Origin of the sequence: Nodularia spumigena CCY9414, from assembly GCF_000340565.2 — a bacterium.
GTDB lineage: Bacteria > Cyanobacteriota > Cyanobacteriia > Cyanobacteriales > Nostocaceae > Nodularia > Nodularia spumigena.
This window is the reverse complement of record NZ_CP007203.1, coordinates 2152909-2210579: the sequence shown is the minus strand read 5'-3', so window position 1 is coordinate 2210579 and position 57671 is coordinate 2152909. Positions and strand designations below refer to the sequence as shown.

At 41.7% G+C, this 57671-nt stretch carries 53 protein-coding genes; 36 read left to right on the top strand and 17 right to left on the bottom strand.

The features are described from left to right. Nucleotides 1-123: 123 nt before the first annotated feature. Nucleotides 124-390: a regulatory protein SipA gene (gene sipA, locus NSP_RS09825; protein ID WP_006197180.1), complete on the top strand. Its 267-nt coding sequence runs from the start codon at nt 124-126 to the stop codon at nt 388-390. Between the two features lie 32 nt (nt 391-422). Beyond that, entirely contained in the window at nt 423-980 is a 558-nt protein-coding gene (locus NSP_RS09820; protein ID WP_006197179.1) for a peroxiredoxin, read from the top strand. 1 nt (nt 981) lies between these two features. On the opposite strand, the gene hetF is transcribed toward NSP_RS09820, so the two are convergent. After that, on the bottom strand, nt 982-3519 hold the full coding sequence (gene hetF, locus NSP_RS09815) for a cell division protein HetF (protein ID WP_006197178.1): 2538 nt from the start codon (nt 3517-3519) through the stop codon (nt 982-984). A gap of 2469 nt (nt 3520-5988) precedes the next feature. On the opposite strand from hetF, the gene NSP_RS09810 reads away from it, so the two are divergent. Further along, the gene (locus NSP_RS09810) at nt 5989-6306 is read left to right on the top strand and encodes a hypothetical protein (protein WP_006197177.1); all 318 of its coding nucleotides are present in this window, start codon (nt 5989-5991) and stop codon (nt 6304-6306) included. A 2-nt stretch (nt 6307-6308) separates the two neighbouring features. Here NSP_RS09810 and NSP_RS26275 read toward each other — a convergent pair whose 3' ends face one another. Together NSP_RS26275 and NSP_RS09800 are read right to left on the bottom strand one after the other, a co-directional pair. Further along, nucleotides 6309-6533 (bottom strand): hypothetical protein, encoded by a 225-nt coding sequence (locus NSP_RS26275; RefSeq protein WP_173403276.1) that lies wholly within the window; start codon nt 6531-6533, stop codon nt 6309-6311. A gap of 215 nt (nt 6534-6748) precedes the next feature. Next, nucleotides 6749-8602, bottom strand: coding sequence for a S8 family peptidase (locus tag NSP_RS09800; RefSeq protein WP_006197175.1), 1854 nt, complete (start codon nt 8600-8602; stop codon nt 6749-6751). 109 nt (nt 8603-8711) lie between these two features. On the opposite strand from NSP_RS09800, the gene NSP_RS09795 reads away from it, so the two are divergent. From NSP_RS09795 to NSP_RS24040, 5 genes are all read left to right on the top strand, one after another. After that, nucleotides 8712-9143, top strand: a complete 432-nt coding sequence (locus NSP_RS09795; RefSeq protein ID WP_006197174.1) for a hypothetical protein — start codon at nt 8712-8714, stop codon at nt 9141-9143. A 55-nt stretch (nt 9144-9198) separates the two neighbouring features. Next, nucleotides 9199-10020, top strand: a complete 822-nt coding sequence (gene thiD, locus NSP_RS09790) for a bifunctional hydroxymethylpyrimidine kinase/phosphomethylpyrimidine kinase (protein WP_006197173.1) — start codon at nt 9199-9201, stop codon at nt 10018-10020. 136 nt (nt 10021-10156) lie between these two features. After that, nucleotides 10157-10759, top strand: coding sequence for a bZIP transcription factor (locus tag NSP_RS09785; RefSeq protein WP_006197172.1), 603 nt, complete (start codon nt 10157-10159; stop codon nt 10757-10759). Between the two features lie 368 nt (nt 10760-11127). Beyond that, entirely contained in the window at nt 11128-11466 is a 339-nt protein-coding gene (locus tag NSP_RS09780) for a P-II family nitrogen regulator (protein WP_006197171.1), read from the top strand. A 616-nt stretch (nt 11467-12082) separates the two neighbouring features. Then, the gene (locus tag NSP_RS24040; RefSeq protein WP_071839289.1) at nt 12083-12328 is read left to right on the top strand and encodes a hypothetical protein; all 246 of its coding nucleotides are present in this window, start codon (nt 12083-12085) and stop codon (nt 12326-12328) included. A 348-nt stretch (nt 12329-12676) separates the two neighbouring features. On the opposite strand, the gene NSP_RS09775 is transcribed toward NSP_RS24040, so the two are convergent. Further along, a complete protein-coding gene (locus NSP_RS09775; RefSeq protein ID WP_006197169.1) occupies nt 12677-12898 on the bottom strand; it encodes a DUF4327 family protein in 222 nt (73 codons plus the stop codon). A gap of 546 nt (nt 12899-13444) precedes the next feature. On the opposite strand from NSP_RS09775, the gene NSP_RS09770 reads away from it, so the two are divergent. The 12 genes from NSP_RS09770 (at nt 13445) to NSP_RS09715 (ending at nt 26914) form a co-directional block, all read left to right on the top strand. Continuing rightward, nucleotides 13445-14680 carry a cysteine desulfurase-like protein gene (locus tag NSP_RS09770; protein WP_006197168.1) on the top strand — a complete coding sequence of 412 codons (1236 nt, stop codon included), beginning with the start codon at nt 13445-13447 and terminating at the stop codon, nt 14678-14680. Nucleotides 14681-14880: 200 nt separating this feature from the next. Continuing rightward, on the top strand, nt 14881-15375 hold the full coding sequence (locus tag NSP_RS09765; RefSeq protein ID WP_006197167.1) for a hypothetical protein: 495 nt from the start codon (nt 14881-14883) through the stop codon (nt 15373-15375). Between the two features lie 472 nt (nt 15376-15847). Beyond that, nucleotides 15848-16465: a chemotaxis protein CheB gene (locus tag NSP_RS09760; protein ID WP_006197166.1), complete on the top strand. Its 618-nt coding sequence runs from the start codon at nt 15848-15850 to the stop codon at nt 16463-16465. A gap of 89 nt (nt 16466-16554) precedes the next feature. Further along, nucleotides 16555-18453: a CheR family methyltransferase gene (locus tag NSP_RS09755; RefSeq protein WP_017804022.1), complete on the top strand. Its 1899-nt coding sequence runs from the start codon at nt 16555-16557 to the stop codon at nt 18451-18453. Nucleotides 18454-18478: 25 nt separating this feature from the next. Next, nucleotides 18479-20575, top strand: a complete 2097-nt coding sequence (locus tag NSP_RS09750) for a PAS domain-containing hybrid sensor histidine kinase/response regulator (RefSeq protein ID WP_017804021.1) — start codon at nt 18479-18481, stop codon at nt 20573-20575. A 31-nt stretch (nt 20576-20606) separates the two neighbouring features. Beyond that, nucleotides 20607-21764 carry a DUF58 domain-containing protein gene (locus tag NSP_RS09745; RefSeq protein ID WP_006197248.1) on the top strand — a complete coding sequence of 386 codons (1158 nt, stop codon included), beginning with the start codon at nt 20607-20609 and terminating at the stop codon, nt 21762-21764. A 105-nt stretch (nt 21765-21869) separates the two neighbouring features. Then, nucleotides 21870-22235, top strand: coding sequence for a ferredoxin thioredoxin reductase catalytic beta subunit (locus tag NSP_RS09740; protein ID WP_006197247.1), 366 nt, complete (start codon nt 21870-21872; stop codon nt 22233-22235). Then, nucleotides 22232-22624 (top strand): DUF309 domain-containing protein, encoded by a 393-nt coding sequence (locus tag NSP_RS09735; protein ID WP_006197246.1) that lies wholly within the window; start codon nt 22232-22234, stop codon nt 22622-22624. The genes NSP_RS09740 and NSP_RS09735 overlap by 4 nt, the downstream gene beginning before the upstream one ends. A gap of 467 nt (nt 22625-23091) precedes the next feature. After that, complete coding sequence (locus NSP_RS09730; protein WP_042202434.1) at nt 23092-23550, top strand: LptA/OstA family protein; 459 nt, start codon at nt 23092-23094, stop codon at nt 23548-23550. A 27-nt stretch (nt 23551-23577) separates the two neighbouring features. Then, nucleotides 23578-24306 (top strand): LPS export ABC transporter ATP-binding protein, encoded by a 729-nt coding sequence (lptB, locus tag NSP_RS09725; RefSeq protein WP_006197244.1) that lies wholly within the window; start codon nt 23578-23580, stop codon nt 24304-24306. 265 nt (nt 24307-24571) lie between these two features. Continuing rightward, nucleotides 24572-25687, top strand: a complete 1116-nt coding sequence (locus tag NSP_RS09720) for an LptF/LptG family permease (RefSeq protein ID WP_006197243.1) — start codon at nt 24572-24574, stop codon at nt 25685-25687. A gap of 99 nt (nt 25688-25786) precedes the next feature. Then, nucleotides 25787-26914 (top strand): hypothetical protein, encoded by a 1128-nt coding sequence (locus NSP_RS09715; RefSeq protein ID WP_006197242.1) that lies wholly within the window; start codon nt 25787-25789, stop codon nt 26912-26914. 144 nt (nt 26915-27058) lie between these two features. Here NSP_RS09715 and NSP_RS09710 read toward each other — a convergent pair whose 3' ends face one another. Together NSP_RS09710 and NSP_RS25290 are read right to left on the bottom strand one after the other, a co-directional pair. Then, nucleotides 27059-28477: a carotenoid oxygenase family protein gene (locus NSP_RS09710; RefSeq protein ID WP_006197241.1), complete on the bottom strand. Its 1419-nt coding sequence runs from the start codon at nt 28475-28477 to the stop codon at nt 27059-27061. Nucleotides 28478-28501: 24 nt separating this feature from the next. Next, nucleotides 28502-28699 carry a hypothetical protein gene (locus NSP_RS25290; protein ID WP_144360518.1) on the bottom strand — a complete coding sequence of 66 codons (198 nt, stop codon included), beginning with the start codon at nt 28697-28699 and terminating at the stop codon, nt 28502-28504. A gap of 382 nt (nt 28700-29081) precedes the next feature. On the opposite strand from NSP_RS25290, the gene era reads away from it, so the two are divergent. After that, nucleotides 29082-30056, top strand: coding sequence for a GTPase Era (era, locus tag NSP_RS09705; protein ID WP_006197240.1), 975 nt, complete (start codon nt 29082-29084; stop codon nt 30054-30056). A gap of 161 nt (nt 30057-30217) precedes the next feature. Here era and NSP_RS09700 read toward each other — a convergent pair whose 3' ends face one another. From NSP_RS09700 to NSP_RS09675, 6 genes are all read right to left on the bottom strand, one after another. Then, complete coding sequence (locus NSP_RS09700) at nt 30218-31474, bottom strand: dihydroorotase (RefSeq protein ID WP_006197239.1); 1257 nt, start codon at nt 31472-31474, stop codon at nt 30218-30220. Nucleotides 31475-31588: 114 nt separating this feature from the next. Then, nucleotides 31589-32941: a histidine phosphatase family protein gene (locus tag NSP_RS09695; protein WP_006197238.1), complete on the bottom strand. Its 1353-nt coding sequence runs from the start codon at nt 32939-32941 to the stop codon at nt 31589-31591. Between the two features lie 827 nt (nt 32942-33768). Beyond that, complete coding sequence (locus NSP_RS09690; RefSeq protein ID WP_006197237.1) at nt 33769-34866, bottom strand: AI-2E family transporter; 1098 nt, start codon at nt 34864-34866, stop codon at nt 33769-33771. A 202-nt stretch (nt 34867-35068) separates the two neighbouring features. Beyond that, a complete protein-coding gene (locus NSP_RS09685; RefSeq protein ID WP_006197236.1) occupies nt 35069-36508 on the bottom strand; it encodes a bifunctional orotidine-5'-phosphate decarboxylase/orotate phosphoribosyltransferase in 1440 nt (479 codons plus the stop codon). A 239-nt stretch (nt 36509-36747) separates the two neighbouring features. Continuing rightward, the gene (locus NSP_RS09680) at nt 36748-37455 is read right to left on the bottom strand and encodes a molybdopterin-dependent oxidoreductase (protein WP_006197235.1); all 708 of its coding nucleotides are present in this window, start codon (nt 37453-37455) and stop codon (nt 36748-36750) included. 427 nt (nt 37456-37882) lie between these two features. Further along, nucleotides 37883-38482: a cytochrome b/b6 domain-containing protein gene (locus NSP_RS09675; RefSeq protein ID WP_006197234.1), complete on the bottom strand. Its 600-nt coding sequence runs from the start codon at nt 38480-38482 to the stop codon at nt 37883-37885. A 141-nt stretch (nt 38483-38623) separates the two neighbouring features. On the opposite strand from NSP_RS09675, the gene NSP_RS09670 reads away from it, so the two are divergent. Then, complete coding sequence (locus NSP_RS09670; RefSeq protein WP_006197233.1) at nt 38624-39178, top strand: TRAP transporter small permease subunit; 555 nt, start codon at nt 38624-38626, stop codon at nt 39176-39178. Then, complete coding sequence (locus NSP_RS09665; protein ID WP_006197232.1) at nt 39162-40499, top strand: TRAP transporter large permease; 1338 nt, start codon at nt 39162-39164, stop codon at nt 40497-40499. Before NSP_RS09670 ends, NSP_RS09665 begins: the two co-directional genes overlap by 17 nt. A gap of 128 nt (nt 40500-40627) precedes the next feature. On the opposite strand, the gene NSP_RS09660 is transcribed toward NSP_RS09665, so the two are convergent. The 4 genes from NSP_RS09660 to NSP_RS09645 all read right to left on the bottom strand — a co-directional run bounded on the left by NSP_RS09660 (nt 40628) and on the right by NSP_RS09645 (nt 44940). Then, nucleotides 40628-41728 (bottom strand): TRAP transporter substrate-binding protein, encoded by a 1101-nt coding sequence (locus tag NSP_RS09660; protein WP_006197231.1) that lies wholly within the window; start codon nt 41726-41728, stop codon nt 40628-40630. 190 nt (nt 41729-41918) lie between these two features. Then, the gene (locus NSP_RS09655) at nt 41919-42944 is read right to left on the bottom strand and encodes a glucokinase (protein WP_006197230.1); all 1026 of its coding nucleotides are present in this window, start codon (nt 42942-42944) and stop codon (nt 41919-41921) included. 66 nt (nt 42945-43010) lie between these two features. Beyond that, nucleotides 43011-43658 (bottom strand): histidine phosphatase family protein, encoded by a 648-nt coding sequence (locus NSP_RS09650; protein ID WP_006197229.1) that lies wholly within the window; start codon nt 43656-43658, stop codon nt 43011-43013. Between the two features lie 70 nt (nt 43659-43728). Further along, complete coding sequence (locus NSP_RS09645) at nt 43729-44940, bottom strand: FAD-dependent oxidoreductase (RefSeq protein WP_006197228.1); 1212 nt, start codon at nt 44938-44940, stop codon at nt 43729-43731. A 347-nt stretch (nt 44941-45287) separates the two neighbouring features. On the opposite strand from NSP_RS09645, the gene NSP_RS09640 reads away from it, so the two are divergent. The 11 genes from NSP_RS09640 (at nt 45288) to NSP_RS09590 (ending at nt 55806) form a co-directional block, all read left to right on the top strand. After that, nucleotides 45288-46037 (top strand): pentapeptide repeat-containing protein, encoded by a 750-nt coding sequence (locus NSP_RS09640; RefSeq protein ID WP_006197227.1) that lies wholly within the window; start codon nt 45288-45290, stop codon nt 46035-46037. A gap of 321 nt (nt 46038-46358) precedes the next feature. Continuing rightward, nucleotides 46359-47855, top strand: a complete 1497-nt coding sequence (locus tag NSP_RS09635; protein WP_006197226.1) for a pentapeptide repeat-containing protein — start codon at nt 46359-46361, stop codon at nt 47853-47855. 657 nt (nt 47856-48512) lie between these two features. Then, entirely contained in the window at nt 48513-50192 is a 1680-nt protein-coding gene (bicA, locus tag NSP_RS09630; protein ID WP_006197225.1) for a bicarbonate transporter BicA, read from the top strand. Between the two features lie 92 nt (nt 50193-50284). Next, entirely contained in the window at nt 50285-51673 is a 1389-nt protein-coding gene (locus NSP_RS09625; protein WP_006197224.1) for a cation:proton antiporter, read from the top strand. A 222-nt stretch (nt 51674-51895) separates the two neighbouring features. Further along, complete coding sequence (locus NSP_RS09620; protein WP_006197223.1) at nt 51896-52231, top strand: cation:proton antiporter subunit C; 336 nt, start codon at nt 51896-51898, stop codon at nt 52229-52231. Next, the gene (locus NSP_RS09615; protein WP_006197222.1) at nt 52228-53655 is read left to right on the top strand and encodes a cation:proton antiporter; all 1428 of its coding nucleotides are present in this window, start codon (nt 52228-52230) and stop codon (nt 53653-53655) included. The genes NSP_RS09620 and NSP_RS09615 overlap by 4 nt, the downstream gene beginning before the upstream one ends. Next, nucleotides 53652-54041: a Na+/H+ antiporter subunit E gene (locus NSP_RS09610; protein ID WP_006197221.1), complete on the top strand. Its 390-nt coding sequence runs from the start codon at nt 53652-53654 to the stop codon at nt 54039-54041. The genes NSP_RS09615 and NSP_RS09610 overlap by 4 nt, the downstream gene beginning before the upstream one ends. After that, complete coding sequence (locus tag NSP_RS09605) at nt 54038-54289, top strand: hypothetical protein (RefSeq protein ID WP_006197220.1); 252 nt, start codon at nt 54038-54040, stop codon at nt 54287-54289. Before NSP_RS09610 ends, NSP_RS09605 begins: the two co-directional genes overlap by 4 nt. Next, entirely contained in the window at nt 54286-54564 is a 279-nt protein-coding gene (locus NSP_RS09600) for a monovalent cation/H(+) antiporter subunit G (RefSeq protein WP_006197219.1), read from the top strand. The genes NSP_RS09605 and NSP_RS09600 overlap by 4 nt, the downstream gene beginning before the upstream one ends. After that, complete coding sequence (locus tag NSP_RS09595; protein ID WP_006197218.1) at nt 54557-55144, top strand: DUF4040 domain-containing protein; 588 nt, start codon at nt 54557-54559, stop codon at nt 55142-55144. Before NSP_RS09600 ends, NSP_RS09595 begins: the two co-directional genes overlap by 8 nt. Next, nucleotides 55144-55806: a Na(+)/H(+) antiporter subunit B gene (locus NSP_RS09590; RefSeq protein ID WP_006197217.1), complete on the top strand. Its 663-nt coding sequence runs from the start codon at nt 55144-55146 to the stop codon at nt 55804-55806. The genes NSP_RS09595 and NSP_RS09590 overlap by 1 nt, the downstream gene beginning before the upstream one ends. 232 nt (nt 55807-56038) lie before the next feature. Here the strand turns inward: NSP_RS09590 and NSP_RS09585 are convergent, their stop codons facing one another. Continuing rightward, nucleotides 56039-56254 (bottom strand): glycosyltransferase, encoded by a 216-nt coding sequence (locus NSP_RS09585; RefSeq protein WP_006197215.1) that lies wholly within the window; start codon nt 56252-56254, stop codon nt 56039-56041. Between the two features lie 269 nt (nt 56255-56523). On the opposite strand from NSP_RS09585, the gene NSP_RS26515 reads away from it, so the two are divergent. Next, a complete protein-coding gene (locus NSP_RS26515) occupies nt 56524-56958 on the top strand; it encodes a hypothetical protein (RefSeq protein WP_006197214.1) in 435 nt (144 codons plus the stop codon). A 15-nt stretch (nt 56959-56973) separates the two neighbouring features. Continuing rightward, nucleotides 56974-57666, top strand: a complete 693-nt coding sequence (locus NSP_RS26510; RefSeq protein ID WP_006197213.1) for a transposase — start codon at nt 56974-56976, stop codon at nt 57664-57666. Nucleotides 57667-57671: the final 5 nt, after the last annotated feature.

The window sequence follows — 57671 nt, the reverse complement described above, 5'->3', positions numbered from 1 at the left end:
TCAGGGGAAATCATGCCATCCCCTTTCCTATTTCCCACACACCCAATAAAAAATTAGCCCCACACCTAGTAAAAATTAGGAGTTATGAGTTATGAGTTAGTAAAACTCCTAAGTTAATCTAAAATGTCTCAAGAATTCGCCATTGGTAGTAAAGTCAGAGTGATCGCACTACCAACCTACGTCAAAACCGCAGATCCCATGCCCATGTTACGCCCCCCAGATGTAATTTCTATTGGGGAAGAGGGAACAGTCCTAGATCGTCGTCCTGGAGGATATTGGGGTATACACTTTGCGAAAGGCAAATTTCTCTTAGATAGCCAATATATTGAAAGCACAGATACACCACCTGAATCTAACTTGGAAGCAGAAGAAGGTAACGAACAAATGTAAACTTATGTAAAGTTGTCATTTTGGTTTGCACCATGATTTCTCGGCGCAATTTTTTAAATATATTACTTGTCAGCTGTTTTGCTGTCATCAGTTGGTTGCATTTTACCCCGGCTGCTGATGCTATGGGTGGTAAACTGCCGGCAATCAATCAGCCAGCACCAGAGTTTACTTTACCCACCAACACAGGTAAGGGCAAAATTTCCCTCTCTGACTGGCGGGGTAAGTGGGTAGTTCTCTATTTTTATCCCAAAGACTTTACCTCTGGTTGCACCATTGAAGCTCGTCGTTTTCAGCAAGACTTACCGAAATACATAGAAAAAAACGTTCAGATTATTGGTGTGAGTGCAGATGATATTGATTCCCACGCCGAATTTTGTGATTCAGAGGGGCTAAAATTTCCCCTATTAGCTGATACCACTGGGGAGGTGAGTAAAGCTTATGGTTCTTGGATCGGTGTTGTATCCATGCGCCATAGTTTTATCATTGATCCCGAAGGAATTTTGCGTGAAACTTTTGTGAAAGTCAACCCATCAGTCCACAGTACAGAAGTTTTGGCGCAACTAGAAAAATTGCAGTCCTCAGCTTCTTAGCTTAAATCTTCTCACCTTTTGCCTGAAGGAGCGATCGCCAATCTGCGATCGCCTTTTCCGACCACAACCAATTCTTACTCAATTCATTTATCTGAAAATTCACTGGCTGATTAGTAATCACCATTTGTCTCAACTTAATTGCTTCATTGAGATATTGTTTTTGTTTACTCGTCCCTGGTTGATTATATGCAGATTTATATAGCCCCAGAGCTAATCCAGCATAGGAAGTTAAAGCTTCCTCAGACAATTCCGTATTGATTGCTACTGGTTTAATAGAGGCAGTATTTTGCTGTTTGAGAGCTAAATCCAAAGCCTTAAACCAAGAGTTATTAGCTCGATTTAAATCATTTTCGGCATAGTAAGCAAATCCCAACGCATTATTATATAAAATCGATTCTGGCTGAGATTTTACAGCAATTTGCCAATAACGGCGGACATCATCAATGCTGTATTTTTTGTTTCCAGTCTGGACAAACTGCCATGCTAATCGCCCTTTAAAAAAGTTAACAGATGGATCATCAAGTTGGTTTTGTGGAATTAAATTCAGGGCGGCTGAAGCCGCCCTCAGCGCACCACGATTCAGCAATTCTTCTACCACTACCAGCCCTTCTTGCAAGTCGCCCTGGCTTAATTTTTCTGTAGCTTTAGCGGTAACAATTCCAGTATCAGCCTGTTTGATGTCGATTTCTGGCTGATTGGGGCGGATTTGAGACTCGGTAGGAATATCACCTATTTCCGGTACAAATAAGGCTTGTCGATTTTGCTTCCACCAACCCAAGCCAATCATGAACGCGAAACCTAGAGTCAGCGCCGCTAATGCACTTGCGCCCACAATACTGACAATAGGTCGCAGTTTATAACGGGTACGGGGTTTAGGAGTTGATGGGACTGGTGACGATGTTATCCTTAAACGGAGATTATTCTGCTCTTGTGTAGAATTTCCAGTAGCTTCAGTGACCTTTTCTGGTGGTTCTCCCCATAAGTCTACGTCCTGATCCAGGGAAGCATCATCTTCAACAGCCGAATATTCCTGAAATTGGTAATCTTTCATCGGTTGCACAACTCCCCGATTCAGATGCAATTGCTCATTTGCTGCTTTTTGGTGATCTAGCTGACGAAATAAATCGGAAACTAAAGCCGAATCTTCTGCATAGTGAGGGTCGTCATCATACTCAATTTCATCAACTAAATCGCCCCAAGTCTCCTCACCTAGCCAGTCTAGCCCTGAAGAATCATGACCTAAACCCGAAGGAATCATATCATCAATGGGTAAAACTATCTCAGTATCATTTGCCGTCGCAAAATACATAGCAGTGGGGTTTGTTCTCAAAGCCTGATTATGACTATACCCGTTGGGTGAGTTTGCACTTGAAGATATTTCTGGACATAGCCGACCGTCAAAATCTTGTTGAAGATATAGAGTGGGTAACGCCCAGTAACTCTGGTGAGAACCATAAGCAGAAATTAACCCCTGACGTACCCGACTGACACACAAATCCACAGGATATCCCTGGCTGAGGTTGCGGTAAAGCAATTGTGTCAACGTTAGGGCTACTTCATCGGGGATTCTTTCGGACATAGCCAAAACGCCTCTAATGCCCCGCCTTACTAGGCTTTCTGTCAAGTTACGTTCACCCGTCATATCCCCTACCAAATCGGATGTAGCTGTATATGCTCCCCAACAGGAATTAAACACAGCCATTTGAATATTATTGTTAACCAGCAAGCCTGCTAAATCATCACCACTCAGAGTTTCGCTTAAGCCAGTTCTTCTACTGACAAGATAAATTTGTCCACCGTTGGGCCCTAAGTTACTATGACCGGAGTAGTGTACAACTTGGTATCTTCCTTGTTCTAAAGCTTGGGTTAATTCTTCGCGCCCTGGTTGATCTAGCAGGGTTAGTTCAATATCGGGTAAATGATGGCCACTTTCGTCAGTTTGTGGTGTTTGACGGTGAAGTTCAGCTTGGAGGTTAATAGCTTCTTGTTTGAGTAAATCGAGGCGAACCTGATCAGGAGGGGAAGCTAGCACCATTAAGACTTTCACACCACCAGTTTGTGGTAGTGTTGGTCTGTTTCTGGATGGCAAACCAGATGCAGCCATCATTCCGGTTTGATAGCGAGAAAAAGCAATATAAGGGCCAGTCGCCAGGGGGCGATCGCCAGCGTGCATCACTTCCCAAGGCAGACGCGCTAACCTGATATCTTTTAGCCCCAAACGTAGCCGCAGTACTTGTTGATGGTTCTGGGCAATACCTTGGGCAGTAATCCAACTGTCTCTGAGAGTGCCTTGAAACAGTGCATTATAAAATTTCTGTCCCAATTCCACCAGATTTACAGAGTTTCTAGCCATAGCTTCTCCCTGTAACACCGATTTCAGTGGGTCATTCATTAAATGTGCCGCAGATGCCAACCACTCAGTTACAGGCCAGGTTACCAGTTCTTCTGCCAATGGCACCCCAGGCGCGACTTGTTCTGTCCGTACCAAGTAGTCATTCTGCCCTACTGGGGTTACGGAAATGTGAAATTCCTGGGTCACAACTTTTCCTGTTCGCCTCCTAAATCTAGTTTGAAACGCGAAAGTTTCAATTCGATTTTTCGCTCCGTCTGATACCTTAGATGCATCCTGCTACTGAATGTTTCTCAACTAAATTATTTTGCTCCCTTGGCTATAAGTTTATCCGGATTAGCTCCCACCTGCATAGAAAAATTTATTAGTAGATGCACCCTGATAACTAACTCCCCTGACTGGCTAACACCCGTTGGGGGATTTTTTTGTGCAATTCACAGTTTCTGACAGTTTCTGAAATTTTGTCCGGAGAATGGTAGATGTGCCAGGAAGATTAAATTGGTAGATGCACCCTGATAACTAACTCCCCTGACTGGCTAACACCCGTTGGGGGATTTTTTTGTGCAATTCACAGTTTCTGAAATTTTGTCCGGAGAATGGTAGATGTGCCAGGAAGATTAAATTGGTAGATGCACCCTGATAACTAACTCCCCTGACTGGCTAACACCCGTTGGGGGATTTTTTTGTGCAATTCACAGTTTCTGAAATTTTGTCCGGAGAATGGCAGATGTACCAGGAAGATTAAATTGGTAGATGCACCCTGATAACTAACTCCCCTGACTGGCTAACACCCGTTGGGGGATTTTTTTGTGCAATTCACAGTTTCTGAAATTTTGTCCGGAGAATGGTAGATGTGCCAGGAAGATTAAATTAGTAGATGCACCCTGATAACTAACTCCCCTGACTGGCTAACACCCGTTGGGGGATTTTTTTGTGCAATTCACAGTTTCTGAAATTTTGTCCGGAGAATGGTAGATGTGCCAGGAAGATTAAATTAGTAGATGCACCCTGATAACTAACTCCCCTGACTGGCTAACACCCGTTGGGGGATTTTTTTATGCAATTCACAGTTTCTGAAATTTTGTCCGGAGAATGGTAGATGTRCCAGGAAGATTAAATTAGTAGATGCACCCTGATAACTAACTCCCCTGACTGGCTAACACCCGTTGGGGGATTTTTTTATGCAATTCACAGTTTCTGAAATTTTGTCCGGAGAATGGTAGATGTGCCACGAAGATTAAATTAGTAGATGCACCCTGATAACTAACTCCCCTGACTGGCTAACACCCGTTGGGGGATTTTTTTATGCAATTTACACTATTGATGATGATAGGTTTCTCCGGAGAATGGTAGTTGCAGCGCGAAGATTAAATTGGTAGATGCAACCTGATAATTAATTCCCCTACCTGACTAACACTCATTGGGGAATTTTTTTCTTCTGTAAACAGCAACCATCATATCATTAATGATAATTTTGTCCAGAACAAACTTAACTGATGCTTGATAAATGCGTCCTGATAATTAACTCCCCTAGACTGCCACCAGTGAGGGATTTTTTTATGTTGGGTAGAACCAACATTCCCATTTGTGACAATTTTATCCGGAACATGGTATTTGATCCTAGAAAAGTTGATTGGTAGATACACACTGATAACTAACTCCCCTGGCTGGCTGCCACCACTAGGGGTTTTTTCTATTAAAACAGAATAATAACAAATCTTGGGAAAGATTTATCCGGAGGGCTGGACTCAACCTGAGAACATTTAATTAGTAGATGCACCCTGATAACTAACTCCCTTTGCCGGCAAAGATTCGATGGAGTTTTTTGAGAAAGTCTTCTGCCGATAGCCTTAGCTCATTTGTTGTTGCTTAGGCAAACATTATAACGCAAGATTATGAAAATGTTCTACTGTAGATAGTTTTTTATTCCTAATATTGTCAGAGTTTATTGACAAAACCTAGATTGCAACCATTTCTGAAAATCTGTACAAGACTACCAATAAATAAATAGAACTGGACAAATGGAAATCAAGAGCTTGAGAGCTTACCGTTTTTACAGTTTTACCTGATATTCGCAGTTAAAGACTGTTAAACAAGTAACAGAGGATTTAAGTTATTAGTTTTTTAATAATTGGTTTTTGCCAAGTGTTCCAAAGTTATCACACCAAGTAAGCTTTTGCATCCCTTACCTAGCAGACGTTGGTTTATCAAACTTTCTAGGTTACTTCACCCTAACACTATTAGCCTTGTAGCAAATCAGTATTGCATTTTTGCATTACTTATGAGATTTGCCTAATATATTGCCTAGATATTATGCAAAACTACATTTTGTAGATGTATTGATTGTAGTTTTATCTATCCTATCATAATTTTTAGTTAAATAGCTAGATTTTTGTTAGATAGCTTTGATCTTTTAAAAAGCCGGGGGATCATTTGCTCACAGGCTTTCCGGCGAATTTTCCCGCCCTAGAGCGCCGCTTTGATCACCCAATGCAATAAAAATTTACAGCCTTTGATTGATTATATAAATAATTGCGATCGCTTACCTACGGAGTATTTCCTCGGATGTTTGCTCAAAGCATTAATTTTTTCTAGAATTTTATTGTTGGTTTTTGACTGATGTGGTAGTCTCCCTAAAGCTTATATATACATAGCCTCATGAGTTTAGCTGTTATTAAATTTTCTTCAGAAGACTGCGGTATCTGCCACAAAATGTCTTTTTATGACAAAAAGGTGGCTGAAGAGTTGGGTTTGCAATTTATCGACGTGAAAATGCAAGATACGGCTAGTTACCGTAAATATCGCCAAGTTTTGTTATCTCAGTATCCAGATAAATCAGAAATGGGATGGCCTACTTACATTATCTGTGAATCTCCAGAGGGAGAATTTCAGATTAAGGGTGAAGTCAAAGGAGGTCATCCCAAAGGTGAGTTTAGAACTAGTCTACAAGAAGTCCTCAATTCGGCGGCTAGTTAAAGCTAAACTACTTCAAAAGATTTGACTTCCAGGACAGGGCCTATCATGGCAATAGTCATGACATCTTCACGTACTTGTCCTGTAACTTTTGCTGTTTGTCCGGCTTTAAGCAAGTTTTTGTCAGCACCTCTGAGGATTTCGTAAGTATTACCCTCATCTGTAACTAACGCCCAAACGCCAGTACCAATATTTCGGCGTTCAATTGTACCTGTAACTGTAATGCTCATATTTTCTAGGGAGTAGGGAGTTGGGAGTTGGGAGTTGGGAGTTGGGAGTTGGGAGTAGGGAGTTGGGAGTTGGGAGTTGGGAGTTGGGAGTTGGGAGTGGGGAGTGGTGAGTGGGGAATAGAGATTGAGAAGTTTCTTCCCCCCTGCCCCCTGCACCCTGCCCCCCTGCCTCTTCTCCCCTGCACCCTGCACCCTGCCCCCCTGCTTCTTTCCCCTTATGTTGTTTGAGTTTCGGTTTTTAATGCTAAACGGGCTAGTCCATAACAGAGTATGGCGTTGATGATGAGGAAACTCCGCGCTAGGTAGCTACTTCCTAAACCCCACACTGCTGGGTCGTAAATGGCACTAACTGTTAAAAATGCCGCGAAGCCCAGGGACGAACCAATGGCAAACCATTTCCAGCTAGGATGTCCTAAGAATAATGCTATTAAAACTACGGGAATTAACACGCTGGCAAATATGGGATTTAAGGCGTTAGTTCCTTGAAGGGTGTTTCCTAGTTCGGGAATGGAACTGCCTAAAACTCGGAATGGCCATTGGGGGAGGTCAAAGATATATAATCCCCGGAGGAAGAATAAACCAGAACTACCAGCTATTAAGCCACTGGATAAAGACCAACTCCAGGCGAAGGGGAAGTAAACCCGCAAAAACCAAGCTAGAAGATAGGAACCCAATACCATGAGTAGTTTAGGTACTAATGCTACTGCACCGCCATCAATCCAAAAACGAGGGTTGAGATAACCGTTATCTCTTAACCACCGGAAGAAGTCTTGGAAGCTGATTTGTCCTTGTGTGGCGAGTTTGACTGCGGCTTCGGCGTTAAGTTGTCCAGCGCCATAATAGTTAAAGCTATCATCTTGGATAATTCTTGCTGACTGCTTGAGGACTTTTAATATTTCGTCTGGTTCAGTGACTCCAGAAGCTTTAATTAATGCGGCTACACCTGCAACGTGGGGGGAAGCCATGCTTGTTCCCTGGAGTGCGAGAAATACTCCTTCGCCGTTGTTGTCGGGGTCGATGGTTTCTTGGAGAATTGCACCAGCGTCACTACCACCAGGTGCGGAAATATCTACGCCTGCGCCAAAGTTGGAATAAGCGGCTTTTTCTCCGTCTGGACCAAATGCAGAAACGCCAATTACGTGGGGGTAACGTGCGGGATAACTTGCGCCATTGGCATTTTCGTTGCCGGCTGCGGCTACAATGGTTACGCCTTTGTTGTGGGCGTAGTCGATGGCTTGTTTCATTAATTGGCTTTCACCACCGCCACCTAAGCTCATATTAATTACGTCTGCACCGTTGTCAGCAGCAAATTTAATTGCTTCGGCTATGTCGGCGACGGTTCCGCCACCGTAGGCGCTGAGAACTTTTAAGGGCATGAGACTGGCTTCGTAGGCAATGCCGGCTACACCATAAGTGTTATTGGTGGCTTGGGCTATGGTGCCGGCGACGTGAGTACCGTGTCCGTTATCGTCTGTGGCTTCTTCGCGATCGCTCACAAAATCATACCCTTTCACAAATTTCGTGTCTACCAAGTCACGGACGCGAGTTATGCCAGTGTCAATTACAGCTACTGTTACGCCACTGCCTTTGGTTTGAGTCCACGCGCCTTCCATGCCGATGTTGTGCAGGTTCCACTGTTTGCTGTAAAATTGGTCGTTAGGGCCAATTAATGTGGGATTTGCTTGATGATCTGGAGATGGTAAAATATCTTCAAACCAAGTTGCTGCGGCTGGTAGAGGAATCTTTCTATATATGTAATTTGGCTCGATTAATTGTGTAAATTGGGCGAATGGAGATTTTTTCAGTTTTTTCAGTCGCTGGCGATCGCCTTCAATAATATACACATGATCTGACGCTGAAAATTGATTGTCTAATCGGGGTGTGACGTTGTATTCTTGAGCGATCGCTTGTAAATTCTGCTCTATTACCTCTGCGGGAATATCTTGGCGAAAATCTAGCAAAATCGTCTCAAACTCGCCTTTAGCTGCTAAACCCTGAAAATTCAGGAAACCAAATACAGCAGCCCCCAGCCCGATGAGAAACAAGCACAATAATATAAGTTTTTTCATCTTAACTGATTACAGCTTTTTGCCAGTTTTCTCACTACCATAACTTATCTTCGTGCCTGATTGGTGTACTATTTACAATTTTTACTCAAGATTTAGGACTATATAAACAATGGAACGTGGTCTTTTATGGTTGCCTTTGCTAGTTGCATTTTTCTGGTTGGCTTGGCAAGGTTCAAGGGAGTACCAGAAGCTGGAAGCATATCGTCTTTGGGCGGAGCAATTTGATAAATCCAAATATGATATTTATGCTGTATTGGGTTTAAAAGATAACAATATAACTTGGGGTAAACCCACACCTAAAGGGCTGATTGAATTAGACACTTTTTCTCTGCTGGACGTTAAAGATATACGTCTTTTGGTAGATGATAAAATAGTAGAATTGGAAAATTATCCCCAAAAAGGTCGAGCTATTGAGTTAGAATTTCTCTTGTCTGAATCCCCATCTGTACGCATTCCATTCACAGAAGTTCCTTTAGCTGCAAAATGGGGTAAGTATTTGCAGGGAGTCTGGCAAGATTTAAATAAAGAACAAAATCAGTAGTGTAAAATTTCTCTTTTTTAACAGCCCAGCAACTACCATCTCAACTATAATTTCTATGAACGCTGAAATCACCTCTAGAGTACCTGTGGCTTTAACCATTGCTGGTTCAGATAGCGGTGGTGGTGCGGGTATTCAAGCTGATTTACGTACCTTTGCTTTTCACCGCGTCCACGGTACGAGCGCTATTACCTGCGTGACGGCACAAAATACTTTAGGTGTGGTGCGGGTTGATGCTATGTCTACGGAGGCGGTGATAGCCCAAATTCAAGCCGTGGTGGAAGATATTGGTGTGCAAGCTGCAAAAACTGGAATGTTGCTGAACCAGAAAATTATCTCTGCTGTCGCCCAGCAAGTGGAAGCATTACAAATTCATAATTTAGTTGTTGACCCGGTAATGGTATCACGCACAGGGGCGCAATTAATTGACGATGATGCAGTGAAAACTCTGCGTTATGTCTTATTACCTCAAGCGGCTATTGTGACACCAAATCGTTATGAGGCGCAGATTTTAAGCGGTTTAGCAATTAATACTTTAGATGAGATGCGGGCGGCGGCTCAAGTTATACACCGAAATCTCAAGGTAAAAGCCGTTTTAGTCAAAGGTGGCGGGATGCTGGGTAATTTGCGTGGTGTTGATATCTGGTTTGATGGGCAGAAACTGGAAACTTTAATTACACAGCGAGTGGAGACAAAAAATACCCACGGTACTGGTTGTACACTATCAGCTGCGATCGCTGCAAATTTGGCCATGGGTATGGACTTATGGCCTGCTGTACAACAGGCAAAGGAGTATGTAACTAATGCACTCACTTACGCCCTCGATATTGGCAAAGGACAAGGGCCTGTGGGACACTTTTTTTCCCTGTTACAAAATTAACTCATGTGTGTTGTGCTAGTGGTTAACTGTTAGGAAGAGAATTTGTCTAATATTCTGGGACTAGTTTCAGGGGGACTATACTTTGCTAATATCTCTGTACGAACTGATAAATTAAATTTTTGATACTAACTTATCTATGCAAACAACCCCCAATTCTGTTCCCCGCAATTCAGCCAAACCACCAAATTCTTCAACCCAGCCGACATCTGTACCATTGTATGTGTACCGGGAATTAGCCACAGAGCTACAGTCAACACAAGCAAAATTAGATACACTCACTCAACAAAATCACCAACTAGAGCAAGAAAATGAATTATTACGTCAAGAAATTAGCAAAGTTGTTCAGTCTTTGTTACATCTGCAAAAGTTTGTAAATTCTAGTCCTAAACCGAGTCATTCCCAAGCCACCCATGCTGCTGGTGAAGCGAAAAATCCAGCCACAGCAGCCCCTCCACCTCAGCAAGCTTCTCGTCAGAGTCCACCCGTAGTTAAAGAAAACAGGCATTACCCTGAATTCTCAGCACCTGTAGAAATAAATCACCCCATACCAGAGACATTTTTTATAGAAGAGCAAGAGGTTCACTATTATCACCCGACGAAAAGAAAAGTTAAAGAATTTAGTGGCTGGTGGTTAGCTGTTACGATCTTCTTAATCATGTTCACTGCTTTTGGGGCTGGGTATTTGATTGTGCGTCCCTTGTTTGAAAATCAAAATCGTTCGTTAACCTCACCTATGTGACTAGTACAGTACGGCGTAAATAGGACAACCATTTAAAATCAATCAAAAGCCTATAAAGTCAGACTTTTGACTTTTGACTTTTGACTTTTGACTTCCGCCTTGCGGTACTAGGGCGATAAATTAGCTTTTTCTGATCATTTATTTTTGAGTTACAAAAATTACATACAAAAACCTCACCAAAATCTCCGCACCAAGTCAGAATTATTTTGGTAGGGCGCATACAGTTTAAAAAAAGTGGCAATTCTTACATACTTGCTGATACTGATTAAAATCAGCGTTGGCGCGACATCTCCAATTGGAAAATATGGAGTTTTGCCCCTATCGGGTAAATTGATAAACGAAGCTATTAGTAGTTAAGGAGTCGAGACATGAAAAAAGTAGAAGCAATTATTCGCCCATTTAAGCTTGATGAAGTGAAAATTGCTTTAGTCAACGCTGGTATTGTCGGTATGACGGTTTCTGAAGTCCGGGGGTTTGGACGGCAGAAAGGACAAACAGAACGTTATCGCGGTTCTGAGTACACCGTTGAGTTTCTGCAAAAACTGAAAGTGGAAATCGTCATTGAGGACAGCCAGGTTGATATGGTGGTGGATAAAATTATTGCTGCTGCACGCACAGGCGAAATCGGCGATGGCAAAATTTTCATCTCGCCTGTAGAGCAAGTTGTGCGTATTCGTACTGGGGAGAAGAATACAGAAGCCGTTTGAGTATTGAATGCTGTTCAGTAGCTCAATTTTGGCGTTGCTGATTTCAAATATGAATTTGTCGTTGCTCCGCTCCGCTAGCACGCACTAGCCTAGCGTATGGCTAAGGCGTGTCTTAGGCTCTATCACGAAGTAAGTTAGGCGCATTCGTTGAAAACGTTCCCGTAGGGTAGAGACAAAGAAAAAAGGTAATGTTGGCATTTCATACTTTGATTCAGCAACGCCACAAATTTTTGTTTAAATCATTGGTGATTAGCGGGCTAGATGCCCGCTCCACAAGACATTATGGTATATTTTATTCATAAAAATTAGTAAATTGGTTTTGAAATTTTGTCATGTCCTCAGCGCCCTGTCCGTTGCTATAAAAGCGGGGCGAGTTTTTTTGGATGTGTCGGCAATTTAAATAATGTCAAGTGTTAGTAAATAAAATTGATTTTACTACACAATACTTCATGTATAAATATTACGAAAGCTTGCGGAATATCACGTTATTTGTCATCTCCTCATAATTTTTCATTAGACTTGAGATATAAATAGTTTTTTTAATGACGTTGGGCTGATTAATTAACAGCCCTGATTTTCTACAAACAGCTTTTTATTATCAGGATTATAGAATAATATGAATTACTGTCCTTGTTGTTCAGGATTACTTTTGCCACATATACGTGTTTCAGGCTTTGCTTGGTTTTGCCGTCATTGTTGGCAAGATATGCCAGTATTTTATCAGCAAAATCCTGTTTATCTGGAAAAAGCGTTTCCTGATAACTTAGCTGAAAAAGTTCAGCCTACAGAGAATAATATAATTTACCCTGGTAAAGGTCAAACTATCACTGGCTGGATTGGAGTACAAGATGTTCCAGCCTAATTGATATCGACTGAATTTACAGCAATTTTCAGGTAAAAAAAACCCTGTAGAGACGTTGCATACAACGTCTCTACACTGTGGTCTAATTAACCGAGAACTGCTGTATTAATGTGTGTACTTCATTTACTTACAAAGTCCTGTAAATTATTCTTATCAACCAAAATCCCGATATTGTCACATACCGGGATTTTAAAACTTTCAATTCTCTCGATTTAGATAGAGTAATATGGAATATTGTATCTAGTAAATTTACCAAAAAAAGCGAGTTACATTTAAAAAACCAATAATTAATTCGTGGTTTTTTACCAGAGTTTCTTATGTAAGTCGCTTCAAGTTATTTTTGCAGGATCAATCTTCCTCCCATGTTTCACTACTCAATAGGTCAATAATCCTATCTCTGAGCAAAAATTCATGCTTTTCTAATTCCGTTTCAAACAATATCCAGTCACGATTAGGAACGTATCTACATAAAGAGTAGATTGGCTGTTGACGGTGAAGAAGTCCTTTTTTGACCAGTTGACGAGCTTCTTCCCTAATCACCCCAATATCATATCTAACAGCAGTATCCATAGCTCATTATTTTGCTTTTGCTCAAGGAATTGATATGTAACACAATATTTTTTGGCTCTGTCTTTAAGTTATCAAAAAAAATAGGTGAGATTGTGAAGAATCAAAACATTTCAATTTTAAAAGAGCCATTTTTTCTTTAATACCAAGTTGCAGTTGCAGAGGCAATTTGCCTTTATGAGTCGAGTTTAGAGGAACTCTATCTATATGCACTTTGCCCAGAATCGCATATTTAAACATGAATTGGTATCAGTCTTTAGGTAGACCCCTGGAAAAGTATAAAGAAAAAAAGATTGGCGCGGTTCCTTACCAAAAAATATTATTACCATAAGAGGATGTAGATTGCCTAGTGGGTGAGATACCTGTTGGCTAAGTCAAGAATAAAGGATACATTTCAACCGTCATTCTGGGTTTGTGGTGTATAGCAACCGCCAAGGAGGTTAAGACATAAACGGATAATAAAACCGAGAAACAAAAAGGGTCTTAACCCAGTCCCCAGTCCCCAGTTATATCTTCGATTTAAAAAGCTAATTAGAGAATTATTAAAGTATGTTCCTGAATATTGACAAAGTTCGCCCATATTTTCCCGCACTGGCGGGAGATTGGACTTTTTTTGATAATGCTGGTGGGTCTCAAACTCTGAAAAAAGTAGTAGATAGAATTAGTGAATTTCTCTTGACTACTGATGTCCAATTGGGGGCTTCTTATGCGGTTTCTCAACTAGCTGGCGAAAGGGTGGCTTTGGCTAATGGGGGAATGGCGACTTTGATTAACGCCAAATCACCGCAGGAGGTTGTCATGGGTTCATCTACTACCATGATGTTGAAAATACTATCTCTGTGTTTGAGCCAAACTTTTACACCAGGCGATGAAGTGATTGTGACTAATTGCGACCATGAAGCTAATATTGGGGCTTGGGTAGCGTTGGAAAAGCAAGGAATTACAGTTAAAGTTTGGCAAGTTCGCCCAGATACTTTAGAACTGCATTTGGAGGATTTAGAACTATTAATGAGTGGGCGCACAAAATTAGTGGCTTTGACTCATGCTTCTAATATTTTGGGAACTATTAACCCGATTAAAGAAATTACTGCATTTGTCCATGAACGGGGGGCGATGGTTTGTGTGGATGGTGTAGCTTATGCGCCACATAGATTAATTGATGTTCAAGATTTAGATGTGGATTTTTATGTTCTGAGTTGTTATAAGGTTTATGGTTCTCACTGTGCTTTACTTTATGGGAAGAAAGAACATTTATTCAGAATTCCGGGCTTGAACCATTATTTTATTGAGCAGTCTGATATTCCTTATAAGTTTCAGTTAGGAAATCTTAATTTTGAATTGACTTATGGGATGTTGGGTTTATGTGATTATTTGAGTGAGTTGGCACAATTACACTATGGTGATGATACTGCACCTGACCTGAGAGGTCAAATGGCGCAGGTGTTTGATTTAATTAGTGTGCATGAAGAAAATTTGAGCGATCGCCTGCTAAAATACCTCAATAGTCGTCCGAAAATTCGCGTGATTGGTAAATCAACGGCGCATCGTGAATTGCGTGTTCCGACGATATCTTTTACTGTAGATGGTGTTCATAGCTCAACCATTCCCCCCAAGGTTGATTCTGCTTATATTGGGATTCGCTACGGAGATTTTTATGCTAAACGCCTGATTGAATATTTGGGATTAGCTACTCAAGGTGGAATCATCCGCGTGAGTATGGTACATTACAATACCCTTGCGGAAGTTGACCGTTTAATTGAGGCTTTGGAACGGGTTTTAATTTAACAGTTATCAGTTATCAGTTATCAGTTAAGAGAGATAATTGGGTTTCACAGTTTTCGGTTAATTAGATTACAGTGTAGAGACGTTGCATGCAAAGTCTCTACAGGCTTTAATTTACTGTTCACTGATTTAACTTTTGGCATTTGTCGAAAGGGTAACTGATTCGCTAGGCTATGAATATCCTATTTATTTTCTGGTGTGCTATGGATTTTGAAGGTAAAGCCACCGCCCCAATTTCTAGGAAAAATATCAAGTTAGAATTTGCTCAACTGAGTAAGACTTCTAAACCCCTGGAATTGCTGCGATATTCTGAGGCTGTGTTACGTCGCCCGACTGTGGCGGTACTGACTCCTATTTTACCGCCCAAGCTGAGTCAAAAGTTGCAGGTAGCTTCCACTGTGGCTGATGAATCTTTACAGGAACTAGCAGAAATTAATCTAGAGCAAATTAGCGATTTTGAATTACGCCCAGCACGAATTTATATTGGTTTAAGTTTTGTGGGTTTTGGGGCGTTGATGATACTGGTGTTGCTGCTTTATTTGAAGTCTTTGCATCCAGCACTCAATACCATTAACCAAATTCGCCAATGTTGGTACGAATATGTTTGGTTTGTTAGTTTGGGTATCACAGGAATGTTTATTCTGGGTAGAGAAGCGATGCGTCCTATTCCTAAGCTCAAAAAAATTAAAAAACGTTAAAAGTTTAGACATTCTTAACTGGAAGTATAACCCCACTTCTATCCCCTCCGGTGCAAGAAAGGAGGGGAATAAGAGGGTTTTGAAATTAAGTAAATAACTATAAAATAATCTATAAAGTTTTAATTCAACGAGTTATATTCAGGACTTACGCACAAGTTACGAAAGAATGAACCACGTTGGCGCTAGCCTCTCCCTTTGGGAGAAGGACACGTTGGCGCTAGCCTCTCCCCTTGGGAGAAGGACACGAAGGGAAGAGGATTTCAGAGAGTTTTTTCGTAAGTCCTAATATTAACAGGCAGTTTTGCAACCCAAATATTTACTACCTCTGGAAGATAAACTATTAATTTTAATAGTTCAATAGAAAAATACAGGCAGTGTTTAAATAATATACAATATATTTATTGGTGTAATCAATTAAATTAAACTGTAACTATCTACTAGAAGTCTGGCGATCGCAATCGGCCAATAAACTATGATCCAGAGGTTAGAAGATGCTCAGAATTATCCACCTCGCTTTGCTAATGCTAGCTTCGATATTGTAGCCATAGCATCTTCGGCTGGTGGGTTGACTGCTTTAACTAAATTACTATCAACATTACCAAAAGATTTTAGCGCGGCGATCGCTGTGGTGCAGCATCTGGCTCCCCAGTATCCTTCCGTAATGCCAGAAATTTTAGCACGGCACACTGCCCTAGAAGTCAAGCACGCAGAAGAGGGAGATTGTCTTACTCCAGGAACAGTGTATATTGCGCCACCTGATTATCATTTATTAGTCAACAGCAATGGCACTCTTTCTTTATCCCAGTCAAAACGAATACATTTTGTCCGTCCCTCGGCTGATGTATTATTTGCATCGGTTGCAGCTTGTTACAAAGACAGGGCGATCGCTATTGTATTGACTGGAATGGGTAGGGATGGGGCGACGGGAGTAGAGGCTATCCATAAAATGGGGGGTACTGTGATTTCCCAAGATACAAACAGCAGCGAATTTTCTGGGATGCCTAATGCCACAATAAATACTGGTGATGTAGATTTTATTTTACCTTTGGATGAGATATCCACAACCTTGGTAACTTTAGTTATGGGTTAAAAAATCATCATTAGCCATAAAAAAGGCAGGAGAATGGGGGACAACAGCTTACCCCTTATTCCTGTGTCCCTTATTACTCACTCCCATTTATGACTTCCGCAGAAACCAACCCTGAATTTGAAAAATTACTGACTTATCTCGGACAAAACCGGGGATTTGATTTCACAGGCTATAAGCGTTCAACTTTGATGCGTCGGGTACGCAAGCGGATACAATCTTTAAGTATTGAGAATTTTGAAGATTACTTAGACTACTTAGAAGTTTATCCAGACGAATTCCATCAACTTTTTAACACAATTTTAATCAACGTTACTGCCTTTTTTCGAGATTCATCAGCCTGGGAATACTTAGCAGAGCAAGTCTTACCCAAGATTGTGGCGAAAAAAAATCACTCTGACCAAATCCGCATTTGGAGTGCTGGTTGTGCATCTGGAGAGGAAGCTTACACTTTAGCTATGCTGATGGCGGAAATTTTGGGAGCAGAAGAATTTCGCCAACGGGTAAAAATTTATGCTACTGATGTAGATGAAGAAGCCCTAAATCAAGCCCGTCAAGCTGTCTATTCAGCTAAGGATGTCCAGTTAGTACCACCGGAACTGAAAGAGAAATATTTTGAGATTGCCGGAAATAACTATGTTTTTCGCCAAGATTTACGCCGTTCGGTGATTTTTGGTCGTCATAATTTGCTGCAAGATGCGCCAATTTCGCGTTTAGATTTGCTGGTATGTCGCAATACACTGATGTATTTTAATTCTGAGACTCAGGGGCGAATTATGGCTCGGTTCCATTTTGCTCTCAATGATCCAGGGTATCTTTTTTTGGGAAAAGCAGAAATGCTGTTAGTACATTCCAATTTATTCACCCCTGTAGACTTAAAAAATCGTATATTTAGCAAAGTATCAGTAGCGAATTTACGCGATCGCCTGCTAGTAATGGCAAATACAGTGGAGGACGAATCTAACCACCGATTATCTCGGTATATGCGCCTGCGAGAGATGGCTTTTGATTCCGCATCCATCGCCCAAATAGTAGTGGATATAAGTGGTACATTAGTGCTGACAAATGCTCAGGCTCGCGCTGTATTTGGTCTTTCACCCAAGGATTTAGCTCGTCCTTTTCAGGATTTAGAACTTTCCTACCGCCCACTAGAACTGCGATCGCTCATTGAACGGGCTTATGCGGAACGCCGTACTATCAGCTTGACAAATGTCGAACGTTATTTATCTAATGCAGAAATACAATATTTAGATGTGCGAATTATACCATTGGAAGATGTTGACAATTGCCTTTTAGGTGTAAGTATCGCTTTTCATGATGTAACTCGTTTTATTCAACTTCAAGAAGCGTTGCAAGGCTCCCGTCAAGATTTGGAAACTACTAATGAGGAACTGCAATCTACTAATGAAGAATTAGAGACTACTAATGAGGAACTTCAGTCTACTAATGAAGAATTAGAGACTACTAATGAGGAACTTCAGTCTACTAATGAAGAATTAGAGACAATGAACGAAGAACTGCAATCTACTAATGAAGAATTACAAACAATTAATAATGAACTGAGCGAACGCACCACAGAACTCAACCGCACGAATATTTTCCTTGTGTGCATTCTCAAAAGTCTGCAAACGGGAATACTGGTGATTGATAATAACTTTAATATCTTAGTTTGGAATTACATGGTAGAGGATTTGTGGGGATTAAGAACAGACGAAGTATTAGGAAAATCCTTATTTAGTTTAGATATTGGTTTACCCGTGGAGCAACTGCGATCGCCTATCCGGGAATCCTTATCTGGGAAACAGCAGTTCCAAGAAATGATTTTAGATGCTACCAATCGTCGGGGAAGACAAATAAAATGTTATCTGGCTATTACTCCTTTGTTTGGTTCAGTAATGGAAGGCGCAGTCTTGATGATGACAGATGTAGAGCAAGTTAAAAGTATGATTTCTACTAAAGAAATTGCCCAAAGGCGACAGCAACAGCAATAGGAGTAATCACAGGAGAAGAGGGAAAATGATCAGAGAAACTTTAGAACAAGCAATCACCAGGGCGCATCACAGATTGGAAAATTTATCTGTACGTGCTAGCCAAACAGGAGAAGAGGAGGTTTCTAGAGAACTTTTACAAGAAGCGATCGCCGAAATTTCAATTTCTTTAGAAGAACTCCATGTATTGTCTGAAGAGCTAACACAACAAAACCGGGAATTAGTCACTACTCGCCATCTTGTAGAAGCAGAACGCCAGTCTTACCAAGATTTATTCAATTTTGCCCCCGATGGATATTTAGTGACTGATATCACTGGGGTGATTCAAGAAGCTAACTTTGCTGCGGCTAAGTTAATAAATGTCCGCCAGTCTTACTTAATCGGTAAACCGCTTTCTGTATTCATACATCAAACAGAACTGCCAAAATTTCGTTCCTACATCGGGAAATTACAACAGCAGCAAGAGCAAAAAATTACAGCAGAGTTCCGGGTATTTCACAATGAGGGAAAAATAGATTTTCCGGCGGAAATGACAGTTGCTCTGACTGAAGGTAATCAGCAGAAAAAAGCGGGCTTGAGATGGCTATTTCGGGATATTAGCGATCGCCTCCAAGCACAGCAAAAAATCCGCGAACAGGCGGCGCTGCTAGACATTACCACAGATGCGATTCTCGTCAGAGATTTGCAAAACCAAATTTTATATTGGAACAAAGGCGCGGAAAAAATTTATGGCTGGCGCGCCGAGGAAGCTATAGGAAAGAATACCTGGGAACTTTTATCCCCAGAAGCTTCACCTCAACTCGCAGTGGCGCTGACAACTGTTTTAAAAAATGGTTCATGGTTTGGGGAATTACGAAAAGTTACCAGAAATGGTAAGCGAATCATCATTAACAGCCGTTGGACACTCATGTATGATACCGTAGGTGCGCCCCGATCAATCATGACTGTTGACACTGATATCACTGAGAAAAAACAGTTAGAAATCCAGCTTCAGCGCGCCCAGCAATTAGAAAGCCTTGGTACTCTCACGAGTGCGATCGCTCATGATCTCAAAAACATCCTTTCGCCGATCATGACAGTAGCTCAACTTTTGCCCCTCAAACATCCCCAGTTGAGTGAAAGTTCCCTACAAATGCTCAATTTATTGGAAACTAATACCAAAAAGGGGACTGATTTAGTCCAACAAATTCAGTCATTTACCCGCAATTTTCAAGGTAAAGGCTCAATAGTGTTAGTTGCCAATCTGAGCCAAGATATTGAGCAGACAATTAAACAGATATTGCCTAAATCTATCGAAAGTGAGATTAATATATCTTCAGAGATAGAATTTGTACGAGGAAATCAAGCCCAACTGCATGAAGTATTGATCAACTTATTAGTCAATGCTCGTGATGCTATGCCTGAAGGTGGTAAAGTTGAAATTTCTGGGCATAAAGTCTTAATCGATGCCAGCTTTACAAAAACCCACATTGGCGCAAAAGTTGGTGAGTATTTAGTCATTACAGTTAGTGATACTGGAATTGGCATGAGTCCAGAATTAATTGCTAAAATTCTTACACCCAATTTCACCACTCCAGAACAGGGTAAAGGTACTGGTTTGGGTTTAGCTATTGATATTATCAACAGCTACGGTGGGTTTTTAGAAGTATCGAGTCAAGTAGGAGTAGGTAGCCAATTTCAAGTTTACCTGCCCAGTAGTCATAGCACTCCCCCCATAGTAGATGAGGTCAAACTGCCCACAGGAAACGGGGAATTAATTTTAGTTGTAGATGACGAATCGGCAATTACGCAAATTACTAAAACCACATTAGAGATTCACAACTACAGAGTATTAATTGCCCAAAATGGAATTGAAGCTTTAACGCTTTATAGCCAATATCAGCAGGATATTAAATTGGTGTTGATAGATATGATGATGCCATCAATGGCTGGGGGAACTGCTATCCGCACCTTGCAAGTTATCAACCCAGAGGTGCAAATTATCGCCATGAGTGGATTGGCTTCGGCTGCGGCTTTAGCACGAGCGACGGTGACAGGGATTCACGGATTTTTAGCAAAACCCTTTACTGCGGATGAATTATTAAATTCCATACATGATGTCCTGGTGGGGAAGATGATTGCCTGAAATTTGGGTGATTTTGGGTTAAAAAAGAAACATGAACATCATCAAACCGATCACCAATTGGCTAGAAATCCGTGCTATCGCCCCTGCATATACAGGCTGGGTATTAGCAGGAGTTGCAATTTGTTTTTTTGGAGCAGCCGTTAATACTATGGCTGGCTGGCTGTATGCGATTAGTGGGATTAGTTTTGCCCTTTTGGGTATAGCGGCTTTTTTACCACCGCGATCGCTTGTGGGTTTAGTTGTCAAACGTCGCCCCATGCAACCTGTATCCGCAGGGGATGACTTGACTGTGGAATTAGAAATCTGCAATCCCACAAAGCAGCCTGTCAGCTTGTTGCAAGTGGAGGATATCTTACCATTTGTCTTAGGGACACCAGTTAAAACAGCCATTGAAACTATTAATCGCCAAGACAGTTACCGTTGGGTATATTATCAACCAACTCGGCAACGGGGGGTCTATCGCTGGCATACAGTGGAACTGGGTACTGGTGCGCCTTTGGGATTGTTTTGGTGTCGCCGTCAGCGTGAGTGTGCGGCTAGCGCCATTGTCTATCCCACTGTGTTACCTTTGACTACCTGCCCCCTAGTGGATGAAATCGGGCAAGAAGACAGCAAAAGAGGTGATCCCCGTAGTACACCTTTGCAGACAGCTACATCGGGTTTAGTGCGATCGCTGCGTCCATACCGCCTGGGCGATCCTACCCGTCTCATCCACTGGCGGACCAGCGCTCGTTACGGAGAATTACGGGTGCGGGAGTTAGAAATAGTTACAGGTGGACAAGACATAATTATTGCCCTAGACACTGCTGGGAATTGGGAATCCGAGCAGTTTGAACAAGCAGTAATTGCCGCAGCTTCCTTGTATTTTTATGCAGTCCGCCAGCAAATGCCAGTGCAATTATGGACAGCATCCACAGGTTTAGTTAAAGGCGAGCGTGTAGTTTTAGAAACATTAGCAGCAACGAGATATCAAGAAGAGATTAGCACGAGCGATCGCCAGAGCAATGCTTTAATTTGGCTAACACAAAACCCTTTAAGCATTTCTTCCCTACCCCAAGGTAGTCGTTGGGTATTGTGGCAAAATACCACCTCACCATCAGAACAGGCGGTAGTGAATCGGGATTATCTTGGTATTCTTGTGCAGAACGAACAAGAACTGCAACCGCAACTGCAAAAATTATCACATTGATCGTGAGAGCGAATCATACTGCAATGCTGATCAGTTAAACCAAATTAAGATCAATTCCATTTGGTACAATGCAAAGAAATATTTAAATTATGAGCGCCCACCCGTATGATCTCATCAGAAAATAACACAACATCCACAGATAAAAGCCTAGAGGCAATGCGGCACTTTTCCGAACAGTACGCTAAACGAACAGGAACATACTTCTGTTCAGAACCTTCTGTAACCGCAGTCGTAATTGAAGGACTAGCAAAACATAAAGACGATTTAGGTGCGCCTTTGTGTCCCTGTCGCCACTACGAAGACAAAGAAGCTGAAGTGAATGCTACATACTGGAACTGTCCCTGCGTACCCATGAGAGAACGCAAAGAGTGCCACTGTATGCTGTTTCTTACCCCAGATAACGAGTTTGCTGGAGACCAACAAGAAATTACTCTAGAAACCATCAAAGAAGTCCGAGACAGCATGGGATGAGCGAAATTATCCCCCCAGAGTTTTGGCAAGGGGTAGAACAGTTTAACTCTGGACAGTTCTACGCTTGTCATGACACTTTAGAGGCTTTGTGGATAGAAGCCAGCGAACCAGAAAAAACCTTTTATCAAGGGATTTTACAAATTGCTGTAGCACAGTATCATTTGGGTAATGGCAACTGGCGAGGTGCTGTAATTTTACTAGGAGAAGGCAGCAATCGCTTACGACGTTACCCATCTGTTTATAGCAGCATTGATGTAGACGAGTTATTAAGTCAAAGTGCAGCCTTGTTGTCAGTATTACAACAAATGGGAGCAGAAAAATTTAGTGCTGGTGACTTCGGTGATAGTCAGGCTTTACCTTCGCCCAAAATTGCCGTAATTAACGAGTAAACCTTACCCCCTCATGGAGTCTTTCCCAGTCTCAGGCTGGGAATGCAGGCTTTGGGGATATAGCAAAAGTGGCGTTGCTCAAACCAAGTATGAATTTAAATCAGGACTTACGCAAAATATCTCTCAAACCTTCTTTCCTTCTCCCTTGGCGCTAGCCTCTCCCTTTAGGAGAAGGGGAGACGCTTCGCGAACGTTCCTTCTCCCAAGGGGAGACGCTAACGCGAACGTGGTTCATTCTTTCTTAACTTGTGGGTAAGTCCTATAAATGTAGAAACGTTTCATGGAACATCTCTACAGTGGTTTTGACTGCATCAATGTCGATATGGGCGAAACCTTGAGGCTAGACAAAGCGTCAATATTTCAGCTAGCAGTTATCCCAAGTTACTCCAGAATGTAGATTTTATATCTGGACAAAAAAATTGAGATAGTTAGTATACAAGCTGATATCCTAAATTCGTAATTAAAATATCATGTCCTGCTATCAATTGCCAGTATCACAAATCCGTCGCCTGGGATTAGCTTTGATGCTACCAGCTGCACTCTTGGGTAGTTTTACATTTCCGACTCATGTGCAAACTGCGACTGCACAAACATCTGAGCAAAATAGTCCCCTCACCATCAGCGCTGATGTGCAAGAATATAACGCCAACACTCAAGTAGCAACGGCTCGCGGTAATGTGCAGATGTTGTATCCGGCGCGCCAAATTAAAGCCACAGCTGCTCAAGCCCAATTTTTTAGCAAGGAACGCCGCATTGATTTGAGTGGAAATGTCTATATTTTGCAACAGGGAATCAATAGTATCCGTGCGGAGAAAGTGACTTATCTCATTGATGAAGGACGTTTTGTGGCTTTACCTCAATCCAACCGTCAAGTAGAGTCAACCTACATGGTCAATGATACGGAAGTTGATGGACAATCTAATTAGCATCAATTACCACAACAGGCGCGAATCGTGAAAATTGTTTTAGAGAATATTCACAAATCTTACGGTAAGCGAAATATCGTTAATCGCGTCAACCTTTCCATTTCTCAGGGTGAAGTCGTCGGGTTACTTGGCCCTAATGGTGCGGGTAAAACGACGACTTTTTACATTGCGACAGGTTTAGAAAAACCCAATCAAGGAAAAGTTTGGCTGGATAGTATGGAAATAACTGCAATGCCTATGCACAAAAGAGCGCAATTAGGCATTGGTTATCTCGCTCAAGAACCAAGTGTTTTTCGCCAACTCTCTGTCAAGGACAATATTCTCTTGGTGTTAGAGCAAACTCATGTGCCACGATGGGAATGGTCAAAACGAATCCAAGGTTTATTACAGGAGTTTCGCTTGGAAAAAGTAGCTAATAGCAAAGGAATTCAACTTTCTGGTGGGGAACGACGGCGAACAGAATTAGCGCGGGCTTTAGCTGCGGGAAGAGAAGGGCCAAAATTTTTATTTTTGGATGAACCTTTTGCCGGTGTTGATCCTATTGCGGTTTCCGAGATTCAGCATATTGTCGCACAATTAAGCGATCGCGGCATGGGAATCTTAATTACAGATCACAATGTCCGCGAAACTTTAGCCATTACAGACCGCGCCTATATTATGCGTGAGGGACAAATTCTCGCTTTTGGTAATCCTGATGAACTCTATAATAATCCCCTAGTCCGGCAATACTATTTGGGGGATAGCTTTCAAGCCTAAATTAGTAATTAATAAATTGTCATATTGAGATTATTTTCCCACAAATACTGCTGCTTTGCCGAAACTAGTACAAGTTGGCGTAAATAGGACAACCATTTAAAATCAATCAAAAGCCTATAAAGTCAGACTTTTGACTTTTGACTTTTGACTTTTGACTTCCGCCTTGCGGTACTGGGGTGTTTATAGTTAATTTCGATAATTCCTTATGATATCCAAGAAGCTCAACCCTTTATACAGCCTGAATTCGCTGTTACCTTTTACCCTCATGGATCGCTACTTTACCAAGGAATTGGTAGCACCATTTTTATTTGGTGTGGGAGCATTTTCATCCCTGGGTGTGACTATTGATGCTGTGTTTGAGCTAGTGAGGAAAATTGTTGAGTCTGGATTGCCAATCAGCATTGCAATTCAGGTATTTTTGTTAAAGTTTCCCAATTTTATTGTCTTAGCCTTCCCCATGTCTACGCTGCTGGCTACTTTGATGACTTATAGTCGTCTTTCGGGCGAGAGCGAACTAATTGCTATGCGTGGCTGTGGGGTCAGTGTTTATCGCATGGTGCTAACGGCTGTAATGTTGAGTCTGGTGGTGACGGGGATAACATTTATCTTTAATGAGCAAATCGCACCAGCAGCAAATTACCAAGCAACAGTTACTCTGGAAAAAGCCCTCAAGTCAGACAGACCGACTTTTCAGCAGTCCAATATCTTTTATCCTGAATACCGAGACGTTGAACAACCAGATGGTAGCAGGAACAGAATATTGGCACGCTTATTTTATGCTGACCAGTTTGATGGTAAGCAAATGAAGGGTTTAACAATTATAGACCGCACTACAGAAGGTTTAAATCAAATTGTGGTATCTGAATCTGCCCAGTGGAATGCTTCTGACAATGTTTGGGATTTTTACAACGGTACGGTCTATTTAGTAGCTCCAGATAGCTCCTATCGCAATATTTTACGGTTTGAACACCAACAACTGCAACTGCCTCGCACACCATTAAATTTAGTTGAGAGAAGGCGAGATTCTGGCGAAATGAATATTAGGGAGTCTTTAGAACAATTAGAAATACAACGTATCGGTGGCGACAGGAAAGAAATTCGCAAACTGCAAGTACGTATCCAACAAAAATTTTCTTTGCCATTTGTCTGTGTAGTCTTTGGCTTGGTAGGTTCAGCTATGGGAAGCAGACCTCAGCGTAGCGGACGAGGTACAAGTTTTGGTGTGAGTGTCATTGTAATTTTTACGTATTATTTAATTTTCTTTATTAGTGGCGCAATGGGACAAGCTGGTGTTTTATCTCCTTTTATGGGAGCTTGGCTACCGAATTTCCTGTTTTTAGGCATAGGTTTATTCTTATTGATGCGGGTCGCTGAACGGTAATATGGGAAAGTTAAGAGAGAGTATGGAGAAATGTTGGCGCGTGTTAGTTTTAAGGTGCAAGTTTTTGTAAATTTTTGTCCTTTATAATACATATTTTTTATGCCACATCATGATTATCCCCCCGCCTATTTACGTTATTTCAAAGCCGGTTTATGGAATTTAGCCAAACCTAGTTTTTGGGGAGCAGCAATTGTTTTATCGGTGATAGGGCTGGGAATTGGTGAATATTGGTCTAACCGAAAGATATCTACTAATCAGCCAAAGGAAGAGGTTACTTCCCTCCAGTCTGATAATTCTGCTCTTTCACCAGAAGATAAAGCTATTACAGCAAATCTTGATAATTTACCAGGCTCGTTTGATGTGAAACCGGGAAATCTGGCGATAATTCCTAATCTCCCTCCAGCAAAATCTCAGGACAATGATCAGGATAATTTACTTGAGGAACTTAAAAAACAACTTTCAGAAGACAGTACAGCATCAAATCCCCAAATAGAGACATTTAATAGCACTTCCCCACCTCCAGGGAAAAATCCCTTTGTTTTAGAAACAGAAAAGTTATTGCAGGCGGGGACGTTTAATGTTAATAGTCAGCCTTTAGGGATCAGATCTTTAGCAACTTCATCTCCACCAACAGGAACACCAGCAACATCGCCTACTGGGGTTAATCAAACCGAGAATAGTCAAAATCCTAACTCGATTAGTTTCTCTCAAACACCAGTTAATCAAGCCAGTAATCAAAGTTTGTCTGGTTTTAATGGTGAAATTGCAAATCCCATCAATTCTTTAGAAAAAACTGCTGCTGGTGGAGTAATGCAGATTCCGTCTAATAACGGTTTACCCAGCCAAGGTGTTTATCCTAGCACTGGGTTAAATGCTGCGACTGGTGTTCAACCAACTGTAGGTGTACCAAATAACCTACCGCCAAACGCTGTAAATCAGGTGAATACCATCGAGGGACTACCTAGCCCAGTACAGCCAAATTCTGTGATTTCACCTCTCCCGTCTGGTGTAGAATCTGGTGTACAAACTAATTTTGCGCCCAATTCTTCTATCCAGGCTCCCAGTCCAGATATTGTTGCTCCGATGTCTCCTGTGGTAGCTGATAATAATGGTAATTTAATCTGGCGATCGCCTGCTCAACAGATGCAGCCCAATTCCTTAGATTCTCAGATACCAGGACAGAATAGAGGCTTACAGGATATTGATTTGAGCAATTTTGATTTTTAACGGGGACAATAGTAGGACTTACGCAAAATTATGAAAAAACGAACCACGTTCGCGTAGCGTCTCCCCTTGGGAGAAGAAAAGAGGGTTTGAGAGATATTTTGCGTAAGTCCTGAATAGGAATTAGGTGATGATCCCTAGTAAAATTTATACGGTCTTGCTCAACTGTTCTTCAGAAACCCAAGTACCGTGGAAGCCATAGGGGACTCTTTGGGGAATTAGTACCCGCGCTACAGGTTCGGCGGTGACATCTTGGGCGTTTAATACCACAATTTCCGATTTTTGTAAAGCTTCATCGTGAACAAAAGTAATTAACCAGCCATCATCTTCATGTTTAGCCCCAATACTGGGAGCAAATACAGCTTCACCCCCATAACATCCCTGTTTAAATGCATGGGTTTGGGATTTGCCATTGTTCAGGTCATATTTAATTAAACCATCGAACAGTGGTAGAGGACTATTGTCCATTCTGCCAGCATAACCGTATCGGGTTGCTTGCCCCAAGAGGTTTTCGTTAATGCGGGGAAATTCTGCTGATACATCGTCTAGCATTTCTTCTTGCACTTTTCCTGTGCTGAGGTTAAATCGCCAGCGATGTAAGCGGGGAATATCTGCTTCTGGGTCGGTTTGGGAATCATCAGCCTTCAAGACGCTAGTGGAACTCATGCGACAGGCGACTAGGACTATTTCGTCTTGATCTTCGTAGGCGTTGAGGGTATGGAAGACGTAGCAAGGAGAACTTTCAAACCATCTGATATTACTGTTGTCGCCATGACGGGGGATAATGCCAAAGCGACTGGGGCGTAGGCGTAGCCCGTCGTAGACATCGCTCTCAAACATCATCGCAGGTTCTCCCCGTTGCGCTCTTTCTGGGCTGAATGTTAGGGGCAAATCCATAAATATTGTATAATTTTCGGTGATGGCAAAATCATGCATCATCACCCCCATTGGCAGGTCAATTGGCACTGTCTTGACGATTTCACCTGCGGCTGAAACTATGCTGTATTGCAGGTATGGTGGGGCAAATGAGTAACCAAAAAACATCATTTCACCGTTTTTTGGATCTACCTTGGGATGGGCTGTAAAGGCAGAAACTAGCTGATTATTATAAGTATATTCACCAATAGTCTGTAAATCTGGAAGTTTGATAGCGTGAGGCGCACCGCCTTCATTGAGTGCTAACATCTGACCAGCGTGCCAAACTAAGGCTGTATTGGCGGTGTTTTTGTATCCACCATGAGGATTATCCATCTGCGGTGGTTCCAATAATCCAGACCAGACAGCTTTACCTGCTTCTTGTTCTATTTTCCATCCTTTGGTTCGGACGTAGCGATTGCAATAAGTGGCTTGACCGTTGCTAATTCTGACACCGTGTAACATCCCATCGCCATCAAACCAATGATACTTCCCAATAGGTGACCACTGGGGATTGGGACCATTGCGGACAAACATCCCCGATAAGTTGGCGGGTAACTCACCGATGACTTTCAGGGTATCGGTGGTGATTTCGTCCCGGACTGGGGCAAAGTTATGATTGAGATACGGATTAATTTCTGTGGTGGTCATATCTTGAGTGTGTGATCAAGTTATTTAATTAGGACTTACGCATAATCTAAGTTTTCTTGGCGTTCTTCTCCCAAAGGGAGAGGCTAGCGCCAAGGCGGCTTGGCGGTTAGATAAATCAAGATTTTTGGCAATTGTTGCGTAAGTCCTGTTAATAATATTAGCGATCGCCTTAATTTTTCTTCGCAATACTGGTGGATTTTTGCAGCGCAATTTCGTAACCAAGCGTTATTTATATCTGTGCGGAAGAAAATGGATTTGTGTATAATTTTTCCACCAATGAAGCTCGTTTATAGCGATTCTGTCCTCTATAGGTACTACAAGAATTATTCAACCACAGATGCAGCAGCGAAATTCGGTTGTAGGCTACACAGATAATATAGTACCTACAGACTAGGAAACGCTATATACTTAGAAATAGATAAACAAAAATAATACTTAATAACTTCTCGTTACAGAGTAGGAATCCACATCTGATACTTCAGAATTTTGATAGGTACGTCCCTGGTAGATTAAACTGAAATAAAGGCAGTTCCTCAAAATGCCAGGGTTAAATTATGTTTGTTGTGTATCTGAGAAAAGAATCAACTCATCTGTTCTGTAATATATGACGGTGGAGCTAAAGGTGACTAGTATTGATAATCACAACTTCTCTTTTTCAGGAGAAGTATCTATCCCCCAGGCTCCTCCTGAATTTAAATCAGGTTTTATTGGCATTATTGGTCGCCCAAATGTCGGTAAATCTACTTTGATGAATCAATTAGTAGGACAAAAAATTGCGATCACGTCGCCCATCGCCCAAACTACACGCAATCGTTTGCGAGGGATTTTAACTACACCAGAGGCGCAGTTAATTTTTGTAGATACACCAGGAATTCATAAACCCCATCATCAATTGGGACAAGTCCTGGTGAAAAATGCCCGCAATGCCATTGATTCAGTGGATGTGGTACTGTTTGTAGTAGATGGATCAGTAGCTTGTGGTGCTGGCGATCGCTTTATTGCTGATTTGCTGGTTCGTACTGAAACCCCAGTAATTTTGGGTTTAAATAAAATTGACCAACAACCCCCAAATTTTCAGCCGATTGATGATAGTTACCAAGCTTTGGCTGAAACCCAACAATGGCCGATAGTCAAATTTTCCGCCCAGACTGGTGCAGGATTACCAGAACTGCAACAATTATTAATTGAACATTTAGAAACCGGGCCGTTTTATTATCCCCCCGACTTGGTAACCGACCAACCGGAACGTTTTATCATGGGTGAATTGATTCGCGAACAGATTTTACTGTTAACCCGTGAAGAAGTTCCTCATTCAGTAGCGATCGCTATTGATAGAGTAGATGAATCACCCACTATTACCCGTATACTTGCAACCATACACGTAGAGCGAGATTCCCAAAAAGGTATTCTCATTGGTAAAGGTGGGTCAATGCTCAAAGCCATTGGTAGCGAAGCCCGCGAACAAATTCAAAAGCTAATTGCTGGTAAAGTCTATCTAGAATTGTTCGTGAAAGTACAAGAAAAATGGCGACAATCGCGCATGACTTTAGCAGAGTTAGGCTACCGTGTGGAAGAATAGTCATTAGTCATTAGTCATTAGTCATTAGTCATCCTAAAAAAGAAGACATTTGTAGGTTGGGTAGAACAGAGTGAAACCCAACATCGAGAAGCCCTGTTTTTGTTAGTTTTCCCAAAGCCTCAACCCAACCTACACCTGATAACTGATAACTGATAACTGATTTATGCCCAAATTTGCACAACCCGACCTTTAATTTCTTGTCCTAGCCAAGGTGTATTACTAGAAAGGGTGTGAAGATTTTTCTTTTCCACCTTCCATGTCTCCTGGGGATTAAATAAGGTAACTTCGGCTTTTTGCTCAGGAGTAATTAAACTCGGTTTCTGTTGTAAACATATTGCTGGTTTAGTGCTGAGAGCTTGCCATAATTCTAAGGCTGTAAATTTACCAGTTTCTACTAAATTTTGCCATAGCAACGGTAATGCTAACTCAAAACCAATTGCTCCAGGAGGCGATTCCGCAAAGGCTTGGACTTTCTCCTCATAGGTGTAAGCTGCATGATCAATGGCGATCGCATCTATCACCCCTGCTCTTACCCCTGCACGTAAAGCCTCTACATCACTGGCATTACCTAACGGTGGCTCTAAATGCAGGCTAGTATTATAACTTTTAATTGCTGTGGTGTCAAGCAATAAATGCATCCAAGTAGTGCTGGCGGTGATGGGTAAACCCTGAGCCTTAGCTGCGGCGATGAGTTCCACACTGCGCTCTGTAGAGACGCGCATGATATGGACTGGCGTACCGATGGCTGCTACTAATTCTAACAAAGATGCGATCGCCGTAGTTTCGGCACTGGCTGGGATTGGTGGTAAACCCAAACGCAGCGCTTGCGTTCCTTCGCGCACCACTCCATTGGCTGATAGTAAGCGATCGCCTGGAGAAAATGCTACTGGTTTCCCGAACGGTTGGAGATACTCCAGCACCCGGCGCACAAACCCTAAATTTTCCCAAGGCTTACCATCTGTAAAACCCACCACACCCGCAGCAGCCAAATCTGCTAATTCTGTCAATTGCTTCCCAGCCAAATCCAGAGTCATCGCACCCCAGATGTGAAAATGGGGTATATTAACCATTTCCCCGGCTTTCTGCCGCAACTGTGCCACAATCGCCGGATGATCAATAGCTGGAGAAGTATCAGGTAAAATGCTAACTCTCGTAAAACCACCAGCAGCAGCAGCTTGTAATAGAGATGACAGGGTTTCTCGTTCTTCAAATCCTGGTTCGCTCGAGTGACTATACAAATCGACTAATCCAGTACCAAGAATTAGTCCCCGACAATCTTTAATTTGAGTATCAGAACTAATATCAGAAATCTCTGGGGCGACGGCTTTAATTTTACCATCGGCTATGAGGACATCAGCTATTTTATCAGTTTCTAACTCTGAATCAATTATCCTTACTTGTTGTAGCAGTTCTCTCATGAAATTTGAATTTATGATTATTTATAACCACAGATGAACACAGATGAAATAACGGTGTTTTTTTATGTGTATCTGTGGTTGGATTTTCATTTTTGCTAGAGGTTGATTAGTTTTTTACAAGGCTCCAGCCGCAGTTTTATCGAGTACACCGCCACTCAAATGACTGGTAATGTTCATTGCTTGTAGCACTGGTAAACCATTTAGTCCCGATGGGTAATCGATGACGCTAACAGCACCATTACCTTGGCGGAAATTCCAGAAGTTTTCTGTTGATAAACCCAGAACATGACACAGCAAGGTTTTATTAGTAGCATCGTGAGCCACTATTAATCCAGTTTTGAGTTGATTTGTTAATGCCGCTTGTACAATTGATTGCCAAGTTGCTACACTACGTTCCCAAACCTGCTGCAAGTTTTCCCCTTGAGGCATTTGTACTTCTGCTGGCATAAGTCGCCAGCGCTGTAACTCTCCGGGAAATTCTTCCTCTATCTCTTTTTCTAGTTTTCCTTCCCAAAGTCCGTGACTGATTTCTCTTAAACCATCTTGTAATTCTAAATTTACATGAGGATGGTGATCCAAGATCAGTTCTGCTGTTTCTTTCGGGCGCAGCATTGAACTACTCACAGCAAAGTCAATTTCCACGTCTTGCAAAAATTCGCCGGCTGTTTGCGCCTGTTTCCTACCATTATCATTCAACGGGATATCAATTTGTCCCTGAAATCTGGTTTGGCGATTCCATTCGGTTTCTCCATGACGTACCAACAACAATCGCACTCCCTGATGATTCGGTCGCAAGGAGGGAAAAGCTTCTCCCATGTGTTGCGTTTGATTCATCGATTCTAGTTGGACTGGTTCTCCTAAACCACCGACAAAATTCAATACACTGATGCCACAATTAGATTGCTGTAGGCAATGGTAGCGACTAGGGGGAATACCCAATGCTGTACTAATCAGGGCGCGATTAATGCCATTATGTCCGACTATCAGGATGGTTTGTCCTTGATGACGTGACAAAATTTCTTGCCAAAACAACCGCGCTTGTTGATAGATAGCCAGGACAGGAAAATGTTCTTTTGTCCCTTCTCCATCCTTCACCAACATTTGCAGTTCATGGGGACGTTCTTTCCAGGTGCGGTAGTCTTCGGTAAACTTTTCCTTGACATCAGCACTGAGCATTTCTGCCCACAAAGGCAAATCAATTTCCATCAACTGCTCGGAAATTTGCGGCGCAACAGACTGTTTAGAATCAGGTGCTAACTCACTATAGATAATATCGGCGGTTTTTTTGGCTCGCTGGAGAGGACTGCTATAAATAGCATTAAATGAAATATTGCTGAGGGCTTTTCCTACTTTACTGGCATCAGCACCACCTTTTTCTGTTAATCTTGACACGTCGGTGCGTCCCTGGATTCGCCGCTCGGTGTTATAGCTGCTTTGTCCGTGGCGCACAATGATGACACGAGTCATCTGTTTTGCCCTCCTATATCTAAAGGACTAATTCTACAACGATTACAGCAGCTTACTTCAGAATAAATAGCTTTTGTGGGGCGGGCATCTGGACTTCCCTAATTAATGCTAACCTTTATCCGTAATCACCTAGACGTAATCTGCAAACTCTAGGATGATTAGCAGCGTTTTCATTACCGTGGTCAATATATCGGCGGTAGCCTAATTTTAATTGGTATATTTCTCAGCCAATTTGGCATTTGGCAACAGCATCACCGCCGAGTTACCCCAGATGGCGTAAAATCTGCACCAGCACAACAAGAGATATAGTAATCCGCTTTGATTTTTGATAGCTTGCGTGGCGTAGCCATACTGACCGGCGTAGGTGGTCCGTGGGGAGTTACTTCGACTGCGCTCAGTAACCGGGGGAGTGGTCCGTGGGAAACAGCTTTTTGAGTTGTAAGCGCAAAGCGCAGGCTACGCCAACAGAAATCAAATAGGAGTCCTATAGAAGCAGAAATGGGATTTAAAGGAATTTAACATTTTGGCAGACAAATTCAGACCTAAGACTGAATCGAGTTTTTGAGAGGTAATGTAGGCTGGAATTTTCGGCTGACTATCTTTTCATAACTTGTATCTATCATGCTGACTGATTCTGCAATTGTTTCACTGCTGCTGATTTCTGCTATTTGTTATTCAATACCAAATCAATCTTCAGACAGAGGATCAGGTAGAAACCGCCGTGAAGTCAAAAGTTAAAAAGCTGATAAAATAAGCTTTTAATTGATTTAAAATGGTTGTGCTATTTACGCCTTGCTGTACTAAAAACTGTACCCACGACTAGACTATTAAGATGTCGGTTCCTGATTTAATATCTCTGGTATTTCTGCATCTGTAACAGTGCAAGTGCTATCATCAGGCTCAGAAAAGCCATCTAAGGTATCTTTAATAAATCCAGCTATGGGTACAGCAATTAACAATCCCAACAACCCGCCAATAGAGGTTCCGAGCAACAAAGCAACCAACACCCATATTGGCCTTAGTCCTGTAAATTTACCTAAAAGCCGAGGTGCGATCGCCTGGTCAATAAACTGGTCAGTCACCACAGCCACAGCTAAAACTTTCACCGCCAACCAAAAATTCTGTGCTGCTATAATTAAAGTAATTAAACTAATACTAACAACATCACCAAAGGGAATTAAGCTGAATATTCCCACACCCAAACCAAAGATTAAACCGAACTGAACTTGGAAAACTAAAAATATCACTGTTAATAAACATCCCATCAGCGAGGCTAAAGTTACCTGACCAATCAAATAATTTTGAAAATTTTGCTGAAGCGATCGCTGTACTTTATCAGTAAAACTCCAAGGCAATTTTTTAAATATCCCTGACCAAATCCTTGGACTATCTAATAAAATATAAAAAGTCAATACTACTGTAATTAAAATATCAGAAACACTATCAACAGTTTCTATAAAAATACTGAAAAGGTTATCGGTGATATTCTCCAATTCATTTGGCAAACGCTCTGTGAAATCACTGATAATCTCACTAAAATTAATGTTTAAACCGTGGCTAATAGCCCAGTTATTCAGAAGTTGAAATTTTTCACCACTTGCATCAATCCATTGAGGCAGTAATTTAACCATTTCATTGAATTGCGGCAAAATGATAGGTAACAAAACTATACCAAAAACCGCGAAAATTACCAAAGCAGATATCAATACTAAGGCTACTGCATAATTCCGGTTAACACCAGCTTTTTCAAAAAACTTCACAGGATAATTCAAAATAAAAGCCAGCAAAGTAGCCAAGATAAAAATTGTTACCAACTCTTGAAATGACTTTAAAAATAGAAATATTAGCCAAAAATTGAGAAATACTATCGGAAAAAGCAACGTTAATATTAACCATTTTAGCAATTCTTTTAGTGAAATAGACATAAATAATATGATAAATTAACTTAATTAGAACTTACGCAAATTTATGGGAAAACTAACCACAGAGGCACAGAGTACACCGAGTCAAGAGGGTTTAAGAGAGTTTTTGCGTAAGTCCTATTAATATAGTAATCCTATCTGATTTACTCCCGAAGCAGAGGGTCAGATACCCGACTTCTCTAAAAAGTTAGGTATCTTGAGGCAGCTATTCTTCACTTTCCTTAAAAGCTAAAAACTGTTCCTGATTAATTCTACCAGCCTGATAAAGCGTTTCTGTAATTTCCGAAAGAGTAAAAACAGAATGACCTCGATAACCATTATCTAGCAATCTGTCTTGCACACCATTTTCATGGTCAATCAATACTACAATATCCTGAACATTCAATCCTGCTGACTTTAACTTTTCAGCACCTTCCATCACACTTTTACCAGTGATCAAAATATCATCAACCACCACCACAGTTTCACCAGGATAAAAACTACCCTCAATTAACCTCCGAGTTCCGTGTGCTTTTACCTCCTTCCGGGGATAAATCATCGGACAATGAAGACGCAAAGATAAACCAGTCGCAGTGGGTAAAGAACCGTAGGGAATACCTGCTAACCGATCAAAATTCAGAGAATTCAAAATCTCCTCATAAGCACTGAGAACTTGATTAAAAACTTGAGGATTAGAAATAATTTTCCGTAAATCAATGTAATAAGGAAAAGTAGCTCCCGATGCTTGTACAAAACTGCCAAACATAATACAACCAACATCATAAAGTTGTAAAATCAAATCTTGTTGGGGATGTTGAGTTGAAACAGAAACATCAGGTAACCACACAGCACAGGTAGAAGCATCACGCACAATTTCAGTTTTCCCTTGATTAATTTCTGCACGTAAAGCCTGAATATTTTCAGCTAAATTTGGTTGACTCAACATATCTTGAGGAACCGGAATCAATAACCCATCACCATTAGCACTCAAACCAGCTTCTAAAATTTGATTGAGATGACTTCCCTCAGCCCAAATGCTACGCGCCATAATTATCCTCTCAGGCGCAACCGCCCGAATTAGCGCCAAAACTTCAGCATTTATCGTACCTACTTCCAAACCCAATTGTTCAGGAGTTCCCCAATTTTTCGACTCCTTCACCACCTGTAAATAAAGAGGTGATTCATTTGTGGGATATTGTTGTAAAGCTTCTGCACCTAAATTAGTAGTACAACATAAAATAAATACTGCTTTATCAGGGTAAACTAAAAATGGTGCTACATGGTCTTGACCTGTATAGGGACTGAGAGTGATAGCATCTACATTCCATTCTGTAAATACTGCACGAGCAAAAACCGTACTGGTATTTAAGTCACTATGTTTAGCATCCAAAATAATAGGAATATGACTGGGAATAGCCGCTAAAGTTTTTTGCAGCAGTTCTAAACCCGGAACTCCCAAAGCTTCATAAAATCCCAAAGTTGGCTTATAAGCACAGACAAAATCAACCGTTTCGGTAATAATAAATTGTAACCAATTATGCAAATCAGAGATAACATCCTGAGATTTATAATGCTTTGGCATCATCTCTGGATTTGGGTCAAGTCCTACAAAAAGTAAGCTTTGATTTTGTGATATGCTACCCTGCAATTTATCAAAAAAGTTCATTTTTATTATTACCTAATTAAAACAGAGTAAATAATTAAAGTTCGTAGTAACTGGAGTTTAGTCCTTTCCATATCCCAATACGTTTGAGTGAAGGGTGCAGAATGTGGATTTTAACGTTTTAACGAACCGCAGAGGCGCAGAGAACACAGAGAGAGAAGACAGATTCGGAAAAAATTGGTTAACTGAACTGTATTGTTCCATCTCCTATTTCCACCTTCCCAGCGACACTTTAAAACTCCCTAAAGTCCGGCAAACCAATCATAACCCTGATCTTCCCAATAGCCCTTGAAGGGTGATAAACTACTCAAAAGCGAGATTTTAGTCACCCATTTACTCTGCTTATAACCAAGTTTAATCGGCGAAGCTAAACGTAAAGGCGCACCATTCTCAACTGGTAAAGCTGCACCGTTCTTTTCATAAGCTAACAAAGTCTGAGGATGTAAAGCTGAAGCTATATCCCAACTTTCATAATAACCATCAGCCGATTTAAAATAAGCAAACCGGACATTAGCTTGAGGTTCAGCCAGAGCGATAATTTCTCGTAGACATACACCACCCCACTGTACTATAGCCGCCCAACCTTCTACGCAAATATGACGAATAATCATAGAACTTAGTGGTAAAGCTTGAATTTCAGCCAAGCTGAGGCTAAGAGGGTTGTTAACTTCACCATCAATAATTAAACGATATTTATTTGGGTCAATAATTGGCGTACTTCTAAAAGTATTAACTATCAATTCTTCTGGTTTAACTTGACTCAGCGCAAACTCTGGGACAGGCTTTTGAGGTTGAAATATTAATTCCCCGACTTTGCGATTTAGTGGTTCAGAAAGTGGTCCGACTATATCTTCAAATAATGGTGTACCACAACCACCTAAAAGTAAACTTATGCTAGATAATCCCGAAATTTTGAGAAATTGACGACGCTGTATGTAATGTAAATTCATCTATTTTTTGCTCAGTGGGTAAAATATGTGAAACAAAATTCATGCTCCCTCTCCTTAGTAAGGAGAGGGCTGGGGTGAGGTTGTTTATAGTTTCTAAAAAAGTGAGGGGATGTTATTGCGGTTTTCGATTGAGTGAGATACAAGAACCCTACCCCCAACCCCCTCCCCGCAAGCAAGGAGGGGGCTATGATGTACTTTATTCAAGTGCATATAGCATTTCCCAGTCTAATAAAGTACACAATGATCTGCGTTCATTTGCGTCCATCTGCGTTTAATTATTAGTGCTTGTACCTCACTTGAATGGGAATTGCTATACCGCTAGAAAATAGGTAAAAGACAATTCATGCTCCCTCTCCTTACTAAGGAGAGGGCTGGGGTGAGGTTCTTATAGTTTATAAAAACGTCAGAGAATATTGATTAACGTAATTTACCAAAACATGGATTCAGTAAGTTGAGAACCTCCGGCTTTTCGTCCTAGTAATGAGTGAAGAACCGTAAATATAACTACCATTGGGACTGATGAAAAATGCACGATGCGTAATGCTTGCCAATCGCCAAACATATCGACAATCCAGGGAAATTGGGCGGGTTTATACATACCTAGTCCTGTAAGTAATGCTAACAGTAAAATAGGAATAATTGTTGTATATATGATGCGATGCCACGCATAAGCTAAACGCCGAGAATTTTGAGTTTTTTGTAATGCTTTCAGGTCATTAACACCAACAAATCTACGTCGCCAGCGTCGGGTAATTAAAACATAAATTCCATACCAGAGGAGATTTAAAGAGAATAACCACATAGCCGCAAAGTGCCAGTGTCTACCTCCTGCTAACCAACCTCCTAATGTAAATATGGGGGGAATGTGTAAACCAGCACGTCCACCAAATACGGGGTTAGCATTGTAAATTTGTAGCCCACTGGTGAGCATGAGAAATAGGCTAATGATATTAACAGAGTGGAATATCTTAGCCCCTATGGCTTGCATAGGTAATTTTACTTTGGGAACGGGAACGTTTGAAGTCATTGAATAAATATAAAATTTATCTACATTAATTTTCTCATATCCGCACTTCTAAGACACCAAGTTTGAATCAACAAATACTATTTTTCGGTAATCTTGAGTTGTAAACTACACTTACAGCAATTGAAAAGGGTGAGATAATCTTTGGAAAGACTATTAAAGATAGCCAGAATAATTGATGTCTGTACTGAACGCATTGGCAAATTGACCGGTTGGCTGGTGCTAGTCATGGTCATCCTTGGTGTATGGAATGTTTCAGGACGATACCTGGGACGGTTTATTGGCATTAACTTAACTTCTAATGCTTACATAGAAGCCCAATGGTATATTTTTGATTTAGTTTTCTTGTTGGGTGCGGGCTACACTTTAAAGCACAATGAACACGTGCGCGTTGATGTGTTTTACAGCAATTGGCCGCCTCGGCGCAAAGCACTGGCAGATTTACTGGGGACAGTATTATTTCTCATTCCATTCTGTATAATGGTGATATTTTTTTCTTGGGATACCGTTTTGGCTTCGTGGCAAATTCTGGAAACATCGCCAGATCCTGATGGTTTACCCCGCTACCCTATCAAAAGCATGATTATCGTCTCCTTTGTGTTGTTGATTTTCCAGGGAATTTCTCAGGTAATCAAAAATTTGGCTATTCTTCTAGGCAGACTCGAACCCCAGGAGGAAATTCATGACACTGGATTATGAATGGTTGGGGCCAGTGATGTTTGCTGGGGCGTTAGTGCTGCTATCCCTGGGATATCCTGTAGCTTTTTCTCTGGGTGGGGTGGCAATTTTATTTGGCATTGTGGGAATTTCTCTGGGTGTATTTGACCCGGTGTTTCTCACTGCTATGCCACAGCGCATTTTTGGCATTATGGCTAATTATACGCTGTTAGCTATCCCTTATTTTATCTTTATGGGGTCAATGCTGGAGAAATCTGGGATAGCTGAGAATTTGTTAGAAACAATGGGGATTGTGTTGGGACGCTTACGTGGCGGACTAGCTTTAGCTGTGGTGTTGGTGGGGGCGCTGTTGGCTGCAACTACTGGGGTGGTGGCGGCTACGGTAGTGGCTATGGGTTTAATTTCTCTGCCAATTATGCTGCGCTATGGATATAACAAACAATTAGCAACGGGTGTAATTGCGGCATCGGGGACTTTGGGGCAAATTATCCCGCCGAGTGTTGTGTTAGTGGTATTGGGTGATCAGTTGGGGATTTCGGTTGGTGATTTATTTATTGGTTCCCTGATTCCGGGTTTAATGATGTCGGGTGCGTTTGCCCTTCATGTGCTGATTGTGGCATTTTTAAAGCCAGATTTAGCACCGGCTTTGCCTGCCGAGGTGCGGGATATTGGTGGTAAAGCTTTGGGGAAACGCATATTTCAGGTGATGCTACCGCCGTTGATTCTGATTTTATTGGTTTTGGGAAGTATCTTTTTTGGCTTTGCTACACCGACAGAAGCGGGGGCTGTGGGTTGTGCTGGTGCGATCGCCTTGGCTGCTGCAAACCGTCAATTTACCTTAGAATCTCTGCGTCAGGTTTGTGATACCACTTTAAAAATCACCAGTATGGTGCTGTTTATTCTGTTGGGTTCCACAGCCTTTAGTTTAGTATTCCGGGGAGTGAATGGCGATCAATTTATGTTCGATGTCCTCGCCAATCTTCCCGGCGGTACAGTCGGCTTTTTGATTGTAAGCATGGCAACGGTATTTATTCTCGGCTTTTTTATCGACTTTTTCGAGATTGCCTTTATTGTCATACCTCTATTTGTGCCGGTAGCCCAACAATTAAACATTGATTTGGTTTGGTACGGTGTGATTTTAGGAGCTAATTTGCAAACTTCCTTCCTCACACCTCCCTTTGGTTTTGCGCTGTTTTACCTGCGTGGTGTCGCACCTCCAGAAGTTACCACATCTGACATTTATCGCGGTGTTATCCCGTTTATTTTGCTGCAAATGTTAGTTTTGGTCTTAATCATTGCTTTCCCCGGAATAGTGAGCTTTTTACCTAACTTGGGAAAATGAAGATTAGTCATTAGTCATTTGTCATTAGTCATTTGTCATTAGTCATTTGTCATTGGCAAGTCAAAATCTTTCCTCCCCCCTCCCCCCTGCTCCCTGCTCCCTGCTCCCCTGCTTCTTCTCCCCACTCCCTAACTATTAGAGATAGCGAAATTGGCATAACTCAATTCATTGACACGGTTCCAGTCGAAAACTTGTTTACGGAAGCCTTTCCACTGTTCGTAAACTTCTTTGAAAGTTGCATCTTTACTGGCATTTTCCTCTAAAAATTCAAAGGAGGCTTTTTGACCTGCTTGCATAATTTCTGGGCTGAAGGAAACTAATTTAGTACCCCCGGCAACCAATCTTGAAAGTGCTTGACCATTCAAAGCATCGTATTCAGTGAGCATATTCATGTTGGCTTCATGAGTCGCTGTTTTGAAGATGGCTTGGTATTCTGGGGGTAATTTGTCCCAAGCACTACGGTTAACTAACACTTCTAATGTGGGGCCTGGTTCCCACCAACCGGGATAATAGTAAAATTGGGCGGCTTTGTTTAAACCGAGTTTCTCATCATCATAAGGGCCTACCCACTCGGCGGCATCAATTGCACCCCGATCTAATGCTAAGAAAATTTCCCCTCCTGGTAAGACTTGCACTTGCACTCCCATACGAGATATGACTTGTCCCCCGATTCCGGGAATACGCATTTTTAAGCCTTGAAGGTCGGCAACAGTGTTAATTTCTCTTTTAAACCATCCTCCCATCTGCGCCCCGGTGTTACCAGCCGGGAAGTTAATGATATTGAAGTCGCTATAAATTTTTTGCATGGCTTCTAGTCCGCCACCATGATATAGCCAAGAGTTCTGCTGTTGGGCGTTGAAGCCGAAGGGTACGGAGGTGGCGAAGGCTAATGCTAAGTTTTTACCGATGTAATAATAACTAGCGGTGTGTCCGCATTCCACAGTTCCAGCTTGCACAGCGTCCATGACTTGCAACCCCGGAACCAATTCCCCCGCCGCAAAGGGTGTAATGGTGAAACGTCCATTGGTCATTTCTTTGACTCGCTTGGCAAGTATATCTGCACCGCTAAAAATTCCGAGGGATTTAGGCCAGCTGGTTGCCATTCGCCACCGGACGTTGGGCTGTCCAGTTTGGACGTTAGCGGCGGTTTGGGTACGCGCACAGGAGCCTAATGTTACAGCAGTTGCAGTGGCGATCGCACCTGTATTGATAATTTTTCGACGTTTCATAATGCTTGGTAAATAAAACTAAATTTTTCGAGTTATAGGGTAATTTACCAGTTTTTTGCAGTTGGTTGATACTGGGAATAAAAGAACCCCACCTCAATTGAAGAAGCAGGGGGAAGAGGCAGAGGGGCAGGGGAGAACAAATCTGGCTTGTATCACCATCTTTAGTTCCCAATCCCCAATAATTAATCTGTTATAACCGAGCTGCACGTAAAGCTGCACCAATTAGCCCCACTTGTTGATTGAGAATAATATGTACGGGTATGTCTTCGAGGATGGAACGCATCCTTCCTTTTTGGCTGAAGTTTAAGAGAAAACTACCGTTTTGCAGCAGGGTTTGGATTTTGGGAGCAATGCCACCTGCAATATATAAACCGCCGTAAGGTAATAATTTTAGGGCAAGATTACCGGCTTCTGCACCGTAAATGTCTACAAATAATTGTAAGGTTTGTACGCAAAGGCGATCGCTTCCTTGGAGTGCAGCCATACCAATAGCCGCACCGGGATCAACGCTTTTTTCCGGCTGTCCGGCTTCTTGTTCCCAGGTTCTGACAACTTGGGCGATTTCTGGTGATTCGCCCGATATTTTTCTGTCGCGCAAAAATTGGTAAATTGCGACAATTCCCTGTCCAGAAACTACCCTTTCTACAGAAACACGCTGGATATCATGTTTATCCAGGAGGTATTTCAATAGCTGAAATTCCAACTCGCTGCGGGGGGCAAAATCAGCGTGTCCGCCCTCTGAGGGAAAGACTTGGTAGTAGTTACCCTGTTTAATCAAAAATCCTTGTCCTAAGCCAGTCCCAGCCCCAATAACGCCAATGGGTGCTTCTAATTTGTGTTTACCAACTTGCAAAGTCAGCAAATCTTTTTTGCTTAACCCGAAAATGCCGTATCCCACAGCCGCAAAGTCATTAATTAGGCTCATGGAATCAATGCCTAATTCTTGTTTTAAACGGTCGGTATCGAGAAACCAGGTTAAATTGGTCAGCTTGGCTGTATTATCTACCACTGGCCCGGCGATCGCAAAACAAGCCTTTTGTGGTGTGGGCGTATTAGCCTTGCTGAGAAACTGCTGTACTAACGGTACTAAATCTGGAAAATCCCCACTGCGGTAAGTTTCCTCACAAATAGTCTGTAAATCTAGTGAGTCTGATGCGTCTACCAACCGCAAAATAGTTTTCGTACCGCCAATGTCTCCTGCTAGTAACAAGGTCATACAATTTAATGAGCGAATTAATTAGTTTTTCTGTAGTGTAAACCGAGGGTGGAGCGAGTTATTAATTTAAGCAAATCGAATCACTTCCTCTATTTCGGTCAAATGGGAAGTATCTCCCTTTAGTTCTAGCAACCATTCAGGCCCTTGGCGTACTACTTTTACTAAGGAACATAAAGAAGCTTTAACTTCTGCTTTAGCAATGTCCCCTACTAGCCCCATTGCAGCCCCCAGTACAGATGCACCATGTGCTACTAGCAAGATATTTTGAGGATAGCATTCAGTAGCCAAGCATCTAGCAGTTTGTCCCGAACGTTCCCGCACTTTTTCGTGAGTTTCCGGATATTGAGCAGCAATATGCGGTTTATAGCTAGTATCAATTCTGGGGAATAATTCTGCTAAGGCTGGAATTGACAGTCTTTCTGGTTCTTCCGTCATCCAGTCTGGATTTAGCCACTCACTCAAACCTGTTTCTAGTTTAATGGGTAAATCTAAAACTTCTGCAACGGCGTTGGCTGTTTGTACAGTTCGCAGAAATGGGGAAGCGAAAATATGAGCAATTTTTTCTGCTTGCAAACGTTTCGCTAACTGCTGTGTTTGCACTATACCATCATCAGATAAGGGTGGATCATAACGTCTTTGGGCGGTGAGAAACCAATCAGGGTTGACGAAATCGAGGCGGTTAGCGTGTCTTGCAATCCAAACTATTTGATTCATGAGAGAATTTGATATATTTCCCGCAGGCTAAAGCCTTGGGCTACACAAAATAAATGTGGGCAGTAGCGAACTACTCTCCCATCCTTGAGCTAAATTGTTGCATAAAGCGGCGGTCAATGTAATCTTTCCAGCACCAGAGGAGTTGATGCGGTGGTGTGGTAAAAGCACCTCTGGAAGCGATCGCCCGTTTGTCACCAGTACCAATTAAACTTAAATATTGTTGCTGTGGTATGTAGGGTTTGAGTGGTTGACCTAATAAAGTCCTTTGTAAATTTTCAAACAAGGGCTTACCTTGGCGCACAGCAAACACCCCAGCTTTAGGACGAGGGTGATTTACCATTGTCGCAATATCACCAGCAGCAAATACCTCTGGGTGAGTTTGAGATTGTAATGTATCTTCTACTAAAATAAATCCTTGTTCATCAGTAGCCAGTCCTGTGGTTTTTAACCATTGGGGTGCAGATGCTTGTGTTACCCAGAATATTTTATGACACTCTACCAATAACCCCGATTCACATTTAATCTCCAAGATTTCTTTAGTTTCTCTGTTGGCTAATGTGCTATATAGTGGTGCAATTTGGCAGACTGTTTCCCCTAAATGTAAATTAATACCACGCTTAATTAAAATTTGCTGAAATTGATGTTGCACTGAATGATGATAATTAGGCAACAGTTTTTCCTGACGCTGGAATAAATGAATTTGCAAATTTTGAATTGGTTGCTGATTTTGTTGCAAAATCCCATGTAAATGAGTTTGCATCGACAGTGCTAACTCCACACCGCCAGCACCACCACCTACAATCGCGATACTAATCGGTTCTTGGGGATTTTTGGCTACACGTTCTAGTAGCTGATACCAATGTTGCAATAATTTTGGCACTGGTTTAGCTGCAATTGCATATTCGGTGGCTCCCGATACAGATATGGTGGCTGGAGTGCTGCCAATATCAATAGATAATACATCAAAGTTTACGGCTGGACGGTTAGCACAAATCACTTTGTGGTTTTTCAAATCCAGTCCGATGGCTCTATCAATATATAACTGTGCTTGGGCAAAGTTAGCCAATTTTCGTAAATCAATGTGGCATTCTTCATGGTTATAAAATCCCGCAATGTGTCCTGGTAGCATCCCAGAGTAGGGTGTATCTGAGGCTGGGGTAATCAAGGTCAAACGTATTCCAGGCAAAGGATTCATGCCAAACATTTTCAATACAATAGCATGGCTATGTCCACCACCAATTAACACTAAATCTTTAATTATAGGTTGGATATTTTTTGGCATCTGTATATCAGGCTATTGTGGCAAATTCAGTAACTATTGCAGTTGATACTAATATTGATAATTTTAGTATCTCCTCATCCTTAATTTTAAGGTATTTTTAAATATGAGTTTAATTTGATAACGATACTAGAATTATTACTAATAATAGCATGATTGCTCAGAATAAACTTATACTAGTTTATGTAAATTTTCATGTATATATAACTTTTTTTTACTTATATTTGCCCACCAAGTTGTGATATTTTCTATTATTTGTAATCCTAAAAATCATTAAATTTACTAATGATTAAATCTTTCTATGCCATCACAATAAAATAAATGATTAATTTTGATAAAATAGTTTCTGTATGTTGATAGCAATTATTAATACCTCCAAAATATTAAGACAATTACAAGGGCAGTTAACAAGTAATCAGACATCATTAAAAAAAATCATCCTTGGGATAGGTTTTGCTCAAGAAAAAGCATTAGATATTACATTTAATCCCAGGGAAAAGCATTTATTTACACTAATAAAAAATCTAAATGATAAAAATATCGAGAACAGACTAGCAGTAATTTATGATTTAGAGGAATTTTCTCAAAATTATCAGAAATATCATTGGGAAATCATGGTGATTCTCACTAATTTTGTGCAAAATCAGGCTGCTGATCTGAATGGAGATGAGCTTAACAATAATCCATCACCAGGAATTCCTAGAGATATTCAAGCAGCGCTAACGGTAATTGGAAGAAGGGATACTAATAAAGACGAGTTAGACGAACAACTGGATTTGAGCCACACGGATATGAAAGGGGCTAATCTTCATCAGGCTAATTTAGAATTGACAAATCTCTATCAAGTTAATCTCTGTGGGGCTAACCTTTCTGGGGCTAACCTTTCGGGAGCAATTCTCAGTGCTGCTAACCTCTGTGGGGCTAATCTTTCTGGGGCTAACCTTTCGGGAGCAATTCTCAGTGCTGCTAACCTCTGTGGGGCTAATCTTGCGGGTGCTAATTTGCAGAGCGCAAATTTATATTTAGCAAATCTAGAGAAAGCTACTCTGGGTGATGCCATACTCACAGGAGCAAATCTCCGAGAAGCCAAATTTGAATGACAAGATCAGACATTTGAGTCTCTACAAGAGTGATGGATAAAGCATATTTAACCGACGACACTCAAAGGGTGTGCGATAGCTGGAGGTGGGGCTTTACCCATAGCTTGACACATTCAGGCGATCGCCTGATTAATCTATCTCATTCATTAAAATTCTGTTATAATTAATACAATATTCTCTATAAAAACTGTACTAATTAAGTCTTGTGATATATGTTCAAAATATGAGATTATGGGGCATATTCAAAATTTCTGCTAAATGATATACTAATTTTTCCTAAACTCTAAGTAATAATTCTGTGTCGTGAGGAATATTACTGCTATGTCTGCTTATAAAACAGACAAATTCTGGCGTTGGTTGATAGCTATAATAATTATAGTTTTTCTCTCACTGACCCTGATTGTTTTTGCATCGTCTTACCTTGAGGAATTGACAGTTGATCAACGAATACAATATAGAAATAATGTATTAACAAGCACAGCCATAGTTTTTATGGGATTGGCAGTGTTGATTAATGCTTACTATTCAGCCAAGCGTGCGGATGGTAGGCAAAAAAATGTGTTAGCGGAGCTTTTGCAATGGAGGCTAGCGGCTGAAAAAAACAACGAAATTAGCATTCAAAATTCCCAAATCAGTCAAGAGAAGCTGATTGTAGAATGCTTTATGGGGGCGGTTAACCAGCTGGGACACGAAAAAATCGAAACCCGAACAGGTGCAATTTATATTTTAGAAAGAGTTGCACAGGATTTTCCCCAAGAACACTGGACAATCATGGAAATCCTCGCGGCTTTTGTGCGGGAAAATGCTCCCATCCAGACAGATGAAGAGCAAGAAAAGCTAGAAAATTTACAGCCAATATACTTGGGTAGCCCCAAAAGCCGGGTGCGTCGGACACAGCAGGAGGAAGTGAACACCGGCGAAGTATTACCAAAAATTCGTCGGGATATTCAAGCAGCTCTGACGGTGATTGGACGGCGTAATTCTCTCCTAGACGAGGAAAATCACCAACTGGATTTACGTAATACCGATATCCGGCGAGCCGACTTGCTCGAAGCCAACCTAGAAAGAGCGGATTTGCGTGGCTCTAACCTTTGTGGAGCCGACTTGCGTGGTTCTCATCTGTGTAAGGCTAATCTCGAAGGGGCGCAACTGACTGGCTCTATCCTGTATGCAGCCAACCTCGAAAAAGCCAACCTGAATCGAGCTAACCTGTCTTGGGCGAACCTGAATCACGCTAACCTTTGCGGGGCTAATTTACGACGAGCCAACCTTTTGGGAGTAAGTCTGCGTGCAGCTAACCTCTCTGGGGCTAACCTTTATAAAGCCAACTTGCAACAGGCGGTCTTGAAAGTTGCTAACCTCTCTGGAGCGAAGTTGTTTCTAGCTAACTTGCAATGGGCGAAGCTGGGTAAAGCCAATCTGCAATTTGCCGGTCTGATTGGAGCCAACCTGAATGGGGCTAACCTGAATGGGGCTAACCTGAATGGGGCTAATCTCAATGCGGCTAAATTGCAACAAACAGAAATAATTTTTGCCGATCTCAGGGAAGCCAGTTTTGCTGAAGCTGACTTACATAGAGCCAATCTCATGGGTTCAGACCTGAATCAGGCTAGTCTTTTTCAAGCTAACCTTTGTGAGACTAACCTCATGGGAGCTAACTTATCGAATGCTAACCTGTGTGATGTCAAACTGGAAGGGGCAATTTTGACAGGGGCAAAAAATGTCGAGTTACAACAGATTAGGATGGCGCTAGGCGATCGCACAACTCGTCTACCTGATTATTTGGAAGCTCCACTAAATTGGCGGCAATCAGGGTGATTATCCGCAATATTAATAATTTGGGTGCATCTTAACCATTTATATTTATGCTGGTTTTCCCATTTATCTTTGATTTTGAACCCTGCCATAGTTACTGCGACAGTATCTTGATCCCCGGGGGCTGGTCAATGGTTTGGACTGGATCAGAAAACAACCGCAAGCGATGGCGGGGTATAGCCCATCGCACATTGGTGATTTTGTATATCCTGGTCAAAAAAATCTTGACATAAGATTTAATATAAAGTTTACTTATTTTACATATTATTGCAATCAGACTTACTTAACAGGTATAGCCTTTTCTCTATGAAAGCAATTTAATATTTATTTAATATTAAGGCTTGTGAATTAACAATATTGACGTATAAGGCTGTAAGCTATTCTTAACCGCATTAAACTTGGTGATAACTAAAACTTGCAATTTATTTATGTAGGTTTTTTTAGTCAACATTTTGAACTGTTTTTGACCTCAGCCTTCTCTATTGGGGATTCGTATTCAGCGACTCGCCATGTCGAAAGGCACTATAGCCTGCTGCCTTGCCAAGAATTAACGTTTTCTTTGCTTGATTTTTCATTCCCATAAAACATGAAACTTACTCAAAGTAGCTGGCAATTTTTTACAAATCTAGATTTTGTTGTTTTTGTAACCACAATCCCAGAATGTCATTCACTAATACTATCCATTTTAGAAACTTACGAGGCGATTTATTCGGTGGTTTAACTGCCGCGATCGTTTCCTTACCCCTAGCGTTAGCGTTCGGAGCCGCCTCTGGTGCTGGGCCTGCTGCTGGTCTTTATGGTGCTGTTTGCGTTGGCTTTTTCGCCGCCTTATTTGGTGGGACACCAACCCTGATTTCTGAACCTACCGGGCCGATGACCGTAGTCATGACTGCTATTGTCAGTTCCATGATCGCCAATAACCCAGAAAATGGCTTGGCAATGGCATTTACAGTAGTTATGCTAGCCGGGGTCTTTCAAATTATATTGGGAGTATTCAAGCTGGGTAAATATATTACCCTCATGCCCTACAGCGTAATTTCCGGTTTCATGTCTGGGATTGGAGTCATCCTGGTATTGCTGCAAATTGCTCCTTTTCTGGGTCAATCCAGTCCTAAAGGTGGCGTATTAGGAACGGTGCAAAATTTACCCCAGCTGTTCGCCAATATTAATCCTGTGGAAACAGCTTTGGGAGTGATGACCTTGGCAATTATTTTCTTAATGCCATCTAAAATCAAGCGTCTTGTCCCACCACAATTAGTAGCATTAGTATTAGTAACAATAGTTTCCCTGCTATTTTTCAAGGATGTTGACATCAGACGGATTGGCGAAATCCCAATGGGACTGCCAACATTACAAATACCTACCTTCAATGCATCACAAATCACGGTGATGCTCGTTAATGCAGCAATGTTGGGAATGTTGGGTTGTATTGATACCTTGTTAACAGCAGTCATTGCAGATAGTTTGACTCGTACTGAACACAAATCTGATAAGGAATTAATTGGTCAAGGTATCGGTAACGTCATATCTGGTTTATGTGGTGGACTCCCTGGTGCTGGTGCAACTATGGGAACGGTAGTTAACATTCAGACTGGTGCGAGAACGGCTGTATCTGGTTTGACTCGTGCTTTGATTTTACTGGTTGTAGTTTTGTGGGCAGCTGTTTTAACTCAACCTATTCCAATGGCAGTATTGGCTGGTATTGCGCTTAAGGTGGGGATTGACATTCTCGACTGGAGCTTTTTGCAACGCGCTCATAAGGTATCCCTGAAGGGTGCGCTAATTATGTACGGTGTCATGTTCTTAACCGTATTTGTTGACTTGATTGTTGCTGTTGGCGTGGGAGTTTTCATTGCCAACATCTTAACTATCGAAAGTCTTTCTCAGTTACAAGCTCAGGATGTGAAGACGATTACCGATGCGGATGATGCCATTGTCTTGAACGATGAAGAGAAGCAATTACTTGATCAAGCTAATGGACGGGTCCTATTATTCTACTTGAGTGGACCAATGATCTTTGGAGTTTCCAAAGCGATCGCGCGTGAACATGCAGCAATGGCAGACTCTGATGTGCTGATTTTAGATATCAGCGATGTCCCTATGTTGGGTGTGACAGCTTCTTTAGCAATTGAAAATGCTATCCAAGATGCTTATGAGCAAGGTCGTCAAATATTAGTTGTTGGTGCGGCTGGTAAAGTTAAACGCCGCTTAGAAAAATTTGGCATTGAGAGATTCGTACCTTCACATCATTTCTTTATGAATCGTTCAGAAGCACTTAAACAAGCTTTGGCTTTAGTTAATCCTGCTTTTATCCGCAATGTTGCTGCTACTAGTGACTAGGGTGAGAACTACCCACTATTTCACTATTAATTTTGTATTTCTCCAAGGACTTAATCTCACCGCAGAATTCATTAACACAATAGACAGATCACATGATTTTCTCAGAATTAATATTTAACTCAGTGTGGCAAAATCCTTTACTCGCAACCACCAACGAAGCTGAAAATGCCCCTATTGTCTTAGCTGGTGTATTACTCAGTTTAATAGTCATTTATCTGGCCAGTAAAATTGGCGGTGAATTGTCTAAAATGATCGACTTGCCTCCCGTTTTAGGCGAGTTACTTGGTGGCGTAGTGGTAGGGGCTTCAGCACTAAAGTTGGTGGTGTTTCCTGACAGTGGTGCAGCAGCTTCAGACTCCATCATTATGACTATCCTGCAATTTATTAACAACATCAGTCCCGAAGCAGTAACATCAATTTTTCAAAGCCAGAGTGAAATAGTTTCCGTTCTTGCAGAACTAGGTGTGATTATTCTGTTATTTGAAATTGGGCTAGAATCAGACTTAAAAGAATTACAGAAAGTCGGTTCTCAAGCGGTAGTTGTTGCTTGTGTTGGGGTAGCTGTTCCTTTTGCTGCTGGTACTGCGGGACTGATGTTTCTCTTTAATGTGCCAGTTATTCCCGCGATTTTTGCTGGTGCGGCACTGACAGCTACTAGTATTGGTATTACCTCTAAAGTTTTGTCAGAAATTGGGCAGTTAAAATCTCGTGAAGGTCAAATTATTGTCGGTGCAGCAGTCATTGATGACATTTTAGGCATCATTGTCTTGGCAGTAGTTGCGAGTCTTGCTAAAACTGGTGAGATTGATATTCTCAACGTCATTTATCTGATTGTCAGCGCTACAGTCTTTCTGATTGGTGCGATTTTATTAGGCAAATATTTCAATCAAACATTTGTGGCCATTGCGAATAAATTGCAAACGCGAGGAAACTTAATTATCCCAGCTTTAATCTTTGCCTTCTTCATGGCCTTTTTGGGTAATGCCATTCATTTAGAAGCTATTTTAGGCGCATTTGCGGCTGGCTTGGTTTTGGATGAAACAGATAAACGCAAAGAACTAGATGAGCAGGTTAAACCCATCGCGGATATTTTAGTCCCAGTTTTCTTTGTGACAGTGGGCGCGAAAGTTGATTTAGGCGTTCTGAATCCTTTCATTCCAGAAAATCGCGAAGGATTAATTATTGCTACCTTCTTAATTGTGGTAGCGATTATCGGTAAAATTGTCACAGGTTGGTCAGTTTTCGGCCAAGAAGGAATTAATCGGTTAGCGGTTGGTGCAGGAATGATTCCCCGTGGTGAAGTTGGGTTAGTATTTGCGGGAATTGGTGCAGCTAGTGGTACTCTTGATAAACCATTACAAGCGGCGATCATTATTATGGTGATTTTAACCACCTTTTTAGCACCGCCTTTATTGCGGTTTGCGTTTAAACAATCGCCAAAAGAAAAAGAATCTTTAGAGAAAGCCAATTTATTAGGCTAGCACCGCTAGGCGTTGGTCAAAAGTGAGCCAGCGCGGTCTTCTCCCAAAGGTAGAGGCTAGCGCCAAGGGGGTTTCCCCCATGAGCGACTGGCGAACCCCGAAGGGGTCAAAAGTCAAAAGTCAAAAGGTTGATTATGTCGGCTTTTTGATTTTTGACTAATCTGTTTATTTACACCGTGCTTTCATAGCTAATTTTATCCCACTACCCAACAGGTAATTCCCGTGTTAGAAGCATATATATTCGCCACAATATTGTGCGGATTTTTTGGTATCATCCTGAAAAAGAATCTTGTGATGAAGATTATCTCTATGGATGTGATGAGTACGGGGGTTATCGCCTATTACGTGCTGATTGCATCACGAAAGGGCTTTTTTACACCGATTGTTGTCAATGGAGAAAATCCCGCTTATGCTGACCCAGTTCCCCAAGCGGTGATATTGACGGCAATTGTGATCGGATTTTCGATTCAGGCCATAATGCTGGTGGGTGTAATGAAGCTAGCACGGGATAATCCCACTTTGGAAAGCAACGTGATTGAGAAAAATAACACGCCATGAATAACATTACTATTGCATGGATCGCACTACCGTTGTTTTTGGGATTCGTTATTTATCTGCTTCCCAAGCTTGACCGATACCTCGCCCTGTTTGTAACCCTGGTTTCGGCTGGATATGCGTTGGCGCTATTTTTTAACCAGTCCCAGTTGACACTAACTTTACTGGATAACTTCGGTGTCACCTTAGTAGTTGATCAATTGAGTGGCTACTTTATATTGACAAATGCCCTGGTAACTACTGCGGTCATCCTCTACTGTTGGCGAACTGATAAAACGGCTTTCTTTTATACACAAATTATCATTCTGCATGGCAGTGTTAACGCCGGTTTTGTCTCTGCGGATTTCATCAGTTTATATGTGGCGTTAGAGGTAATTGGGATTGCGGCGTTTCTCTTGATTGCTTATTCCCGAACCAATCGCTCGATTTGGGTGGCCTTGCGTTATATGTTTGTCAGTAATACAGCAATGCTGTTTTATTTGGTGGGCGCGGTGTTGGTCTATGAGGCCAATGGTTCCTTTGCTTTTACAGGTTTGGCTGACGCACCGAAGGAGGCGATCGCCTTAATCTTTGTCGGACTCTTGACAAAAGGGGGAATATTTGTATCAGGTTTGTGGCTACCCTTGACACACTCCGAATCAGAAACGCCTGTGTCAGCCTTACTATCAGGAGTTGTTGTCAAAACTGGTGTATTTCCCTTGGTGCGCTGTGCTTTGCTAGTGCCAGAGATTGATCCCATTGTCAGGATATTTGGAGTAGCCACAGCGTTTCTGGGCGTAGTTTATGCCTTATTTGAAAAGGATACGAAGCGTTTGCTGGCCTTGAGTAGTATTTCTCAGCTAGGCTGGCTTCTCGTTGCACCGGAGGTAGCAGGTTTTTATGCCTTGGGCCACGGACTGGCAAAATCAACGCTTTTCCTGATTGCAGGTAACTTACCCAGTCGAGACTTTAAGGAACTGCAAAATCGGCCAATTAATAATGCGCTGTGGATTGCCCTTGTTATGGGTAGTCTTTCAATATCGGGTTTTCCGTTACTGGTTGGCTTTGGGGCTAAGATGCTGACGCTGGAAAATGTTCTTCCTTGGCAAGTTATGTTAATGAATATTGGGGCTATAGGAACGGCAATTGTGTATGCGAAATTCGTCTTTCTACCTCATGGACAAGGAAGCGATGTCAAACCTGGTTTTTGGCCACCACTGATCCTATTACTAGGCGCGCTCATTGCTTCAAGTAGTCTTTACTACGAGGCGTACACTGTGGCAAATATCACAAAATCATTAGCGATTATCGGTATTGGCTGGTTGGCACATTTTTTAATTTTTCAACGGTTAGTTTTCAACTTACCACGTGTACTTGAGCAACTTGAACATCTGATTGGAGTAATGAGTTTGATGTTGCTTTTGCTGTTGGGGATGGTATTAGCATGATTGGACATCTGAATCTGATATTGCGACTAACTATTTGGTTTTTGCTCACTTCTGATTTGAGTTGGGCAAATATCATCATTGGTGTTAGTGTCGCCCTCCTATTACCGGGTCGTCAAAAAGTACCAGAAGCTTTAAGGGATTGGTTACGTGTACTGGGTGAAGTTATAGTAGCCATTCCCCAGGCGTATATTGAGGCATTTGAAATCATCTTGCGTCCCCATAACCACGAAGATGTGATCATGGAACGAGTCAAACCTCAACGTACACCGGGGCTGATATTCCTAGATATATTCCTGATTACTTTTACGCCCAAGACCATTGTCTTGAAATATCACGAACAGGGGTTGTATGAAGTACACCGGGTGATACGGAGGCGGAAAGCGTGAATCTGGTATTGTTGGCAATGGTTTTAGCCCTGCTCATACCCATGTATGAGGCTTGGCAAGATGATGATATTTGGCAAAAAATGTTGGCTTTTGCCAGTATTGCCACCAAAACATCAATTATGATCCTGATTGTCTCCGTGTTACGGGATGATTGGATGATTGGTGTTGTGGGGATTATCATCCTCAGTGTGGGTAATGCCGGATTAATGTTATTAGCACATCTACTGAAACGTATGAGTAATTTATGATTGACTTGTTGAGTTATACCTGCTTATGCTTAGGTCTGTTCTTCTGGTTTTGGGGAACTTTTCCCCTACTGGGTCATCGCTCGGTATTATTCAAGCTGCATAGTCTTTCGGTTGCAGATACTCTAGGATCTATGAGTATCATTGTCGGGCTACTGCTGAAGATCCCCAGCGAATGGCCGCTACTCGTTCTCGGCATCATCTCCTTGGCGATCTGGAATACAGTCCTGGGTTATGTGTTGGCATATTGTTCTAGTAGCGATGATAACCATGAATGATAGCTATATTTATGTAATTACCGCACTGTTGCCGTTATCTGCATTGATGCTGGTACTTCAGGTCAATCCATACAATGCCCTGGTAGTTCAGGGAATACTGGGGGCTGTGGCGGCCTTGGTATTTGCAGTTTTGGGGGCGGCGGATGTGGCTTTAACCCAAGCATTAATGGGGACTTTGCTGGCAATTACACTATATGCGATCGCAGTCCGTTCTTCCTTGGTAATGCGTCTGGGTGTCCTGGAAGACGAGTCACAGGAGGTAGATGCAGACTTAAAATCTCCAGGTGATTTTGGGCAACTACTAGAAAACTTACGCCGAATTTTTAGCAAATACTATCTGCGTCTTGAGCTAGTTCCATACATGAATATTCAGGCTTTGCAGCAAGCACTTATGGATAAAGAAGTTCATGCGACTTGTGTCAGGAGTGATAAAAATAACTCCCTATCTGGGGAAGAAAGACAAATCTATCATACGACGACTAGAGTTCAACGGCTATATGACATCATGGAGTCTGAACTTTTGTCACCTGCAACAATCGTTACTTATGTAAATACACCAGATTCAGGGGAGAAGCATTAATGAAATGGGTCTACATTGCAGCAGGGATAGCGCTTTACATGATCTTTCTGGTTATGCCCAATCAAACACCAGATGTATCGGATATCTCTCTTGTGGCATCAATTGTAGAAGATAGTGGAGTACCCAATGCAGTTACAGCTATCATTCTCAGGAATCGGCTGTATGACACTATCTTTGAAGTAGTAGTATTTACAATCGCAGTCATGGGTGCGCGTTTTCTGCTGGCTGATGAAAGACCGTTCTGCACTATCTATCAGTTTACAGATGAACCCTCCATGATTTTGGCGCGTCTGGGCGCGACTATTTGCTCATTGGTGGGGATTGAACTGGCGATTCGAGGACATCTGAGTCCGGGCGGTGGTTTTGCGGCTGGGGTAGCGGGCGGTACAGCCATCGGACTGATTGCAATTACCTCATCATCGGAGTGGATGCAGGCGATTTACACGCGCTGGAATGCCGCTATCTGGGAAAAGGTTTCAGTGCTGATTTTTATTGTACTGGCAGTGATAACTTTGGCAGGATTTGAGTTACCCCACGGAGAGTTGGGCGCACTTGTCAGTGGTGGGGTGATTCCTTTGCTGAATATCTTAGTTGCAGTCAAGGTGGCGTTGGGGTCGTGGTCGGTGATGTTAATTTTTATTCACTATCGCGGATTGTTGTGAGAGCTAAAATTTATACTTATTCTGTTTGTCGCTTTTATGATTGATTTTGAACCCTGGGATCAATTACTGCGTCAGGATGTAGACCACCAGGGGCGTGTAAATTATCTTGCCTGGAAACGAGAACAACCGCTTGCGGTTGCTCATTGATTATCCAGCCAAAAACATCTGTCTCTGCAATCCAATTCTTCTACTACGGCACAATTAGCATTATGGATTAACCTCTACAACGCATTTACGATTTCAACGATTTTAGAAGGACTTGTACATTTACCGCCCCATTGAATAATTCTAAGCTGTTGTGAGCGATCGCCACCGTTTGATCACAGCTACCACCATCCACCACTAAAATTTCCCAAGCTGGAGGATTTAGCAAAGTCAGCTGGCGTAAAGTTCGCCTCAAGCTGGTTTGTTCATTTAAAGTCGGAATAACAATAGAAACATGAGACATTTATACAAGCAAAAATAATAAAATGCCCTTGTCAAGCATAACGCGAAAAAATTATCTCTCCGCGCCTCTGCGACTCTGCGTGAACTTTCCATCTTGAGGGGGCGACAAAAATGGTAAAAGTATTACTCCCAGAGGGATTGAAGTAACAGACCCTCTCAAAAAAAACGGTTCTTATTGACAATACTATGTGGTTATTAGACAGCTAATTAAGAGGGACAGTTTGATGGTAAAAAAGAATGGTCTCGTCAAATTAACAAGACCCGAAATAAATGTTACCCTCATTCTATCAACCAATCCTATCCAAGTACCTCAGCCGTACACAATTAATTACTCTAAAAATGCTGGTATGGTTGCTACAAAGTCAGAAACAAGTAAAAATAGAAAGATTGGCTGCTACTATACCTTTACCAATACAACAAAATAGCCGTCGTCGTCACTTACAAAGATTTCTCAAATCGAATGCGTTGAGTGTAGTGCTACTATGGTTTCCCATTATTGAAGAAATATTATCACGTCTAATCAAACCCAAATCACAATTGATTATTGCCCTGGATAGAACCCAATGGAAAGACAATAATATTTTGATGGTGAGCGTGATTTATCAAAAAAGGGCATTGCCAATATATTGGTGTTTACTTAACAAAGATGGTTGCAGTAACCTGCAAGAACAACAAAAGGTATTACGCCCGGTAATCCGGCTCTAGAAACATTATCAATTAGTGGTGATTGGGGATAGAGAATTTCATGGGATTGAATTAGCCAGTTGGTTGCACCGTCAAGGTTTAAAGTATGTTTTTCGACAAAAAAAGGACACTACTTTTCGGAAAAAAAGGCAAGATTTTCAACCGCTACATACGATTCCACTTTCTCCCGGTGACCGCCGATTTTATCCTGATGTCAATCTCACACAAAATAAAGGGTTTGGTCGTTGTAATTTAGCAGTTTATTGGAAACGAAAATATCGTGGCAAACAAGAGAAAGAGCCTTGGTATTTATCAACTAATCTGACAGATGTATCAACGACTGTCAAAATATATGGTCAACGTTTTGGGATTGAGGCTATGTTTAAAGACTGTAAAACTGGTGGCTATAATCTAGAAGGTTCTCAAGCTTCTCCTGATAGGCTTGTCCGTCTGATTTTATTAATTGCTATAGCAATGACTTCTGCATGGTTACAAGGTCAAAAAACTCAATTTTCTAGACAACAATCTTATGTCTGTCGTCCAAGTGATTTGAACAGAAACAGAAAAAGACATAGTGCTTTCTGGATAGGCTTATACGGATACAATTGGATAATTTCGCTGAATGGGTGTCAGGATTTGGTCTTGGAAATGATGGCTGCCGTTCGCAATAAGCAGGCATTTTATCAGCAGGGGGTGATGGCTATGATGCTTATACAGCAGCCTCTTTAACTTCT

Excerpts from the sequence above, each read along its gene's own strand:
- NSP_RS09760 (WP_006197166.1), top strand. The coding sequence starts at position 15,848 with ATGATCCAGAGGTTAGAAGATGCTCAGAATTATCCACCTCGCTTTGCT.
- NSP_RS09735 (WP_006197246.1), top strand. The coding sequence starts at position 22,232 with ATGAGCGAAATTATCCCCCCAGAGTTTTGGCAAGGGGTAGAACAGTTT.
- NSP_RS09695 (WP_006197238.1), bottom strand. The coding sequence starts at position 32,941 with ATGACTCGTGTCATCATTGTGCGCCACGGACAAAGCAGCTATAACACC.
- NSP_RS09685 (WP_006197236.1), bottom strand. The coding sequence starts at position 36,508 with ATGAACTTTTTTGATAAATTGCAGGGTAGCATATCACAAAATCAAAGC.
- NSP_RS09610 (WP_006197221.1), top strand. The coding sequence starts at position 53,652 with ATGATTGGACATCTGAATCTGATATTGCGACTAACTATTTGGTTTTTG.
- NSP_RS09795 (WP_006197174.1), top strand. The coding sequence starts at position 8,712 with ATGGAACGTGGTCTTTTATGGTTGCCTTTGCTAGTTGCATTTTTCTGG.
- NSP_RS09800 (WP_006197175.1), bottom strand. The coding sequence starts at position 8,602 with ATGAAAAAACTTATATTATTGTGCTTGTTTCTCATCGGGCTGGGGGCT.
- NSP_RS09775 (WP_006197169.1), bottom strand. The coding sequence starts at position 12,898 with ATGGATACTGCTGTTAGATATGATATTGGGGTGATTAGGGAAGAAGCT.
- NSP_RS09690 (WP_006197237.1), bottom strand. The coding sequence starts at position 34,866 with ATGTCTATTTCACTAAAAGAATTGCTAAAATGGTTAATATTAACGTTG.
- NSP_RS09720 (WP_006197243.1), top strand. The coding sequence starts at position 24,572 with ATGGATCGCTACTTTACCAAGGAATTGGTAGCACCATTTTTATTTGGT.
- NSP_RS09650 (WP_006197229.1), bottom strand. The coding sequence starts at position 43,658 with ATGAATCAAATAGTTTGGATTGCAAGACACGCTAACCGCCTCGATTTC.
- NSP_RS09600 (WP_006197219.1), top strand. The coding sequence starts at position 54,286 with ATGATTGACTTGTTGAGTTATACCTGCTTATGCTTAGGTCTGTTCTTC.
- bicA (WP_006197225.1), top strand. The coding sequence starts at position 48,513 with ATGTCATTCACTAATACTATCCATTTTAGAAACTTACGAGGCGATTTA.
- thiD (WP_006197173.1), top strand. The coding sequence starts at position 9,199 with ATGAACGCTGAAATCACCTCTAGAGTACCTGTGGCTTTAACCATTGCT.
- NSP_RS09590 (WP_006197217.1), top strand. The coding sequence starts at position 55,144 with ATGAAATGGGTCTACATTGCAGCAGGGATAGCGCTTTACATGATCTTT.
- NSP_RS09715 (WP_006197242.1), top strand. The coding sequence starts at position 25,787 with ATGCCACATCATGATTATCCCCCCGCCTATTTACGTTATTTCAAAGCC.
- NSP_RS09625 (WP_006197224.1), top strand. The coding sequence starts at position 50,285 with ATGATTTTCTCAGAATTAATATTTAACTCAGTGTGGCAAAATCCTTTA.
- NSP_RS26275 (WP_173403276.1), bottom strand. The coding sequence starts at position 6,533 with ATGAGCATTACAGTTACAGGTACAATTGAACGCCGAAATATTGGTACT.
- NSP_RS09755 (WP_017804022.1), top strand. The coding sequence starts at position 16,555 with ATGACTTCCGCAGAAACCAACCCTGAATTTGAAAAATTACTGACTTAT.
- NSP_RS09595 (WP_006197218.1), top strand. The coding sequence starts at position 54,557 with ATGAATGATAGCTATATTTATGTAATTACCGCACTGTTGCCGTTATCT.
- sipA (WP_006197180.1), top strand. The coding sequence starts at position 124 with ATGTCTCAAGAATTCGCCATTGGTAGTAAAGTCAGAGTGATCGCACTA.
- NSP_RS09655 (WP_006197230.1), bottom strand. The coding sequence starts at position 42,944 with ATGACCTTGTTACTAGCAGGAGACATTGGCGGTACGAAAACTATTTTG.
- NSP_RS09785 (WP_006197172.1), top strand. The coding sequence starts at position 10,157 with ATGCAAACAACCCCCAATTCTGTTCCCCGCAATTCAGCCAAACCACCA.
- NSP_RS09810 (WP_006197177.1), top strand. The coding sequence starts at position 5,989 with ATGAGTTTAGCTGTTATTAAATTTTCTTCAGAAGACTGCGGTATCTGC.
- NSP_RS09675 (WP_006197234.1), bottom strand. The coding sequence starts at position 38,482 with ATGACTTCAAACGTTCCCGTTCCCAAAGTAAAATTACCTATGCAAGCC.
- NSP_RS09710 (WP_006197241.1), bottom strand. The coding sequence starts at position 28,477 with ATGACCACCACAGAAATTAATCCGTATCTCAATCATAACTTTGCCCCA.
- NSP_RS09615 (WP_006197222.1), top strand. The coding sequence starts at position 52,228 with ATGAATAACATTACTATTGCATGGATCGCACTACCGTTGTTTTTGGGA.
- NSP_RS09745 (WP_006197248.1), top strand. The coding sequence starts at position 20,607 with ATGAACATCATCAAACCGATCACCAATTGGCTAGAAATCCGTGCTATC.
- era (WP_006197240.1), top strand. The coding sequence starts at position 29,082 with ATGACGGTGGAGCTAAAGGTGACTAGTATTGATAATCACAACTTCTCT.
- NSP_RS09680 (WP_006197235.1), bottom strand. The coding sequence starts at position 37,455 with ATGAATTTACATTACATACAGCGTCGTCAATTTCTCAAAATTTCGGGA.
- NSP_RS09770 (WP_006197168.1), top strand. The coding sequence starts at position 13,445 with ATGTTCCTGAATATTGACAAAGTTCGCCCATATTTTCCCGCACTGGCG.
- NSP_RS09645 (WP_006197228.1), bottom strand. The coding sequence starts at position 44,940 with ATGCCAAAAAATATCCAACCTATAATTAAAGATTTAGTGTTAATTGGT.
- NSP_RS24040 (WP_071839289.1), top strand. The coding sequence starts at position 12,083 with ATGAATTACTGTCCTTGTTGTTCAGGATTACTTTTGCCACATATACGT.
- NSP_RS09700 (WP_006197239.1), bottom strand. The coding sequence starts at position 31,474 with ATGAGAGAACTGCTACAACAAGTAAGGATAATTGATTCAGAGTTAGAA.
- NSP_RS09765 (WP_006197167.1), top strand. The coding sequence starts at position 14,881 with ATGGATTTTGAAGGTAAAGCCACCGCCCCAATTTCTAGGAAAAATATC.
- NSP_RS09820 (WP_006197179.1), top strand. The coding sequence starts at position 423 with ATGATTTCTCGGCGCAATTTTTTAAATATATTACTTGTCAGCTGTTTT.
- NSP_RS09750 (WP_017804021.1), top strand. The coding sequence starts at position 18,479 with ATGATCAGAGAAACTTTAGAACAAGCAATCACCAGGGCGCATCACAGA.
- NSP_RS26515 (WP_006197214.1), top strand. The coding sequence starts at position 56,524 with ATGTTACCCTCATTCTATCAACCAATCCTATCCAAGTACCTCAGCCGT.
- NSP_RS09665 (WP_006197232.1), top strand. The coding sequence starts at position 39,162 with ATGACACTGGATTATGAATGGTTGGGGCCAGTGATGTTTGCTGGGGCG.
- NSP_RS09780 (WP_006197171.1), top strand. The coding sequence starts at position 11,128 with ATGAAAAAAGTAGAAGCAATTATTCGCCCATTTAAGCTTGATGAAGTG.
- NSP_RS09660 (WP_006197231.1), bottom strand. The coding sequence starts at position 41,728 with ATGAAACGTCGAAAAATTATCAATACAGGTGCGATCGCCACTGCAACT.
- NSP_RS09635 (WP_006197226.1), top strand. The coding sequence starts at position 46,359 with ATGTCTGCTTATAAAACAGACAAATTCTGGCGTTGGTTGATAGCTATA.
- NSP_RS09740 (WP_006197247.1), top strand. The coding sequence starts at position 21,870 with ATGATCTCATCAGAAAATAACACAACATCCACAGATAAAAGCCTAGAG.
- NSP_RS09585 (WP_006197215.1), bottom strand. The coding sequence starts at position 56,254 with ATGTCTCATGTTTCTATTGTTATTCCGACTTTAAATGAACAAACCAGC.
- NSP_RS09640 (WP_006197227.1), top strand. The coding sequence starts at position 45,288 with ATGTTGATAGCAATTATTAATACCTCCAAAATATTAAGACAATTACAA.